The sequence below is a fragment of the Massilia sp. IC2-477 genome (genome assembly GCF_020707265.1).
GTDB lineage: Bacteria > Pseudomonadota > Gammaproteobacteria > Burkholderiales > Burkholderiaceae_D > Telluria.
Genome location: NZ_JAJFEQ010000003.1, coordinates 226,877 through 283,888, shown reverse-complemented (window position 1 = coordinate 283,888; position 57,012 = coordinate 226,877). Strand labels below are relative to the sequence as shown.

Below are 57,012 nucleotides of genomic sequence, written 5' to 3'. Positions count from 1 at the left end.
GGACGGCGCCCGATTCGTCGGTACGCAGACGGCGGATGCCGCGGCTGCCGTAGCGTTCGTACACCTCCTTCTTGGGGTGCCTGTAGCGGTTGCGGTACCCGACCTGGAAGATGCCGACCGTTGGTGCGACCGCCGCCAGGAAGGCCGCGGTGGACGAGGTGCCGCTGCCGTGGTGCGGCGCGAGCAGCACGTCGGCCTGCAAACGACCCTGCGCGTGTTGCAGCAACTGCGCTTCCTGGGCCGCTTCGATGTCCGCCGCCAGCAGCATGGCCCGGCCGGCCGCGCTGACCCGCAGCACGCAGCTGCGCGCATTCGCCTTCAGGCCCGGCTCGTCGTAGGAAGGCGGCGCCGGCCCCAGCATTTCGAAACGCACGCCGTCCCAGCTCCATCCCTGTCCCGAGCTGCAGCGGCTGTGGCGCCGGGCCGCGCGCACGACCGGATGGCCGGCGGCGAGCGAGGAATGCACCTGTGCCACCTTGACGCCGCCCAGCAGCGTGCGGGCGCCGCCAGCGTGATCGACGTCGCTGTGCGAAACCACCAGCGCATCGAGTTTCCCGATCCCGCGCCCGCGCAAATACGGCAGCAGGATGCGGCCGGCGGCGTCGGCCCCAGGCGCGTACTGGGGTCCGGCGTCGTACAGCAGGCGGTGGCCGCTCGTCTCCACCAGCAGGGCCATGCCCTGGCCGACGTCGAAGGCCGTCACCGTGAAGCTGCCGGCGGGCGGCGCGCTCGGCAGCTGGGTCAGCATCGGCACCCAGGCCGCGATTCCCGCCCAGCGGTGCGGCCAGCCACGCGGGGCCAGCATCCAGGCCGTGCCGCCGAGTGCCAGCAGGAAGATCCAGGGCTGCGGCGCCGGGGCGTTCAACACTGCGAGCGGGCTGTTGGCGAGCAGCGCGAGGGCATCGGCCAGCAGCTCGACCGCCAGGTGCGCCAGGCCGAGCACGGGGCCGGCCAGCGGCGCCGGCAACATGGCGCCCAGCAGGGCCAGCGGCGTCACCAAGAGGCTGATGACCGGGATTGCTATCGCGTTCGCGACCGGGCTGGCGAGGGACACCTGAGAGAACAACAGCATCGTCAGCGGCACCAGGCCGATGGTGACCGCATATTGCGTGCGGGCCGCCACGGCGAGTGTGCGGCGCCAGCCGGTTTCGATCTGCACGCGCCCGAGGTTCGCGTACAGGATGACGGCCACCGCGCCGAAGGACAGCCAGAAGCCCGCGCCGAGCACGGCCCAGGGATCGATCAGCACCACCACGGCCAGCGCCAGGCACAGCACGTGCGAGAGCGCGACCACCCGCCCGAACCAGAGCGCGGCCGCAACCGTCGCCAGCATGTAGAAGGTGCGCTGCGCCGGGACGCCGAGGCCCGCCAGCAGCACGTACAGCAGCGCCACCAGTGCGCCCGCCAATGCCGCCGCCTTCTGGGCCGGCAGCGCCAGGGGCAAGGCGGCGCCATCGATGAAGAAGGAGCGGCGCCACAGGTAGGAAATCGCCCACGCCGCCAGGCCTGCCACCATCGTGATATGCAGGCCGGAGATCGACACCAGGTGGCTGATGCCGGTGCGGTTGAAGACGTCCCAGTCCGACTGCGGGATGCCGCGCTGGTCGCCGATGACCAGGGCGACGATCACGCCGGCGTAGCGCTCGCCCTCGAGCTGCTGCAGGATGTGCCGCCGCAGCGCGGCACGGGCGCGTTCCACCACGTGGCCAAAGCGCGGCACGAAGGCATCCAGGCGCTGGTTGCGCGGGCCGGCGGGACGAACGTAGCCGGTGGCGCGCACGCCCTGCTCGAGCAGCCAGGCTTCGTAGTCGAAGCCGTAAGGGTTGGCATTGCCGTGCGGGCGCTGCAGGCGCACGACCAGTTGCCAGCGTTCGCCCGGCTGCACTGGTTCCTGCGCACCGCCTGCGGGGGCGACCTGGCCGTACCACGAGACGGCGATGGTGCGCGGGACGGTGGCGCGCGGTGTAAGCACCCGCTCGATGCGGACGTTGAAGCGCGAGCCGCCCTCGAATTCGTGGGGCAGGCTGTCGATGGTGCCGATGATGGCGACGTCGCGGCCCTCCATCTCGCGTGGTAGCGCGTCGGCGATGGCCAGGTGGGCCAGTACGGCAGCCCATGAGGCGCCGAGGAGCGCTGCCCCGAGGATGTTCGCGCCATGCCGGCGCAGTGCGCAGAGCAGCAGTGCGATGACGACGGCGCTGGCTATGTGTTCAGGTGCGGGCAGCTCGGCGCGTGTCTGCAGCCAGCAGGCGCCGGCGACGAAGGCCAGGATGGCGCAGCGCATTGCTTGGGGCGGCGGTCCGCGTGCTGGATGACGCGCTATCCGAGGAGGCTGTCGGCGACGATCTGGAAGTCGTCGAACTGGTCGGCCAGCAGCTTGGGAGCGGGCGAACACCCGCATAGGCACAGGTCGTCGCTTAGTGCGTACTGCCTGCCTTCGGATTGGTCCTGGAGGCGCGGCGCGGCGCACTGGATGACGCCCTGTTCGCCGCATGCGGGGCACTCGACCGGATCGCCTTCGCGGGCGAGCGCCCTGCCATCCTGGGCGCTCAATGTGCAGGATGCCTTGACGACGCCATCGGCGGTGGTCTTCGCGCCGTCGCGGATGTAATAGCGTTTTTGGCTCATTCCTGCTCTCCATGGTGCGGAAAGATGGAATGTAGCGGAATGAGATTGTTCGCCTTTGCGACAACGCAGGCGATTCACGTCAAATGACCGTCAGAGAGGCGCTACACGCTATCTCGCAACGACTGATGCCGGCATTGATGTTCCACGCTGACTGTGATCGATTGGCCGAATCCGAATACTGGACGATATCTTGTCCCACAGACCTAGTGCTGCGCCGTTAGACAGCGAGGACGGAACGGGTTTCCGATCGCCGTTCCCGGTACTCATTCTGAATACAACGTGTGGGACAAAAACATTGTCTTCGGTCCCGTTAAGCTCCCACCAGAAACTGTGGCCACGTGTTTCATTTTCCTCTACCACCAGCTCCACCAGTTCCTCCCCGACCAAGCCACCAATGTTTCGCGGCGCGGCCCGCAACCTGGTAATACGCATGCGTTCGACTAACGACAGCCGACTGTCTGCAAGCTCGTTCCTTGCCAGGACGCCGTCCTTCTCGGGCTTGAGTCCTGCCGAGACAATAAACATGAACTCAATATCCGGATGATGTGGCAGACGGGCGAACATCATGATTTGTTCGCGTTGATCGGCACTGAGCAGGTCGCGGACATAGGCGCGGTCGATGCAGAATCCCGGTTCGGACGGGATACGGTTATCGGGGTTCGGCACCAGCTGGTTGACCAGCCTGGGCAAATCCTCGATCCACTCGATGTCCCGACCCTCCGAAAACAGATCAATGCTGATGCCACGGCCATGCACCAAGGCTTCGGTAGAAATGCCTTCATAACGATAGCGCTCTACGCCGCCAAGGCCGTTTCCACGAGTTCCCTCCTCCACCGTTCGGCTGTGGATGAATATCCGTCCAACAAGGCCACTGTCGGTCTTCACATCCGTCGCCGACTCCAGGTTCTTGTCGCCGCCGCGCCAGTCCGGCTTTGCCCTGACTTCTGCCTCCCGGTCGGCAATTCGCTTCTGGAACTCCCCCGCTGTTTCGTCGAATGCCGAAACATCGAAACCGTCGATCCTCGCCTGTCCCCACCCGATCTGAATTCCTTCAGGCATGTCGATCAGAAATCTGCCGACGCACACCGTCTTCATTCTTCCACTGATCCGTTCCACCTCTTGTTTTTCTCGCTCAGAACGCGCGTTCGCAGTCACAACTCCGGCTACGATGAATCCGGCCACCGCAACTGCAAGTCCGATCCGAAATGACGATCTCATGTCAGCTCCAAGTAGATCCGGGCCTGCAAACACTGGCGAAGTCGATAGTCATCGCGACAGGCCAAGGGTTCACGTCATCAGGGACGAGATCGGCGAGTCTCGCGTGGCGCTTAGACACTGCCCACCTGATCAGGCGCCTCGCCTAGTCGCATCAACCGCCACGCGCTACGGCGCTGAATTGCTTGCGGTGCGTTCGGTGCGTGACCGAAGATGCCTGGAGCGACTGCGAATGTTGCGGGTGGAAGCAGGCTGCCCTGAGCAAACCATCGGGTTCCATCCAGTGCATGCGATTCCTCGCAGCGCCACCAGCCACTTGCCGGGCATGGGCTACCAGTCGAGGAGAAGCTGCCTACTGCAACCTGTTGTCCGTCTGCGTCGTGGGTTTGAGAGACAATCATCGTTATGCCTGCCGCTACAGATGCCTTTGCAAGCGGCAGTGTTGGCGGCACTCTCTTACGTGCACGATTATCGACCAGTTTCCAGGCCGTTCGGCTCGACGATTCAGCTGTAGGTTGCAGCCCCCGCAATTTCTCCCAAAGGCTCTGCGGCAAAAGAAGCAAAGCCTGCGGCATGCGCTCGCCTTGCTTGATGTATTGGCGCTGACCGCCTAACACGCGTGTTCCGCTGCTACCATCGCTGCAGACCCACCACCCGCTGTGAGGACAGCGATCGCCGGCCCACGCTTGCATACCGAGACGCGATTCCGGCGTCACGGCATTGCCGGCTTCCTGTGCTTGTGTCGGACGCAAGCGAATGGTCGACGAAATCCTGTCCCATAGTCCCAGTGCCGCTTCTTCTGACATCGACGTTGGAACGGGGCCATTTTCGCTCTTGCCCGTGGCCATCTTAAAAACGATGTGCGGAACGAACACGTCGTCCTCTTTCCCGTTCACCTCCCACCAGAAGCTATAGACTTGAGCATCATTCGCTTCCACGCCTCGTTTGACCAGCTCTTCGCCGCTCAGACCGCCAATTGTGCGGGGCGCAGCCCGTATTCTGGTGATCCGCATCCTGTCGTTGAGCGAAAGTCGATCCTCTGCGTCGCTGCTCCTCTCGAGCAGTCCTTGCTCATCAGGCTTTTGTCCCGCCGCGAGGATCATCATGAACTCCACGTCTGGATGATCCGGCAGACGGGCGAACATCATGACCCGTTCGCCTTGATCCGCCAAAAGTGGGTCCAGAAAATGGGCCCGACCTATACAGAATCCTGACCCAAGCGGAACGCGGCCGTCCGGAATAGGTTCGAGTTTCGCGACCAGCTTTGGTAGATTGTCTATAAGGTCAGGATCGTAGTATTCCGACGCGAGATCAAAACTGACCCCATCAGCATGCACCAGGGCTTCGATAGCAATGCCCTCGTTTCGATACCGCTCGATCTCCAAACCCCTGGCACGTGTACCTTCGGTCACTTTACGACTGTGAGCAAATACCTTTCCGATGACGCCATGATCCGTTTTTACCTCCCGCACCAATTCGAGATTTCGATTGCCGCCTGTGTAGTCCGGCATCGCTTTAACCTGCGCCTCGCGGTCGGCAAGCCGCTTGTGAAACTCCTCGGTGGTCTCGTTGAACACAGCCATATCGAAACCGTCGATGTTAGGGCGGGCGAGCTCGATCTGGGCATCTGCGGGCATATCGATTAGGAATCTGCCCACACAAACGGTTTTCATTTTTCCGGTCATTTGCGCTACCTCGTCATGGCTCCGACGTGCCGTATCGCCTTCGATTACATTGCCGACGGCCCAGGTCATTATTAATCCGGCGCAAGTGATCCCGGCCAGCACTCTTGCCAGCCTGTCCTGGATCCACTTGTTCACGGTGACCCCTGGACGATTTTTACGATCAGTCGCAACGTCAGCATCACCATATCGTCGTCGTTATAGGAGCTTTGATGATCGTAGCCCTGAGTAGCAAATGCCTTTTTTACTTTGCTCGTCAAATCTGCTTCGCCGGACTGATGAGGAACAGTACCATCCCCTCTTGCGTCTTGTGGTTCAGGTTCAAACTGGAGCTCGGTCTTATTTTCGACAAGAACACGTCGTTGTCCGCGAGCGGTGCGACCAATAAAACGTGCTGATGCAATGTTGGCTGCGGTAAAGGCCGTTGCGGACGCGCCCTGTTGGTGCGCAACCAAGCTGATTTGTCCAAACGACAGTTTATTGCGGTCGTCGCCGTAGAAGGCGTAGGTATTTGGATGGTAAAAACTGCCCAAGGCGTCGTGAAATTTCTCGGCAGTAGCAATCGCGTTTTCGATTGCTTCTGTAATACCTCTCTTAAATCTCTTGTACTTTCCCGCAGGGTCCGCTATCGAAGGATCAATCAGTCGATACCAGGAGCTCGTATCGCGGTACAGATCGTAAGGGTTAGAGACCTTGCCGTTAGGTAGGTGCAGTACGTCGTACGGTACTGTCTTGTAGCGGATGATGTCGTCCTTGACACTGTGAGTTGGTGCGGCAACGGGCTTCAAGGACTTGAGGATCCTTACGTGAAGCCACGGTTGCGGATACCGTTGATTCGGCAGTAGCTCCAGCGCACCAGGGGAAACGGCCAATACTGGCGTAGTTTTCTGGGTCGTGTTGCCCAGGACCTTTGCCAGTCCGTTTGCAACCAGGTTCTCGAGTGGGTTATTGCTGGGGCTCGAGCTCTCGGTACCGAAGGCGAGCCGTCGATATGCCGCCGGGGCGCCCAGAACCGGCATTACACCATGGATCACCCCTGCAATCTTGTCGGGGATACGTTTCGCGCATGCACGTGCGACTAATCCCCCCATAGAGTGCGTAACCAGAATTACCTGTTCACAACTCCGCTTTGTTTGTTTCCACGAATCGATAATTTCGAGGATTCTCTGCTCCAGTCGCCTCGACGACTTCTCACAGTCATCGAGCCAGCAGTAGCCGACCGAATACACAGGAAAATAATGCTTTGCGTGATTTTCTAGATGGGGCTCAGTCAAAGGCTCGAACTCCCGCAGCCCCCATTTTTTTGGGTCGCAGTCGATCACCTCTTTCCAGTGCTGTTTGATTGAGCGCTTCTTTTTCCCATCGTCAAACTCGAACGTTTGATTCAGGCGCCTCTGCAGTGCCAGCAACAACTTTCCGTACGAATCGGCGTGCACCTCGCCCCAGCCACGGGCACGAACTTCTTGTTCGGTCAGGAGATACCCATCATCTGCGTCGGGTATGACGACGGCTCCACCATCGTCCACTTCAAGGGTCGGGGCATCGAACAGCAGCTGACGATCACGCGGCGAATGGCTATCCCAATCACTTGCGGCAAAAGCGCCATCGCGCATTCCATTAGGTGGACGCCAGACCGGCTCCCCTGGAGCCAACTTTGCGTTCCTTTCGTCTGGTAACCTGCCGAGCCGGGGCTTGCGCTTGGCTCTAAGGTTGGTACCCATCACTCCCGGCACCACAATCACGGGGATGATCGAATTCGGAGGCATGAGACCAAGGCCGCGTATCGTATATTCCGCCGAGGACATATACGAGTTTACTTCCCATCCGCCATGAGGCAAAGGGACGAGCGAAGGCAATGGCCTAGTCGGTTCACGCATGACGGTTCCGACAGCTTAATTAGACGACGGAAGAAGCTCGAAGCGCACCGGCCCCAGCTCATCGCTCTGCACCAGCGCAGTGCGCCCTTCTTCGTCGCTGGTGCCCTGGACGGTACGGCCGTCGCTGAGATGGGCAATGTAATTTTGATATGGAATCGGTTCGCGCGTTTGGAGATGGCGCAGGACAACTCTTTCTGTTGTCTTCAAGGTACTCTTTGCAAACTCGGGGTTGGTGGGATCACCACCACCCGCGCCTCCCCGCACCAGGCTACTCGCCTTGATCGTATGCTCGGCGGAGCTTTGCTGGGTGATGGTACCGTTCGCCCATTCCGTTTGCGCACCCTGGGAGATGATGCGGACATTAGGCGCCTCAATATGGATCGCTTCCGCCGAGATCAGGCTGATCTTGCCCGAGGATTTGATTTCGACCGCCCCCTGGTGGGCCTCGAGCAGGATATTCCCCTTGCCTGCCACGAGCTTTACCCCGAGCGCCTGGGCAAAGGCGCTGATTCCCCGCGCCGCGCGCAGGAAGATGTTGCGGCCGGCCGAGGTGCGGGCGTCGCCGCCGCTGACCACATCCAGCTGGGTCTCGGAGCCGAGCGCCACGTTGTCCTGGCTGGCGACCACGATGCCGGCCGGCGCCGTTACCGCCACGATCGGCTCGCCACCCTTGTCCCCGGGGGCGACGTTGGTGCCCCCGTCCCAGCGCCGCAGCTTGTCCGACAGCTCGGCCAGGCGCTGGCCGCCCGGCTCGTCGTCCGTGTGCTGTTCGGCGAGCTTGGCCACTTCGTCCGCAATGCTTTGCATCAAGTCCGCCAGGCCGACCAGGCCGGCGCGGGCCAAGTGGGTGCCCTGGCCGGCGCCCAACGGCTCCGCGGTGAGCAGCACACCCTGCTTCCCACGGATCGCCACCGTCTGGTCGCTGCGCAGCTCCGCGCCCTCCCCCCGCGGCTCGGCCGTTCCGTTGGCTTTCGGCTGGCTCAGCCAGCCCAGGTTGAGCTGGGCGGCGCCGTGGTCGCTCGCCAGCTGAGCGCTGATCTCGCCGCGGGTGTCGTCGAAGCGCAGCTGGTTGCCGCGGGCGCCGCCGATTTCGCGGGTGCGGGTGCCGGACAGGTAGCGGTTGCCGGGCAGTGCGCCCGCGCTGCTCAGCGCCGGCGGCTCGCCGCGCTGGTTGAAGACCTGGGACAGGACCACCGGCCGGTCCGGGTCGCCACCCAGGAAAGCCACCAGGACTTCACTGCCGACACGCGGCAGCGACAGCGTGCCGCACTGCTGGCCCGATCCGGGGCCGTTGCCGGCCCAGTTGGAGGCGACCCGTACCCAGGCCGAGTCGGCCGGGGTGTCGGAAGCGCCGGCGCCGTGCGCATGCTTGTGGTCGGCCACGCGCATGCCGGGGAAGCGGATTTTCACCCGTCCCAGTGCGTCGCAATGCACTTCCTCGCCCGGCGGGCCGGTGACGATGGCGGTTTGCAGCTCCGGGTGCGGCAGGTCGATGCGCGCATCAAAAGCCGGCACCAGCGGGATGCCGCGGCGCACGCAATCGAAGCGCATTTTTACCCGCACGCCGTCGCCCCCCACCGGGTGCTCGTTCGGCGCCAGCATGGCCCCCTGCGGGCTGTACGGGCCCAGCAGGCGGCGCACGCGCGCCGACAGGTCGGCCGGCAGGTTGTTCTCGGCTTCCAGCCAGACGGCCGTGACGACGAAGTCGCGCTCCGCTTCCGGGTGGGTGTCGATCTCGGGGTGGCCCGACAGGGTGAAGTATTCACCGGCGCACAGGTCGCGCACGCTGCCTTCGCCGTGGAAGCACTTGGTGTCGAACTCGTGGCGGTTCATGCGCACCTGGCCCAGGCGCCAATGGTCTTCGACGTCGTTGCCGGCATGGGGCAGCTCGACCAGGTAGTCGTCGAGCGTGGCCGCCAGCGCGTTGCCGCTGCGGCCCTGGTCGGCCATGCTACGCGCGGTGGTGGTCATGTGCTGGGTGCCGGAAGGGTTGCGGTAGTCCCAGCTGTGGCGGGTGATGCTGCCCGGCTGCAGGCGGCGGGCGGCGCACCACGATACAACCGTGTCGCGCTCCTCGGTGGCATCGATGCGGTGGTAGCGCACGGTGCCGGCGGCGCTGCGCGGCAGCGAGGCCGGGTCCGAAAACAGCACCATCGTGTGCGAGGGGGTGTCGTCGGATTCCTGCTCGGCGGCGCCGGCGCGGGCGCGGCCCGGGCGGAAGGTCCAGGCGATCCCACGCCGCTTGAGCAGGCGGCGCACGAACGCGGCGTCGGACTCGTTGTACTGCATGGTCTGTTCGCGCGGCGGATACAGGCGCATGTCGAACAGCGGATCGAGCTCGTAGTCGAAGGCGCTGGCCATGACGCTGTTGGAGTGGCGCCATTCGTCGAACAGCACCTGCACGATCTCGAGTTCGTTCTGGTAGCGGAACACGCGGCTGTTGACGCGCTTTTCCATGATCGCCAGGGCGTCGCGCAGCACCAGCTGGTAGACGGCCAGGCCGCCGTCGTGGTCGCCGGCGCGGGCCTCGGCCACGATGCCGCAGATGCCGCGCAGCTGGCCGCGGTCGGTCACCATCTGCAGTTCGGCCGGGAGGGCGATGAGTTCCTTGAGCGGCAGGCGCGGCGTATCGGCGACGCAGGTGACGATGTACTCGAAACCGCCGCACACCGATTCCTGGCCCTGCACGCGCTGCGGCAGCAGGAGTTCGTCGGCCAGGTGGTCGGCATGGCCCAGGCGCAGTCGGATCGGCCGGTGGGCGGTGGTCAGCGATTTCTCGTGCCGTAGCATCCGCAGGAATTCGCTCGCGCTGTCCAAGTCACTCTCCGTCGTGTCGTTGCTGCGGTCGCAGCGAAGAGTGCATCTTGGCAGAACGGAATAGTTGCAGCCTTGTCTTGCCTCAGCGCTGCAAACGAACTAAACCGGATAGCCACGGTCGCGGGTGCACGATGCGCGCCCATTGCTACCACGCGGCGCAAGCTCTGCTACTTTACTAATTAGCTATTTGATTGGTTATTTGTCTAGTGCCTGCCTGGCTGCCAGGCGCGGAATCGCGGCCAGCGTATTCCGGTGAACGGCCGCGCGTACCTCGTCGAGCTCGACACCGCGCAGCCCAGCGAGGGCGCCGCCGATGGCCGGCAGCTGGTCGGGACTGTTGCGTCCCGGGTGGATCCAGGACGGCGCGATGTCCGGCGCATCGGTCTCCAGCACGATGACGGACAAGGGCAGCTCGGTGGCCAGGCGCCGGATCTGCAGCGCGCGGGTAAAGGTCATGGCGCCGCCGAAGCCCAGGTGAAAACCCAGGTCGATGAAATTCTGCGCCTGCTGGAAGCTGCCGTTGAAGGCGTGGGCGATGCCGGCGGCCGGGCGAATCTGGCGCAGATGCTTGAGCACCTGGTCCTGCGAGCGGCGCACATGCATAAACACCGGCAGGTCGAAGTCGCGCGCGATGCGCAGCTGTTCGCGCAGGAAGCGTTCCTGTTTAGCGCGCATCTCGGGTTCGCACAGCAGCGGAATGAAGAAGTCGAGCCCGATCTCGCCGACACCGACAAAGTTCGGGTCAGCCAGCGCCGCCTCCACCGCGCCGCGCAGCAGCGCCAGGTCGTCGTCACGCGCCTGCGGCACGCAGATCGGGTGGATGCCGAGGGCATAGGTCACGTTCGGCGCGCGTGCGGCCAGACTGGAGACTGCCTCAAAATTGCCGACGTCGACCGCCATCGCCACGATGGTCGACACCCCTGCCCCCGCCGCCTGGGCGGCGACGTCCAGCGACCCGGCGCCGAATTCGGCGGCGTCGAGGTGGCAGTGGGTGTCGATCCACATCGTGCTCAGGCCTCCACTGCCTGCAGACCGTGCTCGGTCAGCCGGAACACGCGGTCGCAGCGGCGCGCCAGCTCCATGTCGTGGGTAACGATGACGAAGGCGGTGCCGAGGGTGCGCGACAGCTCGAGCATCAGGTCGAAGATGGTCTGCGCGGTGCTGTGGTCGAGGTTCCCGGTCGGTTCGTCCGCCAGCACGCAGGCCGGTTGGGTGACCAGGGCGCGCGCCAGTGCCACGCGCTGGCGTTCGCCGCCGGACAGCTCGCCCGGACGGTGCACCACGCGCTTGCCCAGGCCGACGCGGCCCAGGATCGCCTCCGCCTTCTTCAAGGCCGCCTCACGCGCCTCGCGCCGGATCATCAAGGGCATCATGACGTTGTCGAGGGCCGAGAATTCCGGCAGCAGGTGGTGGAACTGGTAGACGAAGCCGAGCGATGAGTTGCGCTGCTCGCCGCGCCGGGTCTCGGACAGGGTGGCGAAGTCTTCGCCCAGCAGCGTCACGGAACCGGTGGACGGCGTGTCGAGCCCGCCCAGCAGGTGCAGCAGGGTCGACTTGCCGGAACCGGACGCGCCGACGATGGCGACCCGCTCGCCGCGGTGGATGGCGAAGTCGATGCCGTCCAGGACCTTGACGGTGTAGTCGCCCTGCTTGAAGGTCTTGCCCAGGCCGCGGCAGGACAGGACCGGAAGGGTTGAATCATTCATAACGCAGCGCCTCCGCAGGTTTTACGCGCGACGCCGACCAGCTCGGGTACAGGGTCGCAGCAAACGCCAGCAGCACGGACACGCCGCCGATCTTGAACACGTCCGGCCAGCGCAGGTCGGATGGCACCGCGCTGATCAGGTAAATATCTTTCGACAAGAACTGCACTCCCAACAAACGTTCGATAAACGGGACGATGACGTCGATGTTCAGGGCCACCAGCACGCCCCCGCCGACACCGATTGCGGTGCCGAGGATGCCGACCAGCGCGCCCTGCACCATGAAGATCTTCTGGATCGAGCGCGGCGAGGCGCCCAGGGTGCGCAGGATCGCGATGTCGGCCTGCTTGTCGGTCACCGTCATCACCAGGGTCGACACCAGGTTGAAGGCGGCCACCGCGATGATCAGGGTGAGGATGATGAACATCATCTTCTTTTCCGTCTGTACGGCGCCGAACCAGGTGGCGTTGAGCTTGGACCAGTCGCGCATTTCCAGGTTGCCGGGCATGGCACGCTTCAGTTCCGCCGCCACCACGGGCGCCTGGTGCATGTCGGCGATGCGCAGGCGCAGGCCCATCGGCGCCGGCAGGCGTTCCATGCGCTGCGCATCCTCCACGTGGATAAAGGAGAGCGCGGCGTCGAACTCCGGGTGGCCGGCCTCGAAGATGCCGGACACCGTGAAGCTGCGGCTGCGCGGCAGCAGGCCGGCCGGCGTGACCTGGCCCTGGGCCAGCAGCATGGTGAGCTTGTCGCCCATGCCGACGTTGAGCGAGCGCGCCAGAGAGTAGCCGAGCACGATGTTGTAGGCGCCCGGCTGCAGCGAATCGAGGCTGCCCTGCCGGATCTGTTTCGCGATGTCCGACACTTTTGGTTCTTCCGACGGCAGGATGCCGCGGATGACCGAAGGCGCCATCACGCCCTGCCCCTCCAGCAGCCCCTGGGTTTCGACGAAAGGCGCGGCGCCTCGCACCGCGGGGTTCCTGAGCGCCTGCTGCCCGGCCGCACGCCAGTCCGGCATGCTCCCGGACTGGTCGAACACCTCGATATGGGCCAGCACCGACAGCATGCGGTCGGTGACTTCCTTCTGGAAGCCGTTCATCACCGACAGGACGATGATCAGGGCGGCCACGCCCAGCGCGATGCCGGCGACGGAGATCAGGGAGATGAAGGAAATGAAGCTGTTGCGGCCACTACGCTTGCCGGCGCGCGTGTAGCGCAGGCCGACCAGCCATTCGTAGGGTAGATTCTGGGTGAGTCTCATGGTCTCCGTCGATGTTACGCGAGGCCGCAGTGTGCCATACATGGGCAGGCTGCGCTTATCACAATGGAATCATTCATGCGCATCATTCGTACCTGAGCGCTTCGGCCGGCTTCACCCGCGCGGCCGACCAGCTCGGGTACAGGGTCGCAAGAAAAGCCAGCAGCACGGCCACGCCACCGATCCAGCCGACGTCGCCCCAGCGCAGCTGCGAAGGAATCTCGCTGATCAGGTAGATCTCCTGCGACAGGAACTGCACCTTGAAGGTCCGCTCGATGAAGGGCACGATGTGGTCGATGTTCAGGGCCACCAGCACGCCCGTGCCCACGCCCAGGGCGGCGCCCAGCACGCCGACCAGGGTGCCCTGGACCATGAAGATGGTCATGATCGAGCGCGGTGAAGCGCCCAGGGTGCGCAGGATGGCGATGTCGGATTGCTTGTCGCGCACCGTCATCACCAGGGTCGAGACCAGGTTGAAGGCGGCCACCGCCACGATCATGGTGAGAATGATGAACATCATGCGCTTTTGCGATTCAACCGCGGCGAACCAGAGCGCGTTCACCTTGGACCAGTCGCGGATGTACAGCTCGCCCGACATGCTGCGCTGCAGTTCCGCCGCCACGCGCGGCGCCGCGTGCATGTCGGCCAGGCGCAGGCGGATGCCGGCCGGCGCCGCCACGCCCGCCAGCGCCTGGGTGTCCTCGATGCTGGCGAAGGCCAGCGCGGAATCGAACTCGAAGTGACCCGCTTCGAAGATGCCGGCCACGGTCAGGGGACGGGTGCGCGGCAGTGCGCTGCCGGAGGCGCTGCCCGCCACCGGGGTGGACGCCATCAGCAGCGTGACCCGGTCGCCCACGCCGACGTCGAGCGACCTGGCCAGCGCGCGCCCGATCACGATGTTGAAGCTGCCCGGCTGCAGGGCGTCGAAGCGCCCTTCGCGCATGTGTTTCGCGACATCCGACACCTTGACCTCTTCGGCGGGCGCGATCCCGCGCAGCAGCACCGGCTTCATGACGCCGTCGCTGAGCAGCATGGCGCGGGTCTCGGCAAACGGCGCGGCGGCACGCACCTCCGGGTTGCGCAGCGCTTCCTGAATCGAAGTGCGCCATCCCGGCATCTCGCCGCGCACGTCGAATACCTCGACGTGGGCCAGCACCGACAGCATGCGCGCTGTTACTTCTTTCTGGAAGCCGTTCATCACCGACAGCACCACGATCAGGGCGGCCACGCCGAGCGCAATGCCGGCTACCGAGGCCATCGAAATGAAGGAAATAAAGCTGTTGCGCCCGCTGCGCTTGCCGGCGCGGGTGTAGCGCAGGCCGACCTGCCATTCGTAAGGCAGCTTGTGGGTGAGGCTCATGAAGTCGGTAAAGATGCGTTATGGGTTTGCCAACCCGACAGTTTGCCAGACATCGGGCTTTCATGGCGCAAAAACGACGAACCCGTCCGCTGCACGACCGTTCGCTCGGTCCGTATTTGCCCTAAAATAGCGGTATGTCGCACATTACGCTCGTCCTGCCCCACCTGCTGCCGCTCCCCGAATTCGCGCCCGACCTGGTCCGCGCCCTGCAGACCCCGGCGCTGGCCGCCCTGCTCACCCGCACGAGCGGCAACAAGCGCCACCCTGCTCCCGACACGGCGCGTGCGCTCCCGCACGAGCAGTGGCTGGCGCGCACGCTCGGCGTGGCGCCCGACGGCCAGCCGGCCTTTGCCGCCGGCGCGATGCGCGGCTTCGGGCTCGATCCTGACGGCGGCACCTGGTACATCGTCAATCCGGCCCATATCCAGATCGCGCGCAGCCACTCGATGATGGCCGATCTGCGCCAGCTGGGCTTAAGCGAAGATGAAAGCCGCCAGCTGTTCGAGGCGGCGCGGCCGCTGTGCGAAGAGATTGGCCATCCGCTGCGCTACGGCGACGCGACCACCTGGTTCCTGCGCGCCGACGACTGGGACGGCATCGACGCCGCCACTCCCGACACCGTCACCGGCATGGACCTGACCGACTTCGTCCCGCGCGGCAAGCAGGCGCTTCCCTTGCGCCGCCTGCAGAACGAAGTGCAGATGCTGTGGCACGCCCATCCGGTGAACGCCGCCCGCGAAGCGCGCCGCCTGCCCGCCATCAACTCGTTCTGGCTGTGGGGTGCGTCCTCAAGCGCCGGCACGGCCCCGGGACGCGTTACCGGCATCGACGTGCCCGGCTGGCTGCGCGGCCTGTCGGACCATAGCTACGCGCGTCCCGAGCGTATCGACGAAGTGCTGGCGCAGGATGGCCTGGTGGTGGTCGGCACGCTGGCCGCGAGCGCGATCGCCGCCGACTGGGGCAGCTGGCTGCAGGGGGTCCAGCAGCTGGAAGAGAGCCTGTTCGCGCCGCTGCATGCGGCGCTGGTGGGCGGCCGCGTGAAGGAGCTGCGCCTTGTGCTCAGCAGCCGCGAAGCCCTTGCCGAATTCACCACGACCGCCATGGCCCAGCGCAAATTCTGGCGCCGGCCGACCCTGGACCGACTTAGCTGAGCACACTTTGAGTATCACGACCCGCATCACCACCCGTTCCTGCCCCTTCCGCAGCTCCGAGATGCTGCGCCAGGGCGGGATCCACCCGGTCCTCGCGCGCATCTACGCCGCGCGCGGCCTCACCGACCCGCGCGAGCTCTCCAGCGAGCTGGCGGCCCTGGTGCCGCCCGGCTCATTGCGTCACATCGACGCGGCCGCCGTGTTCCTGGCCGACGCCATTGGCGCGAACAAGCGCATGACCATCGTCGCCGACTACGACTGCGACGGCGCCACCGCCTGCGCGGTCGCCCTGCGCGGCCTGCGCATGATGGGCGCGAACGTCGACTACATCGTGCCCAACCGCTTCGAGTACGGCTATGGCCTGACGCCCGAGATCGTCGAGCTGACGGCGCGCGAAAAGTCGCCCGACATCATCATCACGGTCGATAACGGCATTGCCAGCATCGACGGCGTCCTGGAAGCGAACCGGCGCGGCATCGAAGTGGTGGTGACCGACCACCACCTGCCGGGCGACGCATTGCCGCCGGCGCGCGTGATCGTCAACCCGAACCAGCCCGAGTGCGGCTTCCCCAGCAAGCACCTGGCCGGCGTCGGCGTGGTGTTCTACGTGCTGCTGGCCCTGCGCGCGGAGCTGCGCAAGCGTGGCGTGTTCGACGCCCAGAACCAGCCCAAGCTCGACAGCCTGCTCGACCTGGTGGCGCTCGGCACGGTGGCCGACGTGGTGCGCCTGGATACCAACAACCGCATCCTGGTGGCCCAGGGCATCAAGCGCATGCGCGCGGGCCGCATGCATGCCGGCGTGGCCGCACTGTTCCGGGTCGCCGGGCGCGAAGCGCGCTGCGCCTCGCCCTTCGACCTCGGCTTTGCGCTGGGACCGCGCCTGAACGCCGCCGGCCGGCTGGAAGACATGTCGCTCGGGATCGAGTGCCTCGTTACCGACGACGTCGGCCGCGCCTGGGCCATCGCCCAGCAGCTCAACGAGATCAACCTCAAGCGCCGCGAGATCGAAGCCGAGATGCAGGACACCGCCCTGCTGCACCTGGACAGTTTCGAGCCTTCGGGCGCCAGCACCATCAGCGTGTTCGACGAAGGCTGGCACCAGGGCGTGATCGGTATCGTCGCCTCGCGCCTGAAGGAAAAGTTCTACCGCCCGACCATCACCTTCGCGCCGGGCAGCGAAGGCTGGATCAAGGGTTCGGGCCGTTCGATCCCGGGCTTTCACATGCGCGACGCGCTCGACCTGGTGTCCAAGCGCGTGCCGGGCCTGATCGACAAGTTCGGCGGCCACGCAATGGCGGCCGGCCTGACCATCCGCGCCGACCACTTCGGCAACTTCCAGCAAGCCTTCGAGGCAGTCGGCCAGGCCTGGCTGACGCAGGCGCAGCTGGAGCGCATCATCGAGACCGACGGCCCGCTCGAGGACGAGTTCTACTCGACCCAGTTCATCGAAGAGATGGACGGCCAGGTATGGGGCCAGGGCTTCGCGCCGCCCGTGTTCTGCGACGAGTTCCGCGTGGTCAGCCAGCGCATCCTGAAGGAACGCCACCTCAAGCTGCTGCTGGAGAAGAACGGCCGCCGCTACGATGCGATCTGGTTCGGCCACACCGACAGCCTGCCGGAACGGGCGCGCGTCGCGTTCCGGCTGGACGCCAACGAGTACAACGGCGTCACCAAGGTCCAGCTGCTGGTGGAGCACGCCGAACCGGCCTGACGCCGGATCAGGCTCCCCCCAGCGCCGCCTCCAGCGCGGTTTCGATCCGCCGACGCACCAGCTGGATCAGGGCGTTCTCGCGCTGCGCGCCATGGAACACCAGGTACACCGGCTTTTCCAGCGTCGGTGTGCCGGGCAGCGCAAGCAGGCCGCCGTGCAGGCGCGCCAGGTAGTCCGGCAGCAGTCCGCGGGCGCCGCCGCTGCGCACGCTCTCGTACTGGGCCACCAGGCTGTTGCTGCGCAAGGCTGGTTCCTGGTCCGGATAGTGGGTGCGTAGATAGTGCGATTCCGGCAGCAGCCCGGCCGCACGGTCGTACCCGGTGAGCGGCAGCTGCGCCGGTTCGGCTACCCCGGACGCCGCATACATCGCATAGCGCAGCGGCGCAAGCGACACGGCAACCAGGTTGCCGTCTTCCGGACGGGCCAGCCGGACCGCGAGGTCGGCCTCCTTGTGGCTGATGCTCAGGACCGCCGACGTCGCCTGCAGTTCGATCCGCAGGTTCGGATGTTCGCACTGCAGCTGTGCCAGCGCCGGCGCCAGCACGAATGCGGAAATCCCTTCCGGCGCCGTCACCCGCACCAGCCCCGCCAGCCCGCCGACAGGCGCCCGCTGGCCGAGGCCGGCCACCAGTTCGTTCATCTCGTGGGCGGTCGCCACCACCTGGCGCGCCGCTTCCGTCAGGTTCACCGCGCCCTGCCGCTCCTCCACCAGCGGATAGCCGAGCGCTTCCTCGAGGCGGCGCATGCGGCGCGCGACCGTCACCCGCGTCAGGCCAAGCGCCCGGGCAGTGGCGGAATAGCTGCCATTGCGCGCCAGGGTCGACAGGGTCAGGAGGTCGTCCCACGACAGCGATCTTTTTTGTACGGCACTGTCCATTTTCTTGCGTTGGTCCACGCGGCTGTCCTTCCTACAATAGGCCGGTCACATGCGAGGGAGAATCGGATGAAAGCTGTAGTGTATCGGAACATGGGAGAGGCGCAGGCGGTGCTCGATCTGGTCGAGCTGCCCACGCCCGCGCCCGGGCCGGGCGAAGTGCGCGTGCGCGTTGCCTATTCAGGCGTCAATCCGTCGGACACCAAGGCCAGGGGCGGCGTGTCGCTTGCCGCCATGCCCTACCCTTACGTGGTCCCGCACAGCGACGGCAGCGGCGTCGTGGACGCGATCGGACCTGGGGCCGACCGCAGCCTGCTGGGACAGCGGGTGTGGTTCTTCAATGCGCAATGGCTGCGCCAGCACGGATCGGCCGCGGACTACGTCTGCCTGCCGGAGCAGCTGGTGCGCCCGCTGCCCGATCATGTCGGCCTGCTCGATGCTGCCGGGATCGGCATTCCGCTGCTGACGGCCTGGCACGCGGTACACGGCTACACCGACGTCTGGAACAGGACCGTGCTGGTCACGGGCGGCGCGGGCAATGTCGGCCTGCATGCGATCCAGCTCGCCAGGCGCGCCGGCGCCCGGGTGCTCGCCACCGCCAGTTCCGCCGCCAAGGCAGGCCTGGCGCGCGCGGCGGGCGCACACGACGTGTTCGCCTATGACGACCCTGCAGTGCTGGCCGCACGGGTCAAGGACGCCAGCGGCGGCAAGGGCGCCGATTTGCTCGTCGACGTCGATGCTGCCTTCTATGCCCCGCTCTATCCCCAGCTGCTGGCCGAAGGCGGCAGCGCCGTCGTCTACGGCTCGCGCGCGCCCGATATCCGGCTCGACTACCGCGGCATGATGCGGGTAGCCGGCAGTGTCAGCCACTTCCTGGTCTACAAGCTGGGCGGTGTTGCGCTGGCCCAGGCACTACAGGGGGTCGACACGCTGCTCGACAGCGGCGGCCACCATTTCGCGCCCGCCACCGTCTTTGCCGGCAGCGATGCGGCGCTGGCGCACGTTTTTGTCGAGCAGGCGCAGCCAGGCAAGGCTCTGCTCAGCTTCCTGCCCGAAGACTGAACGAGGCCGCTGCGACGGCCCGCTCGGCCGCCTGCATGCGCGGCGCCAGCCGTTCCTGGTAAGCGGCGACCCGCGCCGCGCCCGCGCGCGCCGGACTGCCGCAATCGAAAGGCGGCTGTGGATCGTACTCGAAGCCCAGCTGCAGCATTCTGGCCGTTTCCTCTCCGGCCAGCTCAGCCGCCAACGCCAATGCAAAGTCGATCCCGGCTGTCACGCCGCCGCCCGAAATGCGGTTGCGGTCGCGCACGATGCGCTCGTCGCCTGGGATCGCCCCGAAGGCAGGAAGGTAGTGGCGCCAGTTCCAGTGACAGGCCGAGCGGTAGCCCTGCAGCAGCCCGGCTGCACCGAGCACCAGCGAACCATTGCAGACCGAGGTGACGTAGCGCGCCGCGGCGGCTTGACGGCGCAGGAAATCCAGCGTCTCGCTATCGCCCAGCAGGTCGACGATCCCGAAGCCGCCCGGCACGCACAGTACGTCGAGCTGCGGGGAGTCGTCGAAGGCAGTGGTCGGGTTGATGCTGAAGCCGGCGTCGGTCATGACCGGCGCCGTGTCTTTCCACAGCAGGTGGACGCTGGCGCCGGGCACCCGACTGAGGATCTGGACGGGACCGGTCAGGTCCAGTTGGGTCACTTGGGGGAACAGCAGCATGCCGATGTGGCAGGTTTCATTCATGGCGATCTCCATGGGGTAAGTCGAGCCGCCATTCTAGGGAGCGATCGCTTGGCAGAAATGCCATTGTCTGGTTAAATCCTGCCAATGCACCCACTCCGCCAGATTGCCCTGATTGCCTTCGATGGCGTCCAGGCCCTCGACGTCACCGGTCCTGCCAGCGTCTTCTCAGCGGCCAACGAGGCCGCAGGCCACCCCAGCTACCAGATTCACATTCTTTCGCCGCGCGGCGGCGCGGTCGCCTCGGGCAGCGGCGTCAGGCTGCTGACCGAAGCGATTGGCGAACTAGACCCCGGCTCCTTCGACACGGTCCTGATCGCGGGCGGGAACAAGGCGGGTCTCTCCTCGCTGGCGCGCGATGCCCGCTTCGCCGACTGGATGGCGCGCGCCTGCGCCAGGTCACGCCGCTACGGTTCGGTGTGTACCGGCGCCTTCGCCCTCGCCCACCTGGGCCTGGTCACCCGCCAGCGCGTCGCCACCCACTGGGAGGGAACGGAACTGCTCGCCCGCGCCTACCCGGCCCTGACGGTGGATCCGGACGCGCTCTACGTGGAAGACGGCAAGGTATGGACCTCGGCCGGCATCACTACCGGCATCGACATGTGCATGGCGCTGGTGGCGCGCGACCTGGGCGAAGCGGTGGCCAATAGCGTGGCCAGGATGCTGGTGGTGTATGCGCGGCGGCCCGGCTACCAGTCGCAGTTCAGTCCCGTGTTGGGTGCGCAGTCGAAGGCCACGCATGGCTTCGCGGCGCTGCTGGACTGGATCGGCGAGCGCCTGGACCAGCCGCTCGAAGTCAGCCTGCTGGCCGACCGTGCCGGCATGTCGGCGCGCAGTTTTCATCGCAAGTTCCTGGACGCCACCGGGCAAACGCCGGCGCATTTCATCGAAACGATGCGCCTGGACCGCGCCCGCGCGCTGCTGCCAAGCGTCGCTTCACTCAAGGAAATCGCTGCCAGGTGCGGCTATGCGACGGCCGGGCAGATGTCGAAGGCTTTCGTCCGCCGCTATGGCGTGAGTCCAGCCCTGTTTCGCGAGATGCACGGCCAGGCTTGACGCGGCAGCTTATTTTTTCTGCTGCGGCGGGCCGAAGTCCGAGCCGCGGTCGAACACCACTTCCCACTGTCCCGGCGCCTTCAGGCGCCAGACCGAATTGAAGCGGCCGATGCGCTGTCCTTGCGCGTTGTAGATCGGACCGCCGCTATAGGCCAGCGTGCCCGAATCCACCACTTCGACCTCTTCCGGCTCCCACGAGAACGGCGCCTGCGGCTTGTCGTAGAACTGGCGCCAGCCCCTGGCGATCGCCCCTTTGCCGCGCAGCGGCCCCTCGGCCCCGAAGAAGATCGCTTCGTCCGCGATGTAGCGGGTGAAGCCGTCGAAATCGCGCGCCTTCATGGTGGCGGCGAATCCACGTTCGGCTTCGATGACCTGTTTTTTGAGCTCGGCGTTCGTTTCCCTGGCCGAACTGCCTGTGCTGACCAGTGCCGCGATCAGCATGAGAGATGTGGAAAGCAAACCTTGGCGCATCCGAAAACCTCCCTAAGCCTTTTCTATATGGAAAGATTAACGATTCTGTCATGGGTCAACACGACTGACAACCGGTAGTTGCAATCGGTCCGGAATCGGAGTATAAAGGCTCCAATTACGGAGAACACCATGAGCCTAGCCTACTCCTACCCCAAGAGCCGCTTCGAGCCGGCGGTGCTGGTCGACCTGAATTCACGGTCCGAGCGCGAGCGCCTGTCGCGTTCGGCCCTGCTGGGCTTTTTCAAGCTGGCCGCAAGCTGGCAGTTGCGCGACGACGATGCGCGCGAGCTGCTCGGCGGCCTCTCGTCCTCGTCCTGGTACGACTGGAAGAAGAATCCCGACCGCGTGCTAGAAGTCGACCGCATTACGCGCGTTTCCTACCTGCTGGGGATTTATAAAGCCCTGCACATCCTGTACGGCGACAAGCTCGCCGACGAATGGATCCACCTGCCGAACACCAACCAGGTCTTCGGCGGCCGCACGCCGCTGGCCTACATGCTGGGCGGCGGCCTGATCGCCATGCAAACGGTGCGCAAGCTCTTGGATGCACGCCGCGGAGGTCTCTGATCTTGCCGCTGCATAAACTCACCCAGCTGCGCCAGTACGACACCTGCCGCCTGATCCCCTCGCGCTTTGCCGATGTCGAGGATTCCGTGCTGGCGCCGCTGGCAGACAACGACCGCATCCTGCGCGACCTGTTCGACCTCGACAACGCCACCAATGAGCGCCTGCGCGGCGAATCCGGCCTGCTGCCCGGGATCGGCATGGACGAACTGGTGTTCGGCGTGCCCAACTTCCGCATCATCAATGCCGCCTTCACCTATGCGCGCCCGGAAGGCAGCCGCTTCAATGACGGCGAACGGGGCGCCTGGTATTGCGCCTTCGCGGCCGAGACGGCCCTCGCCGAGGTCATCTTCCACAAGACGGTCGAGTACGCCGAGATCGCCCGCTTCGACGACAGCGTCAGCTACCAGATGCTGCTGGCCGACTTCAGCGCAGGCTTCCACGACCTGCGCGGAAAGGACGCCTATCAAGGCTGCCTCGACCCAAGCAGCTACCTTGCGTCGCAGGCGCTGGCCGCCGAGCTGCTCGAGCATGGCTCGATGGGCGTGATCTATCCGAGCGTGCGCGACCCCGGCGGCACCTGCCTCGCCTGCTTCCGGCCCGCACTGGTGGGCAATGTGCGCAAGGCGCAGACCTATCGGTTAACATGGGCGGGCTCGCCGCAACCGGCGGTCGAGATCATCTAGATTGTAGAAACGTATGAAGACGAATCCCGAGAAAGACACCGAACTGCACGACAAGATCAACCGCGAGACCGGCCGCATCCAGTGGAGCGAACTGTCCCGCCATTTCGCCAGCGGCTCGGTGATCTATGTGAGCGAGGAACTGGACCTGATCGACGTGGCCCTGCGCATCGCGCACGACGACAAGGAAAGCATCACGAAGTGGATGGCGGCGGGCAGCGTGGCCAAGGTCAGCGACCTGCAGGCGCAGACCTGGACGGAATCCGATGCCACGCTATGGGCGTCGGTGGTGAGCCCGTTCGTGCTGGTGCAGCCGGAGAAGAAGCAGCTGCACTAAAGTAGCGGCCTGGCTTTAGCGCTTGAGCTCACCCCGGTGGGTGAGCGCATGCGCCGCCCTCCGGAAATACTGCCCCGCCTTCTCCGGATCCTTTTCCATCATCCCCAGCTGCTGCCAGGCCTCCGGATAATCCTGCTCGGTCGCCGCCTCGAGCCAGCGTCTGGCGGCCGCTTCGTCCTTCGGCACCCCATCCCCTTCCAGCAGCATGTTCGCCAGCAGGAACATCGCCTCGGGCATGCCGCGCGCCGCGGCGACGCCGAGCCAGTGCGCGGCCAGTGAAGGGTTCCCATTGTCGCGGTAAGTCAGCGCGCGGCGCAGCGCCAGGTCGCCCTCCTCGCCATGCTGGGCCAGGGCCGGCTGGATCATCAGCAAAGCGGCCAGCGCAGCCGCCAGCAAGCGCTTCATTTCGACAGGTCGATTGCGTACAGCGCCATGCCCTTGCCGCGGCCGTCGTCGGCGGCCACCTGGCTGACGTTGTGCAGGCCCGCGTCGTGCGCGAGTTCGACCATGCCCGGCGCCGACGAGAACACCACGGGGCCGGCGGTCTTGACCGGCACGAAACGCCAGCTGCGGTTGGAAGCATTGGCGACACGGGTCAGGCGCTTGGCTGCGCGCACGTAGGCGATCATGACGTCGCGGTTGTTGTCGGGCGACGCAATCACGGTCTTGCTGCCGTCCAGGCCCGGGAAGTGGCCGCCGCCGCTGGCGCGGTAGTTATTCGTCGCGACCAGGAATTCCTGGCCTGGCTCCACCGGCTTGCCGCGCCATGACAGGTTGCGGATACGCTCGCCCGGCGCGCGCGTCACGTCGATCTCGTAGCGCACGTCCGGCGAGGTAATCGTGTCGAAGTTATAGCTCGGCACGGCCAGGTTCACCAGCTGTTGCGGCTCCGCCTTTGCCGGGTCGATGGTGTTGAAACGCTGGGCCGCCTTTTCCAGCCAGGCTTTCAACTGGGCGCCGTTCACCTTCACGGCATACAGCGCATTCGGGTAGAGGTACAGATCGGCCGCATTGTTCAGGGCCAGATCGCCCGCCTTCGCGTCCGTGTAGTCGCTCGGGCCGGCCACGCCGCTCTTGAAGGGCGCCGTCACGGACAGCACCGGCAGGTCCTTGTACTGCGGCAGGTTGGTGGCGACAAAGGCGCGCACGTACTCGGTCTGCGCCTGGTTCACGGTCTGCAATGCCGAGATGTCGCCCACGTCGGCGAAGTAGCTCGACATGCGGAACTCGGTCGAGCCGACCGGAGTCTTCACATAACGGATGGTCGCTTCGTGCTCATCCTTCACCAACGCCATGACGGCCGGATCGGCCTCGACGTACGCCTTGGCGCCGGTCTGCGCCGCGCGCGCCTCGACGAGGGTCTTGTCGCGCTCCACCATCCAGCGCTTGCCGTCATGCTTCAGGTGCAGCTGAACAACGCCCAGGTGCTTGCCCCACAGGTTGGCCATCACGGTCGGCACGCCGTGCACCAGGCCCCTGGCCTTGTCCACGCCCGGCAGGTTGAACTGCGGCGCCGTGCTGTCCTTGCTGGGGAAGAGCTGGTGCGAGTGGCCGAGCAGCATGGCGTCGATGTCCGGCACCTGGGCGAGGTACCAGTTGGCGTTTTCCATGGCCGGCGTGTAGGGGCTGGCGTCCAGGCCGCCGTGCGAGATCGCGATGACCAGGTCGGCGCCCTTCCTGCGCATCTCGGGCACGTACTTCTGCGCCGCCTCGCGGATGCCGGTGGTGTACACGCGGCCGTCGAGCCAGCGCTTGTCCCATTCCATGATGGTGGGTGGCGTGAAACCGATGATCCCGACGCGCACCACGGTTTTCACCGGTTTGCCCGCGGCGTCGAGCGCATCGACCTGCTTGTCGATGATGGCGTAGGGAGAAAACAGCGGCTGCTTCGTCTGCGCGCTGTAGACGTTGGCCAGCACCATCGGGAAGGCCGGGCCGGCGCACTTCTTCGGCTGCTCGACACCCTTGACCTGGAAACGGCTGCCGGTCACCTGGTTCAGGTAGGCCAGGCCATAATTGAATTCGTGGTTACCGACGCCGGCGCCATCGAACTTCAGGCCGTTCATGATCTTGTAGATGCCGAGCGTTTCGCCGCAGCCCAGCGGCTTCACCTGCGCCTGGTAATCCGCCAGCGCGTTGCCCTGGATGGTGTCGCCATTGTCGAGCAGGAGCGTGTTCGGGAATTCCTTGCGCGCCTGGTGGATCAGGGTGGCGGTGCGGTCCAGGCCATGCGAGGGTTCGGGCGCCAGCTTGTAGTAGTCATAGCCGACCACGTTCGAATGCAGGTCGGTCGTCTCCAGCACCGCCAGCAGGGCCGTGGTGCCAGCCCTGGGGGCCTTGGCTGCGAGGACGGGGCTGCTCATGAGCACGGGGACGAGCGCGATGCAGAATTTGCAAGAAAAGCGAGGGGCCATGACGAATCCGGAGTACAAAACCGGTCGATGATAAGGCAGCAAGAAGGGGCGAAGCAAGCAGACAGCCCGCGCCAAGCGATTCCGATCGCGCCTTGGGGTATAATCTAGGGTTCGATTCAACCTATTCAGAAGACTGCCAAAGACCATGGAAGCTGAACGCATCAACGCCATTTCCGCCCTGCTGAACGACCTGACCAGCCGTGAAGCCGAACTTCGGAGGTATCTTTGACTTCGATCGCAAGTCAGAGAAACTAGAACAGGTCAACCAGGAGCTCGAGGACCCGACCATCTGGAATGACCAGAAACGGGCCCAGGACCTCGGCAAGGAAAAGAAAGCGCTGGAAGGCGTCGTGCTGACGCTCGAGAAAGCGAAGACCGACCTGGCCGACGCCACCGACCTGTTCGAGATGGCAAAGGAAGAAGGCGACCACGGCACGCTGGAATCGATCGGCAGCGACGCCGAAGAAATCCAGAAGACCATCGAAGCGATGGAATTCCGCCGCATGTTCAGCAACCCGATGGACCATGCGAACTGCTTCATCGACATCCAGGCCGGCGCCGGCGGCACCGAAGCCCAGGACTGGGCCTCGATGCTGCTGCGCCAGTACCTGCGCTACTGCGAACGCAAGGGTTTCAAGGCCGAGATCCTGGAACAGTCCGAAGGTGAAGTTGCGGGCATCAAGACCGCCACCATCAAGGTCGATGGCGAGTATGCCTATGGCCACCTGCGCACCGAGACCGGCGTGCACCGCCTGGTGCGCAAGTCGCCGTTCGACTCGGCCAACGGACGCCACACCTCGTTCACCTCGCTGTTCGTGTACCCGGAAGTCGACGATTCGATCGAAATCGAAATCAACCCGGCCGACGTGCGCATCGATACCTACCGCGCCTCGGGTGCGGGTGGCCAGCACATCAACAAGACCGACTCCGCGGTGCGCCTGACGCACGGCCCGTCGGGCATTGTGGTGCAGTGCCAGAACGACCGCTCGCAGCACCGCAACAAGGCCGAGGCCTGGGACATGCTGCGTGCGAAGCTGTACGAACTCGAACTGCGTAACCGCATGAGCGAGCAGCAGAAACTGGAAGACTCCAAGACCGACGTCGGCTGGGGCCACCAGATCCGCTCCTACGTGCTGGACCAGTCGCGCATCAAGGACCTGCGTACCGGCTTTGAGACCGGCAACACCAAGAACGTGCTGGACGGCGACCTGGACGACTTCATCTCGGCCTCGCTCAAGCAGGGCGTATAAGCGATGACGACAATCCCACGTGCCTTCCTGTTCGACATGGACGGCACCATCGTCGACAACATGGCCTTCCACACCGACTCGTGGATCACCTTCTTCGAGCGCCGTGGGCAGGCCATCGACCCGGACGAATTCTTCCGGGCGACGGCTGGCCGCCAGGGCGGCGAGATCATCCGCAGCTACCTGGGGGCGAACCTGCTCGATGACGAGGTCGCGGCGCTGAACCACGAGAAGGAATCGGTCTACCGCGAGCTGTACGCGCCGCACCGCAAGACGGTCGACGGCTTCGACAGGCTGATCGCGCAGGCGAAAGCGAACGGCGTCAAGCTGGCCGTCGGCACCGCGGCGCCGCCGGCCAACGTCGAGTTCACCCTCGACGGCCTGGACCTGCGCAAGCACTTCGACGCCATCGTCGGCGCTACCGATGTTGCGCGCGGCAAGCCGCACCCGGACGTGTTCCTGAAAGCGGCCGAGCTGTGCGGCGTGGCGCCCGAACACTGCATCGTGTTCGAAGACGCACCGCTGGGCGTGGAAGCGGCGCGCCGCGCCGGCATGCGCTGCGTGGTCCTGACAACCACCCTGCCGCGCGACGCGTTTACCGCGTTCGACAACGTCATCGCCATCGTGCGCGACTTCTCCGAACTGAAGGCCGAACTGCTGTTCGCCTGAACCAAACAAGAACTGCTATCCAATCATGACTACGGAAAACCAAGACCAGTCGCCCGTCGTGGCGCACGACGAAAACAAGATCATGGCCGAGCGCCGCGCCAAGCTGGCCGCGCTGCGCCAGCAGGGCAATCCCTTCCCGAACGACTTCGTCCCGCAGGACAAGGCGGCGGACCTGGTCGAAACCCATGGCGGCAAGAGCCGCGAAGAGCTGGAAGCCGAGCCGGTGGCAGTGACGCTGGCCGGCCGCATGATGCTGCGCCGCGAAGCGGGCAAGAAGGCCGCGTTCGCGACCCTGCAGGACAGCTCGGGCCTGATGGCGAGCGGCCGCATCCAGATCTACATCACCGTCGACAGCGCCGGCGAAGAAGCCATGGAAGCGCTGCGCAGCTACGACCTGGGCGACATCCTGGGCGTCGAGGGCACGCTGTTCAAGACCAAGGTCGAAGAGCTGACCATCAAGGTCACCAAGCTGCGCCTGATCTCCAAGGCCCTGCGCCCGCTGCCGGACAAGTTTCACGGCCTCGCCGACCAGGAGACCAAGTACCGCCAGCGCTACGTCGACCTGATCATGAACGAAGAAACGCGCCGCACCTTCAAGGCGCGTACCGCCGCGATGTCGTCGATGCGCCGCTTCATGGAGAAGCACGGTTTCATGGAAGTCGAGACCCCGATGCTGCACCCGATCCCGGGCGGCGCCGCGGCCAAGCCGTTCATCACCCACCACAACGCGCTCGACATGGAAATGTACCTGCGCATCGCGCCCGAGCTGTACCTGAAGCGCCTGGTGGTGGGCGGTTTCGACCGCGTGTTCGAGATCAACCGCAACTTCCGCAACGAAGGCGTGTCGGTCCGTCACAACCCGGAATTCACGATGATGGAATTCTATGCGGCCTACACCGACTACAAGTGGATCATGGACTTCACCGAACAGGTAATCCGCCAGGCGGCGATCGATTCGAACGGCAGCGCCGTGCTGACCTACGGCGGCCGCGAGCTGGACCTGTCCAAGCCCTTCCAGCGCCTGACCATCGTCGAGGCGATCGACAAGTACGCGCCGGGCTACACCTCGGTGCAGCTGAACGACGCCGAGTTCATCAAGCAGGAACTCAAAACGAAGTTCGGCGTGAAGCCCTTCGCCAACGCAGGCCTGGGCGCGCTGCAGCTGGCGCTGTTCGAAGAGACCGCCGAAGCCCTGCTGTGGGAGCCGACCTTCATCATCGACTACCCGGTCGAAGTGTCGCCGCTGGCGCGCGCATCGGACAGCCGCGAAGGCATCACCGAGCGCTTCGAGCTGTTCATGGTGGGCCGCGAGATCGCCAATGGCTTCTCGGAGCTGAACGATCCGGAAGACCAGGCCGCGCGCTTCCTGTCCCAGGTGGCCGCCAAGGAAGCCGGCGACGACGAAGCGATGTACTTCGACGCCGACTACATCCGCGCGCTGGAATACGGCATGCCGCCGGCCGGCGGCTGCGGCATCGGCATCGACCGCCTGATGATGCTGATCACCGATTCGCCGAATATCCGCGACGTGCTGCTGTTCCCGCACCTGCGCAAGGAAGACTGAGCATCAAGCATCGAATAAAAAAGGCAGCCTGCAAGGCTGCCTTTTTTTTCGTCCGGATGGGTTTATTGGACCACGGTGTAGCAAGGCGTATAGGCCTTGCCCGGCAGTTTCATGCGACTCTGTTCCACGAACGAGGCCAGCAGCGCATCCATCGGTCCCATGATGGCGCTTTCGCCGAAGATCTCGTACTTGCCGTGTTGCTCGATCACGCGGATGCCCTCTTCCTTCACGTTGCCGGCCACGATGCCCGAGAATGCGCGGCGCAGGTTGGCCGCCAGCTCGTGCGATTCCTGGTTGCGGTGCAGTTTCAGGTTGCGCATGTTTTCGTGGGTCGGACGGAAGGGCTTCTGGAATTCCGGATCGATCTTCAGGCGCCAGTTGAAGTAATAGGCATCGCTGTGCGCCTTGCGGAATTCGCGCACCATCTTGATGCCGGCATACATTTCCTGCGCCACCGCGTCCGGATCGTCGATGATGATCTTGTAGCGCTTCTGCGCCTGGGCGCCGAGCGTCAGGCCGATGAACTGGTCGATCTGCTCGAAATACGCGCGCGCCGTCGCCGGACCGGTAAAGATCAGCGGGAAAGGCATTTCGGCGTTTTCCGGATGCAGCAGGAGACCGAGGATATACAGGATTTCCTCGGCGGTGCCGGCGCCGCCCGGGAACACGATGATGCCGTGACCGGTGCGCACAAAGGCTTCGAGGCGCTTTTCGATATCCGGCATGATCACCAGGTCGTTCACGATCGGATTCGGCGATTCGGCGGCGATGATGCCCGGTTCGGAAATGCCGAGATAGCGTCCACCCTTGATGCGCTGCTTCGAATGGCCGATCGCTGCGCCCTTCATCGGGCCCTTCATGGCGCCCGGGCCGCAGCCGGTGCAGATATCGAGCTCGCGCAGACCGAGCGCGTAGCCGACTTCCTTGGTGTAGTTGTATTCGACCCGGTTGATCGAATGGCCGCCCCAGCACACGACCATGTTCGGATTGCGCTGCGGCTGGAACACGTTGGCATTGCGCAGGATATGGAACACCGCGTCGGTAATGCCTTCCGGGCGGTTCAGGTCGAATTTCGGATTGTCGGTGACTTCGAAATGGACGTAGACGATATCGCGCAGCACCGAGAACAGGTGCTCGTGGATACCGCGGATCATTTTGCCGTCCACGAAGGCGTGGGCCGGCGCGCTGCGGATGTCGAGCTTGATGCCGCGCTCGCGCTGGAGAATGCTGATATCGAAATCGCGGTAGCGTTCCAGCAGTTCCTTGCCATCGTCGATCGAGCTGCCGGAATTGAGCACGGCGAGCGCGCATTTGCGGAAGATATCGTACAAACCGCTCTTGCTGGTGTCGAGCAGCTTGGCGACTTCGGCTTTCGACAGGACTTCGAGGCGGCCTTCCGGAGAGATGAGTGCGTCGATTACTTCATGGGTCATGGTTTTGTTATCCCTTTCGAACGGTAAAACGGACTGGCCTGGTTGCCAATATACGCCAAAGCGCAAGCTTTTGCGCCCCGATTGGGACAAGGCTCATAGGCAAATCGTCCCGTTTTCGGCCGTCAATACCACATCCAGAAAAAGTTCGCTTGCGATGACCGATTTACACTAAAATGCGTGCCAACTGGAATTTCCGTGCATATGGCAATTCCATACAAAACCACCAAGTCAGATAACTACATTTCGGGAGGAACCGCATGAGCGGTGCAGCTACTTCAGCCAAGGGACCGATCCCAGAATTCAAGCAGATCATGGGCCATCCAGCTCCGTTGTGGATGCTGTTCATGACCGAGTTCTGGGAACGCTTCGCGTTCTACGGCATCCGTTGGGCCCTGGTGCTCTACATCGTCGCCCAGTTCTACGGCGGCAATGCCGTCGGCCAGGCCGACGCCAACCTGACCTACGGTTCCTACCTGGCGCTGGTGTATGCCGGCGCCGTGTTCGGCGGCTTCATTGCCGACCGCGTCATCGGCTACCAGCGTTCGATCCTCGTCGGCGCGATCTTCATGGCAGCCGGCCTGTTCATGATCACCCTGCCGAACCAGGACATCTTCAAGCTCGGCCTGGCAACCATCATCGTCGGCAACGGCATGTTCAAGCCGAACATCTCGGCCATGGTTGGCCAGCTGTACGCGCTGAACGACACCCGTCGCGATTCGGGCTTCACCATCTTCTACATGGGCATCAATGCCGGCGCTTTCTTCGCACCGATCATTACTGGTGAACTGGCAGAGCGTCTGAGCGATGGCGCCTTCCCGGCCTACAAGGCGGTGTTCTTCGCCTCGGGCGTGGGCATGCTGATCGCACTGGTCTGGTTCTACATCGGCCGCAAGCAGCTCAAGGGCATCGGCGCCCCGGTCGGTGAACTGGCCAGCCCGAAGCGCCTGATCGGTGTCATCGTCGGCTCGCTGGTGGTGATCCCGGGCGTCTATCTGCTGCTGCAGGCCGGCGCCGCCAACCTGCAGATCGTGCTGTCGATCCTGTTCATCATCCTGGCCCTGATGCTGATCGTCGAAGGCGTCCGCGAAGGCAAGGTGTCGCGCGACAAGACCATCGCCATGATGATCATCTTCTTCTTCAACATCCTGTTCTGGTGCTTCTTCGAACAGGCAGGCAGCTCCTTCACCTTCCTGGCCGACCAGATCGTCAACCGTAACTTCGGCGAGAAGATCTTCCCGGTGGCCTGGTTCCAGTCGGTTAACTCGGTGGCCATCATCGTATTTGCGCCGATCATCGCTGCGATCTGGGTCGCCATGGGCAAGCGCAACGTGAACCCGTCGATCCCGCGCAAGTTCGGCCTCGGCATCATCTTCAACGGCCTCGCCTTCGGCCTGCTGATGTACGCACTGACCCAGCTGATCGACGACCAGGGCAAGATCCCGTTCTGGACCCTGTTCATGGTCTACGTGATCCAGTCGATCGGTGAGCTGTGCTTGTCGCCAATCGGCCTGTCGATGGTGACCAAGCTGGCGCCGACCCGCCTGGTCGGCCTGGGCATGGGCGGCTGGTTCCTGTCGACCGGTATCGGCAACAACCTGTCGGGCATCTTTGCCTCGCACGTCTCGGGCGAGAGCGGCATGTCGGTGGCCTCGGCCCTGGACGGCTACACCTTCGGCTTCTGGATCCTGCTGGGCGGCGGCGTGCTGCTGTTCCTCCTCGCACCGCTCATCCAGAAACTGATGCACGGCGTGAAGTAATCAAGCAGTCCTACCAATGAAAACGGCAGCCCGCGGGCTGCCGTTTTTGTATCGTCCGACAGAATCAGCGCCGGTCCAGGGTCGCCTCCATCTCGCGCATCTCGGCCACCATCCACTCCCGGAAGCGCTGCACCTTGAGCATGTGCTCCTTGTGCGGATTGACCAGGAAACGGTAGCCGCTCTCGAAGCGCGCGCTCCTACACGGAATCTGCCTCAGCGCACCCGACTTGATGTCCTCGAACGCAATCCCGTAGGGCACCAGGGCCACGCCCTGCCCCGCCACCGCGGCCTGCACCAGCACGCCCCAGTGCGTGTATACGCGCGAAAAATCGTACTTGCCCTTGAGCGCGCGGTTCTCGTTGAGCAGCTGCAGCCACGCCTCGGGCGACTGCACCACCAGCAGGTGATGCTGCGGCAGGTCGGCCAGGCCCAAGGCCTCCTGTCCGGGCCCCAGCAGCTCGGGGCTGTACACCGGCACCAGGCGCTCGCGGAACAGCACCGTCGCATCGCCCTCGGTTACCTGGCCATAGCGGATCGCGACGTCGGTACTGTCGGCCTGCAGGTCGACCGGCGCATCGTTGGAATCGATCCGGATATCGAGCTCCGGATACAGCTTGGTGAAGCGGTGCATGCGCGGCACCAGCCACTTGATCGCGAACGAATGCGTGGTCGAGATGCGCAGCACGGCCTCTTCGTCGCCCCGCTGCAGCGCCGCAAGCTTGGCGCGCAGGTCGGCCAGCATGCGGCTGGTGGCGATCGCCAGCTCCTGGCCCTTCTCGGTCAGCGAGATGTGGCGCGGATGGCGCACAAACAGCGGGAAGCCAACGTTTTCTTCGAGCTGCTTCACCTGCAGGCTGACCGCCGCAGGGGTCTTGTGCAGCTCGCGCGCGGCCAGCTTGAAGCTGCCCCACCGCGCGGCGCAGTCGAAGTCGATCAGGCCCGACAGGCTTCGCAACGGCTTCATGCCGCCTCCATGCATAAGTTTTTCTTATTCAACGTCTGTACTTTTTCTCGGTTGAAGGTTTTTGCTGCTTTGCAGAAAATATACTCGATCCAATAAGGAAAAGTCATGCCAAAAAATATACTGGTGATCGGCGGTACCCGTTATTTCGGCAAACTCCTCGTCCAGCGCCTGCTGCGCGCGGGCCACAGCGTGACCATTGCCACCCGCGGCTACGCTCCGGACCCGTTCGGCAAGCGGATCGCGCGCATCCGCGTCGACCGCCGCAACGAACATGCGATGCGCAACGCCTTCCGCGACGCCCGTTTCGACGTCGTCTACGACCAGATGTGCTATTCGCCGCTGGACGCCGCGATCTCGGTACGCGTCTTCGCCGGCAAGGTCGGACGCTATGTCATGACTTCCACCATCGATGCCTACCGCGAGGCCGCTCCGCGCGAGGCCTTCCGCGAAAGCGACCTGCCGGTACTGGCGCAGCCGATCGACACGACGTATCCGTGGCACGACCCGGCGCGCGCGATCGAAAGCTACGTGGCCGGCAAGGTGCAGGCCGAGGCCTACCTGGTGCGCGACGGCAGCCTGCCGCTGGCGACCGTGCGCCTGGCCCACGTACTGGGCGGGCCGGAAGACTTCACCGGCCGCCTGGCCCACTATGTCGACCTGGTGCGCATGAAAGGCACCCTGCGCTACGCCGACGCTGCAGCCAGGGTCTCGTTCATGGAAGCCCAGGAAGCAGCCGATTTCCTTGCCTGGGCCGGCATGCAGGACTTCCGTGGCCCGGTCAATGCCGCCTCCGACGGCGCCCTGTCGGCCTGCGAACTGCACGCGCGGATCGCCGACGTGCTCGACGAAACCCCGCGCAGCCTGAAAGTGGCCGCGCAGGCGCCGGGACTGCTCTCGCCCTTCGATTTCGCCACGCCCCTGGTGCTCGACACCGCGCGCGCCAAGGCGCTCGGCTACCGTTTCGGCCATAGCAAGGAATGGCTGGAGGACGTGATCCGGCATCACGACCTGGCCTTCATCTAAGGCAGCCTGGATACAAACATGGCCCGGATTGCTCCGGGCCATGTGCTTTTAGCGCTGCGCCTTTTCCCGGGCCACCCAGTACAGCAGCGCGATGATCAAGGCATACGGGATCAGGGTCAGCAGGTGCGAATCCGGCCCCGCAAAGAAGGGGTTCGAGGCTTCGGCCCACTTGGCCATGCGGCTGTCGAAGTCGGTGAGCACGCCGGCCGTGATCGCAATGATGATGCCGGCCAGCGCGCCGCCCGCGATATAGCCCGAGGCCAGCAAGGTGCCCGAGCTGCGGTCGCCGGCTGCCTGGCGCTCTTCCTCGTTCAGCTTTGCAAACTGCGGCAGCCTGTTGTTGCGGCGGTCCGCCACCCAGCGTACCAGGCCGCCGATCGCGATCGGCAGGGTCGAGACCAGCGGCAGGTAGACACCCACCGAGAAGGCCAGCGCGTGCACGCCCGCCATCTCCAGCACCACCGAGATCATTACGCCGAACAGCACCAGGGTCCAGGGCAGCTGCTGGTCGAGGATGCCCTTGATGATGTAGGACATGAGCACGGCCTTGGGCGCGTCGTACTTCTTCACTTCGGTGCCGTCCGGACGGACCTTGTGGGTGCCGTTGATGCCCGGGTCGACCAGGTAGGCCAGCTTGCCGTCGTCCGCCACCAGATACTTGCCGGCCGGGCCACCCGCGGTATCGCTCTTCTGCCACACCTTGTAGGTCTTGCTGTCGGTCGCCGCCTGCGGGCCCGCTAGCCTCGCAGTCTCGGTGAGCTTCGAGGCGTCCACGGTGAGGCCGGGCGCCACCTGGGCCGCCGGCACATAGACGGTGCCCGCTTCGTTCAGTTTCAGCAGGATCGGGCCCAGGATCAGGGCCGAGGCAAAGGCGCCGCACAGGATCGCGTACTGCTGCAGGCGCGGCGTCGAGCCGACCAGGAAGCCGGTCTTCAGGTCCTGCGAGGTGGTGCCGGCGTTGCTGGCGGCAATGCAGACGATGGCGCCGACCGACAAGGCCGTGACGTAGTAGCGCCCGCCGGTCCAGCCCATCACCAGGAAGATCAGGCAGGTGAACAGCAGCGTGGCCACGGCCATGCCCGAAATCGGGTTCGAGGAAGAACCGACTTCGCCGGTCAGGCGCGAGGACACGGTAGCGAACAGGAAGCCGAACACCAGGATCAGCAGCGCACCCAGCAGGTTCATGTGCAGCGGGGTGGCGACGGTAATGACCGCGATGATGGCCAGGCAGCCGATGAACACCCACTTGAGCGGAATGTCCTGGTCAGTGCGCTTCGACTTATCGGCCGCGGAGCCTTTCCCGATACCGGACAGGCCACCGGTCAGGCCCTTCCAGATGGTCGGCATCGAGCGCACCAACGAGATCAGGCCACCCGCCGCCACGGCGCCCGCGCCGATGTACAGCACATAGGCGTTGCGGATATCGTCCGGACCCATGTCGCGGATCAGGGTGGTGGCCGGCGCCAGCGGCACGGTGAGCAGGTCACCGAAAAACTTGATCATCGGGATCAGGAGCAGATAGGACAGCACGCCACCGGCCGCCATCGTCAGCGCGATGCGCGGGCCGATGATGTAGCCGACGCCCAGCAGCTCGGGCGAGACTTCGGCGCCGGCCGAGCCGCCCTTGAGCGGGTTGCCGAACTCGAAGTTGACATAGTCGCGCCAGCCCTTGAACGAGACGCTCAGGGTCTTGTAGGCCAGGCCGATGCCGAAGCCGCCGAAGATCAGCATGGCGCGGCGCTTGGCTTCACGTGCGGCGTCGGAGCCGTCTTCGCGGGTTTCGCCGGCGGCGATGCGCGAGGTCTCGGTGGCGGCGGCCTTGAGCACCTCGGCGCAGGCGGTGCCTTCCGGGTACTTCAGTTCGCGGTGGGCGTCGACGATCATGGTGCGGCGCATCGGGATCATCATCAGGATCCCGAGCAAACCACCCAGCACGCCCACCAGCATGACGCGCGAGATCTCCAGGTCGAAACCGAGGATCATGATCGCCGGCATGGTGACGCCCAGGCCGAAGGCGAGCGACTCTCCGGCCGAACCCGCGGTCTGGGTAATGCTGTTTTCCAGGATGGTCGATTCGCGTGCGCCGAACTTCTTCGCGGTGTGGAACAGGGTGATGGCGATCACCGCCACCGGGATCGAGGCGCTCACCGTCAGGCCCACCTTCAGCACCAGGTAGAGCGAGGAGGCGCCGAAGATCATCCCCAGCACGGTGCCCATGATCAGGGCGCGCAGCGTCATCTCCGGCAGCTGCGCGCTGGCCGGGATATAGGGCTTGAAGGCGCTCGGGGGCGAGCTTGGCGGCGAGTCGTAAGGCATGGACGGTCCCTTGGAATTCATACTTTGGTGAGACTTAAGGCGTGACTATCGCACATGGCGATATGGAAGAAAAGCGGTTTGAAGCCTTAGAATGCGCAAGATACAATGCGTCGTGCCGACCCGTACATACGGCCGATTTTGAAAGCTGCTAGTGACCAAGTCCGATACCAAGCCTCCCAAGCGCCCTCGCCGCCTGCGCGTGTTCCTGTTCTTCAGCCTCGCCGCCATGGTGGGCCTGGCCGCCGGCGTCGTCATCTACCTCATGACGGTGATCCTGCCGAACGTGCCGAAGATCGACGCGGTGCTCGATTACCAGCCCAAGATCCCGCTGCGGGTCTACACCGCCGACAATCACCTGATCGGCGAATTCGGCGTCGAGCGGCGCGACTTTGTCACCATCGACAAGATACCGACCCGCATGAAGCAGGCCTTGCTCGCGATCGAGGACGCCCATTTCTACCAGCACCAGGGCATCGACTGGCGCGGCGCCGCACGTGCCGTCATCGCCAACCTGCGCGAAGGCTTCGGCGCCGGCGGCGCCTCGACCATCACGATGCAGGTGGCGCGCAACTTCTTCCTGTCGAAGGAAAAGGTCTTGTCGCGCAAGCTGACCGAGATCGCCCTCGCCTACCGCATCGAGGATGCGCTCACCAAGGACCAGATCCTCGAGCTGTACATGAACCAGATCTTCCTGGGCAACCGCTCCTACGGCTTTTCCAGCGCGGCGCGCAGCTACTTCGGGAAGTCGCTCGACCAGCTCACCCTGGCGGAGACCGCAATGCTGGCCGGCCTGCCGCAGAACCCGTCGCGCCATAACCCGATCGCCAACCCGAAACGCGCGCAGCAGCGCCAGCACGCGGTGCTCAAGCGGCTCTATGAACTGGGCCAGATCGGCGAGCCCGAATACCGCCAGGCCCTGGCCGAACCGCTGCGCATCCGCCGCACCGGCCAGGTGTTCGACACCAGGGCCGACTACGTCGCGGAACTGGCGCGCCAGGCGGTGTTCGCCCAGTTCGGCGAAGAAGCCTACGAACGCGGCATCGTGGTCACCACCACCATCCTCAAGGCGGAACAGGACGCGGCCTACGAATCGGTGCGCCGCAACGTGCTGGACTACGACCAGCGCCACGGCTACCGCGGTCCGGAAGCGCGCATCGAGCTGCCGCAGGATCCGCTCGAGCGCGAGGAAGCGATCATCGACGCGCTGCAGAAGCGCCCGCAGAGCGACGGATTGACGCCGGCGGTGGTGCTGGCCGCTTCGCCGCAGCAGGTGCGGGTCGAGCTCTTATCCGGCGACGAAGTGAGGATCGAGGGCGCCGGCCTGAAGTTCGCCGCGCGCGGCCTGGCGGCGAATGCCAGGGAAAACCTGCGCATTGCGCCGGGCGCGGTGGTGCGCGTCACCCAGCGCAAGGAAAAGGACAAGGACAGCTGGGCCATCGTCCAGGTGCCGCAGGTGGCGGCCGCGTTTGTCGCGATCGACGCCGACACCGGCGCCTACCACGCGCTGGTGGGCGGCTTCGATTACAACCTGCAGAAGTTCAATCACGTCACCCAGGCCTGGCGCCAGCCCGGCTCCGCGATCAAGCCTTTCGTGTACGCCGCGGGCCTGGACAAGGGCTACTCGCCGGGCACGCGCATCCTCGACGAACCGCTCGACATGCCGGGCGAGAACGCCGGCGAGACCTGGTCGCCGCAGAACGACGACGGCGTGTTCGACGGGCCGATCACCATGCGCTATTCGCTGGCGCATTCGAAGAACGTGACCACCGTGCGCCTGATCCGCGCGCTCGGCGTCGACTACACCCACGAGTACCTGGGCCGCTTCGGCTTCGACCTGCCGCGCCACCCGAAGAACCTGACCCTGGCGCTGGGTACCGGCGCGGTGACGCCGCTGCAGATGGCTGGCGCCTACGCGGCGTTCGCCAACGGCGGCTACCGCGTCAAGCCCTACCTGATCGCCCAGATCCGCGACGGCAACGGGACCATCCTCCAGGAAAACAAGCCGCAGCAGCGCCAGGACAGCGACCGCGTGATCGACGCCCGCACCGCCTTCGTCACGGACAGCATGCTGCGCGACGTGACCCGCTACGGCACCGGCGCGGCATCGGTGAAGCAGCTCGGACGTACGGATATCGCCGGCAAGACCGGCACCACCAGCGACGCCATCGACGGCTGGTTCGCCGGCTACGGAGGCAGGGTGGTGGCGGTCGCCTGGATGGGCTACGACGAACCGCGCTCGCTGGGCGGACGCGAGTTCGGCGCCACCCTGGCGCTACCGATCTGGATCGACTACATGCGCGCGGCCCTGGCCAAGGTGCCGCCGCAGGAAGCACAGATCGAGCCGGAAGGCGTGGTGCGCGAGAACGACGACTGGGTGTTCGAGGAATTCGTCGAGCGTCCCGACCTGCGCGCAATCGATATCGATCCGGGGCTGGACAATCCGCCGGTCGAAGTCGACCCGGTCACCGGAGAGCCGCTGACGCCGCCGCCGCAACCCGCGGCTCCCGCAGCGCCGGCGGCGCCGGCCACGCCGCAGCCTCCGCCGCCACCGCCTTCCACGGTTTTCTGATGCTATGCTGATGTGCTTCCCGCCGCGTGTGGGAACAATGCGCGCTGTTCGCAGGTCTGTTACTGGGCAGCGCGCATCCACAACCACTTGAGGAGAACAGCATGGCCTATGTCGATGGTTTCGTCCTTCCCCTTCCCCGAGCAAAGCTGGAGCAATACAAGGAGCTCGCCAACCTGTCGGCCACCGTGTGGCGCGAACACGGGGCGCTCGAGTACCGCGAATGCATCGCCGACGACGTCAAGCCGGGCAAGCTGACGTCCTTCCCGCAGAGCGTCAACCTGGAAGATGGCGAAACCGTGGTGCTGGCCTGGATCGTCTACGAATCGCGCGCGAAGCGCGACGAGGTCAACGACAAGGTCATGAAAGACCCGCGCCTGGCGCACATGATGTCGCCGGACGGCCTGCCCTTCGACGGCAAGCGCATGTTCTGGGGCGGCTTCGAGATGTTCATCGACCGCTAGCCGCCTTCAGTCGTCGGTATCGATGATCCAGTCGGCCAGCTTGCCGCTGGCCTGGCGCGGCAGCGCGGAACCGAACGTCCAGGCCGCGGGCCGCTCCGGCGTCGACAAGCGCTCGGCTATCCAGGCGTCCAGTTCCGCGCGCAGGCTCGCTGCCTGCGCGCCGGGACGCGGCACGACGAAGGCTTTCAGGCGCTGGCCTTCGTCTGGACGCATGGCGCGCACGGTGGCGTCGTTCACGTGCGGATGCATGCGCAGCACGTCGGCCACGTAAGCCGGGAACACGTTAACGCCGCCCACCTGCACCGCGTGGTCGATCCGGCCAGCCGGACGGAAGCGGCCAGGCGCACTCCAGGCCAGCTTGTCCTGCAGCGGGAAATCCGCACGGCTGCCATCGCGCCGCAGGCGCGTGAGGACGCTTGGGTCGGCGCTGGCTTCCCAGTAGGGGAAGAGCTGGTAGTCGCGCTCGGGCCCGTCGCGCCAGCCGACGCCGGCCGTTTCCGAGCTGCCGTAGACCTGCACCAGGCGCGCCACACCCGCACCGGTCACCGCCCGCGCCACCTCGTCCGGACAGGGCGCGGTGGAACTCACTCCCGTTACACCTTGCGGCAAGCTTGATTGCGCCACCGGCGCGAAGGCGCGCCAGAAATCCGGGAAGCCGACCACCAGGTCGCCCGCCTGCAGGCTGCGCGCCACCGCGCCGGGCGAGGCCCCGCGCAGATCCAGCACTGCGCCCGCTTCGAGCCCGAGCACGCGTGGCAGCAGCACGGTGAACAGGAAACCGTAAATATGGTGCGCAGGGACGAGGCCGACGATGCGGCGCGTGCCCGGGAACAGCGCGGCCAGCTCGCCGCTCTCCTGCCACAGGTCGGCCAGCAGGTGGGTGCAGGTCTTGGGCGCGCCCGAACTGCCGGAGGTGCGAAAACGCATGACGCCCGTCCCCTGCTCCAGCCCGCTGGCCGCCGCCTCCAGCCAGGCATCGAGGCGCGGCGCCGCCAGCACCCGCTCCTCGCCGATGCAGCCGATGCCCAACACCTGTTCCATTGCCGTGGCCAGCCCCAGCAGTTCGAGCGAATCGGCGCCAAGCTCGGCCGTCAGGTCGAGTTCAGGCGGCCAGGGCAAGGGGCGGCGCTGGACGCCCGGCCGCATGGAGGCCAGCTCGCCGGCCAGCAGGTCGGACAGCACCCGCAGCAGGGTCGGCCGGTGGGTCCACCAGCGGTGTCCGGGAGCTGTCATAACGGTCATGGGAAACAGGGCAAATGGGAAGCGGTGATGGTGCCGAGCGGGCCAGGCGCTGTCAAGCCAGCGAAGAATGTCGGCTAAAAGTGATATTTGACAACGTTAACTGTCAAGCGAGGGGTGCGCACAATTGACAAGCATCTGACGACATGCCAACATCAATTTCCGCAAATCAATTAATTCCTACCGGATACCACACCCGCCATGAATGCTTCCCCGCTGTCGTTTTCGACCACCGACCTGGCTTCGCAACTCGACAAGTTTACCGAGGAGCAGCTCGACCAGCTCGATTTCGGCGTGATCGGTTTTGACACCGACACCAATGTCCAGCGTTACAACGCCTTCGAATCGCAGGCTGCCGGCCTGTCGCCGCAGCGGGTGATCGGACAGCCGCTGTTCACCAATGTCGCGCCCTGCCTGAACAACTTCATGGTGGCCCAGCGCTTCGAGGATGCCATGGAACAGGGCAGCAGCCTGGACGATACCATCGACTACGTCCTGACCCTGCGCATGCGCCCGGTGAAGGTGGCCTTGCGCCTGCTGGCCAGCCCGGCCAGCGGCAACCGCTACGTGCTGGTCCAGCGCCAGCGCTGATCGGATCGGCGCATCATGGACGATATCGCCCAGCTCCGTGCCGAGCACGAGGCACTGATCCAGTTCCTGTACCTCGCCCCCGTTGGCCTGGTGCAGGCGGACATCGACGGCAGTATCGTCATGATGAACCCGATCTCCGCCCAGCTCCTGATGCCGCTATCGCGCGACGGCGGGCTCGATAACCTGTTCACGGCGCTGGAAGGCGTCGCACCCGAGCTGCGCCACCTGTGCGCGGCCTACGATCGCCCATCCGGCAAGATCTGCGACGGCCTGCACGTGCACCTGAACGCTGGCGGCGCCGGCAAGAAGCTGCCGCAGATCCTGGCGATCAGCCTCCTCAAGCTCGACGCGCGCCGCCTGATGGCGGTGATCGACGACGTCACCCTGCAGGTGCGGCGCGACCGCCAGCTGCGCCAGAACGACGCCTGGCTCAACGCCATCCTGACCGGCATCACCGACTACGCCCTGGTCGGCCTCGACGCGAACGGCGCCATCCTTGAGTGGAACCCGAGCATCGGCCGCGTTACCGGCTTCGGCCAGGACGCCGTGGGCCAAGCCTACTCGATCTTCTATCCGGCGGATGCGATGACGCCGGAACACCTGCTCGACCGCCTGCGCGACGCCGAGCGCGACGGCTGGAGCCTGGACGAAGGCAAGCGCGTGCGCGCCGACGGCAGCGCCTTCTGGGGCAGCGTCCTGATCGCGCCGCTGCCCGAGCGCGAGCCGCCCTGCGGGACCGAGCCGGAAGGCCCGGCCTTCTGCCTGATCCTGCGCGACATCACCGACAAGCGCGACGCCAGCGAACGGCGCCGCCGCGAAGCCTTCGGCGACTACCTCACCGGCCTGGCGAACCGCCGCGCCTTTTTCGAGGCGGCCGAGCAGGAGCTCACGCGCAGCAACACGGTGCCGCGCCCCACGGCCGTGATCGCGTTCGACGCCGACCATTTCAAGACCATCAACGACCGCTTCGGCCACCCTGGCGGCGACGCTGTGCTGCAGCACCTGGCCGCGATCCTTGGCGAGACCTTCCGGGAGGTCGACGTGGTGGCGCGTATCGGCGGCGAGGAATTTGCCGTGCTGCTGCCCTCCACCGATCTGCCGCGCGCGGCGGTGGTCGCCGAGCGCCTGCGCTCCGCCGTCGCTTCGCAGGTCGTGCACTTCGAAGGCCAGCGAATCCGCTACACTGTCAGCGCCGGCGTGGCCAGCCTGGACGACGGCGCCGGCGGCATCGACCTGCTGCTCAAGCGCGCCGACCAGGCCCTGTACGCGGCCAAGCGCGCGGGCCGCAACCGGGTCGAACGCTGGCGTGCCGAACTGGCCTGCGCGCCGGGCCACCAACCTGAAGGAGACCGCGATGCTGCCTGACCCGAGCACCGCCTACGAAGCCCTGGTGCAGTTCCTGTACCGCGCGCCGATCGGCCTGGCCCAGATCGCGCCGGACGGCACGGTGGACATGCTCAACCCGATGGCGTCGAGTCTCCTGATGCCGATCGCCCGCGACACGGGCCTGGACAACCTGTACGCCGTGCTGGCGCCGATCGCGCCCCAGCTGCGCCAGCTGGCGAGCGAATTCGGCGAGCCGTCGGGCGTCATCTGCGAAGGCTTGCGCGCCCCGCTGCCGCTCGAACGGACGGCGCACGGCAGCCCGCAGGTGCTGGCGATCAGCCTGATGAAGCTCGACAGCGAGCGGCTGATGGCGGTCGTCAACGACGTCACCCTCGAAGTGCAACGCGAGCAGGACACCCTGGTACGGCGCCTGCGCAACGCCGCCCGCACCGACGCCCTGACGCGCATGCCGAACCGCGAAGCCGTGCGCGAGCAGCTCCAGCACCTGGTCGACCGCCCCCTGGCGGCGGCCCAGTCCGAATCGAACTTCGCGGTGCTGTTCATGAACTGCGACCGCTTCCGCCAGATCAATGACACCCTCGGCCAGGCCGCCGGCGACGAACTCCTGGTGCAGATCGCCGACCGCATCCGCGGCGCGCTGCGTCCACCGAGCGACCGCATCGAGACCATCAACGGCACCGGCCAGCTGGCCGCGCGCGTGGGCGGCGACGAATTCGTCGTGGTGCTCGACGGGATGCGTTCGCGCGAAGATGCCGAGCGCGTCGCCGGCCGCATCCTCGATGCGCTGGCGCGCCCTTACCGGGTGCAGGGCCACGAGGTCGTGTGCGGCACCAGCCTGGGCCTGGCCTGGGGTGCCGATGTTGCACAAGGCGCGGCGCGCGACGCCGACGAGATCCTGCGCGACGCCGGCATCGCCATGGTCGAAGCCAAGCGCGCCGGCGGCGCCCGCCACCTGGTGTTCGAAACCGCGATGCGCGAACGGGCCGAACGGCGCGCCGACATCGAGGCCGAACTGCGCCAGGCCCTCGCCGAAGAACAGCTGTTCGTGGTCTACCAGCCGGTGGTCGGCCTGCTGCCGGACGGCGGCACCGACTACGCCGCCGGGGTCGAAGCCCTGGTGCGCTGGCGCCATCCGGTGCGCGGCATCGTGCCGCCGATCGAATTCATCACCGTGGCCGAGGAGTGCGGCCTGATTGGCGCGGTGGGCGACTTCGTGCTGGAGCGCTCCTGCCGCGACTTCATGGACTGGCAGGCGCGCCTGGGCGAAGCGGCCCCGCGCCTGATCGCCGTGAACCTGTCGCGCGCCCAGCTGGGCCAGCCCGGCTGGATCGACAGCGTGCGCCGCGTGCTGCAGGTCACCGGCATGCCGGCCGACCAGCTGCAGCTCGAAGTCACCGAAAGCCTGGCGGCCCAGGACCAGGGCATCGCCCAGCGCCTGCACGAACTCAAGGCGCTCGGCATCCAGCTCGCGCTCGACGACTTTGGCACCGGCTACTCGTCGCTCTCCAGCCTGCACCTGCTGCCGGTCGACACGGTCAAGATCGACCGCTCCTTCGTGAGCCAGGCCGACACCAGCCACCATCATCGGGTGCTGATCGAAGCCACGGTCAAGGTGGCGCAGAGCCTGGGCATGAAGACTGTGGCGGAAGGCATCGAGACCGAGTCGCAGGCCGCGGTGGTGCGCGCCGAGTCCTGCGCCAAGGGCCAGGGCTACTTCTACAGCCGCCCGCTGGTGTCCAGCGACCTGCTGGCCTGGCTGGCCAGCCACGAGGCGCTCGCCGCCTGAGCCGGCCCGGCGGGCGCACGGCCGACGTATTGTCGGGTTTGTGCGCCCGATCCTACATTGATGAACGCCCTGTTCCTATTTCACGTGCAGCGGGCTGCTCGCATGATTGGCGAACCCAACCAAACGAGGAGTACACACATGAAAGCGATCCACAGCACCCTGCTGGGCGGCGTCCTGGCCCTGTCGCTGGCAGCCTGCAGCTCGACCGCCACCGACGCGACCTCGACCACCTCGGGCTCGACCACCCCGGGCGCCAGCACCGCCACCGGCATGGGCGGCACCAACAACGGCGTAACCCGCGACAGCACCACCGGCACCGGCGTCCCGTCCTCGGCAGGACAGGCCGGCACCAACAACTCGAACACCACGACCACCAGCAACAACACGGCCACCAGCACTACCAACCCTGGCCGCTGAGCTCGAGCGTTCCCGTTCTGCCAGCCCGGTTCGCCGGGCTGTTCTGTATTAAAGCTTGCGCACAGTATGTACGCTCGATCCTACAATGCGTGACGCTTTGTTCCTATTTCACGCGCCGTGCCGTCCTCGCATGATGGTCTGACCCATCCACACCGAGGAGAATTCGAATGAACAAGTTCCACACTGCCCTGCTGGGCGGCATCATGGCCCTGTCCCTGGCTGCCTGCAGCACCACGGGCACCGATTCGGGCTCCGGCTCGAGCACCGGCTCGTCGATGGGCACGGGCGCCACCGGCACCAGCCCCTCGGGCCAGAGCGGCACCAACACCGGCACGACCAACGACGTCAACAGCGGCACCTCGTCGACCCCGGCTACCCAGACCCCGCCGGTCACCAACTCGTCGAGCTCCGGCACCAGTCGCTAAGCCAGCCTTGCGGGCCAGGCGCTACAGCCATCGCGACGACCCGCGTCCTCCGGCCGGATCCCCGGCCCCACAGCCCGGCCAACGCGCTGGGCTGTTGTCATGCCGGCCTGCATGACAGGCGCGTCGGTTAGAATCGACCCATCCCCGGCCTTGGCTTCCCTTCATGAAAAATTGGCTCGCACGCCTGTTCGGCGGTCCGGCGCGTCCGGAAGGCGCTGCGGCTTCCGCGCAGCACGTTTCCGCCCCCTCGGGCGTGGCGGATTCACCACGCTTGTTCGAGCTCGACCTGGCGTTTTATCGCTGGCTTGCGGGCGGTACCGTGCATGCAGGTGAAGCCCCCGAGGGCGCTATCCTCGATGAACTGGCGCGGCTGGCGCGCGATCCGCAAGCCGCGGCCGGCCTGGTGCCACGCGTGCCGGCCGTGATTCCCCAGCTGCTGCGCAGCCTGCGCGACGAGGGGATGTCGGCTTCCGAGCTGGCGCGCCAGGTCGGGCAGGACGTGAGCCTGGTCGCTGAAGTGATCCGCGAAGTCAACAGCCCGTATTACCGGGCCGGGACGAAGATCGGCAATATCGAGGGCGCGCTGATGCTGCTGGGCCAGAACGGCCTGCGCATGCTGCTGGCGCGCGTGGCTTTCCGTCCCGTGATCGGCGCCCAGAGCGGGCGCCTGGCGCGCCAGGCGGCGCCCCTGGTCTGGAGCCAGTCGGAGAAATGCGCGCTGGCGGCCAGCATGGCGGCGCCGTCCCTGGGCGCCGATCCCTTCGAAGCCTACCTCGCCGGGCTGACCCGCAACGTCGGCCTGATCGTGGCCTTCCGCCTGGCCGACCAGGTACTTGGACCCGCCGCGCTGCCGCAGTCGGACGTCTTTGCCCACGCGCTGCTGGACAGCGCACGCACCCTGTCGGCGCGTATCGCCACGCTGTGGGAGCTGCCGCCGCCGGTCGGCCAGGCGATCCTGCAGGCGGGTCAACACGACGCAACGCCACTCGCACAGGCGCTGCAAGAAGGCGACCGGCTGGCCATGCTGCGCGTGCTGTTCGACGCCGGCGTCGAGGGCGCCGAGGGAGCAGCGGCCGCGCTGCCGGGCGCGCAGCAGCGCATCTTCGACAAGCTGCAGTCGGCCGAGGAGTAAGCGATCTACGCGTAGCCGATCCATCCGCGGAATACGCCGGCGGCGTAGAACAGGCTCACATCCTTGAAGCCTTCTTCGCGCAACAATGCCTCTTCCTGCTCCGGCGCCAGCACCGGCAGCACCCGCTCGATCACCTCGCGCCGGTGATGCGCTTCCTCGGGCGGCGCGCCGGAGGCCACCGCGTAGGCTTCGTCGCGCGCCAGCCACAGGGCGCGCTCGTCCTCGTCCTGTGCAAAGCTCATGTGCGCCACCACGAAGGGCGCGCCGCGTTTCAAGCGCTGGCGCAGGACCCGCAAGGCATGGCGGCGTTCGCACAGCGGCATGAAGTGCATGGTCATCAGGCAGGTCGCCGCATCGAAGGGACCGGCGGGCGCCACGTCGACATAGCCCTCGTGCAGCCGCACGCGCCCAGCGTGCTCGCCCACCGTATCCAGCGCCAGTTCCAGCATCTCGTGCGATGGGTCGACGCCGTCGAAGGTCCATCCCGGCTGGGCGTCGGCAAAGGCCTTCAGTTCGAGCCCGCCGCCGGCGCCCAGCACCAGGATCCGCGCGTCCGCCGGCGCCCGCTCGGCCAGCAGCACCTGCGCCAGCCGCTGCAGGTCGCAGAACCCGGGCACCAGCCGTGGCGGACCTGCATGGTAATGGGCCACCGCTCCCGGATCGGAAAAATGCCTCAATGCTGCTCTCATGCTTTACCTCGTTCTTCCAGCGGCGGACTGCACGCCGCCAGGCTTCCTGCCCGGCGTCAGGACTGCCATTCGTCTATAATGGTCAGCCACTGTTGCGAACGTCACTGCGCGCTCAATGCCCTTCGATCTCAAGAAAAATCTTCCCAAGCCAGGAACCCGTTTTGCCCTGCCGACCCTGCACGGTTCGAGCGATGCCTATGCGCTCGCCCTTGCCGCGCTGGCACTGAAAGCCAAGGACCAGATCCTGACCGTCATCGTGGCCAATGCCAGCGACGGCCAGCGCCTGCTCGACGAGATTCCCTGGTTTGCAGACGGCAAGCTCTCCTGCCACCTGCTGCCGGACTGGGAAACCCTGCCCTACGACGCGTTTTCGCCGCACCAGGACCTGGTCTCGGAGCGCCTCGCCACGCTGCACGAAATCCGCAACGGCCAGTGCGACGTGCTGGTGGTGCCGGCCACCACCGCACTGGTGCGGCTGGCCCCGCCATCCTTCCTTGCAGCCTACACCTTCTTCTTCCGGCAAGGCGAACGCCTGGACGAGGCCAGGCTCAAGGCGCAGTTGACGCTGGCCGGCTACACCCACGTGTCGCAGGTGATGTCGCCCGGCGAATACTCGGTGCGCGGCGGCCTGATCGACCTGTTCCCGATGGGTTCCGCCCTGCCCTATCGTCTCGATCTGTTCGGCGACGAGATCGAGACCATCCGCACCTTCGACGCCGACACCCAGCGCTCGCTCTATCCGGTGAAGGAAGTGCGCCTGCTGCCGGGCCGCGAGTTCCCGATGGACGAAGCGGCCCGCACCGCCTTCCGCGGCCGCTGGCGCGAGCGCTTCGAGGGCGATCCTTCGCGCTCGCCGATCTACCGCGACATCGGCAACGGCATCGCCTCGGCCGGCATCGAGTACTACCTGCCGCTCTTTTTCGAAGAGACGGCGACCCTGTTCGACTACCTGCCGCAGGATGCGACCCTGGCGCTGGTCGGCGACATCGAAGCCGCAATCCAGCGCTTCTGGCTCGATACCGAGTCGCGCTACAAGTTCCTGAAGAGCGACCGCGAACGCCCGATCCTGGAGCCGCGCGAGCTGTTCCTGGGCGCCGAACAGTTCTTCACCTGCGCCAAGCCGCACGGCCGCTGGACCATCGCCAGGGACCCGTCCGCACCTGCCTCCGAGCTGTCGGCGCCGATCCCGGACATCGCGGTCAACCGGCGCCTGGACGACCCACTGACCAACCTGCGTGCGTATTTGCTGCGCCAGGATGCGCGCGTGATGATCGTCGCCGATTCGGCCGGCCGCCGCGAGACCCTGCAGCAGTACTTCCACGAATACCAGCTCGAGCTGGCCCCCGTTGAAGGCTTCGAGGGCTTCCGCAGCACCGACGCTAAACTGGCGCTTGGCGTGGCGCCCCTGCAGGCCGGTTTCGAGCTGACCGAGGACCATGCCGGCCGCCTGGTCTTCATCACCGAGACCGAGCTGTATGCCGGTTCGGGCCGTCGCGCCGGCAAGAAAAAGCAGGAAGCGACCAGCCAGGTCGAGTCGATGGTGCGCGACCTGTCGGAGCTGAAGGTGGGCGACCCGGTGGTGCACATCAACCATGGCATCGGCCGCTACATGGGCCTGATGAGCATGGATCTCGGCGAAGGCGAGACCGAGTTCCTGCACCTGGAATACGCGAAAGAGACCAAGCTGTACGTGCCGGTCTCGCAGCTGCACGTGATCTCGCGCTACTCCGGCACCTCGCCCGAGGACGCGCCGCTGCACACCCTCGGCTCCGGCCAGTGGGACAAGGCGAAGCGAAAAGCCGCCGAACAGGTGCGCGACACCGCCGCGGAACTGCTCAACCTGTACGCGCGCCGCGCCGCGCGCCAGGGCCACGCCTTCGAGTATTCCGCCATCGACTACGAGAACTTCGCCGGAAGCTTCGGCTTCGATGAGACGCCGGACCAGGCCGAGGCGATCCACAACGTGATCAAGGACATGACCTCGGGCCGCCCGATGGACCGCCTGGTGTGCGGCGACGTCGGCTTCGGCAAGACCGAGGTGGCCTTGCGCGCGGCTTTCATCGCCGTCATGGGTGGCAAGCAGGTCGCGATCCTGGCGCCGACCACCCTGCTGGCCGAGCAGCATGCGCAGACCTTTGCCGACCGCTTCGCCGACTGGCCGGTGAAAATCGCCGAGCTGTCGCGCTTCCGCACCGGCAAGGAGATCAACAATGCGATCAAGGGCATGGCCGACGGCACCCTCGACATCGTGATCGGCACCCATAAACTGCTGTCGCCGGACGTGAAGTTCACCCGCCTGGGCCTGGTCATCATCGACGAGGAACACCGCTTCGGCGTGCGCCAGAAAGAGGCGCTGAAAGCCCTGCGCGCCGAGGTCGACGTCCTGACGCTGACTGCGACGCCGATCCCGCGCACCCTGGGCATGGCGCTGGAAGGCCTGCGCGACTTCTCGATCATCGCCACTGCGCCGCAGAAGCGACTGGCGATCAAGACCTTCGTGCGCAGCGAGGACGGCTCCGTCATCCGCGAAGCCTGCCTGCGCGAACTGAAACGCGGCGGCCAGATCTACTTCCTGCACAACGAGGTCGAGACCATCGAGAACCGGCGCGCCATGCTGCAGGAGCTCCTGCCGGAAGCGCGCATCGGCGTGGCCCACGGCCAGATGCACGAGCGCGACCTGGAAAAGGTGATGCGCGACTTCGTCTCACAGCGCTTCAACATCCTGCTGTGCACCACCATCATCGAGACCGGCATCGACGTGCCGACCGCGAACACCATCATCATGCACCGCGCCGACCGCTTCGGCCTGGCCCAGCTGCACCAGCTGCGCGGGCGCGTGGGACGCTCGCACCACCAGGCCTATGCCTACCTCCTGGTCAGCGATGTTTCCGGCCTCACCAAGCAGGCGCAGCGCCGCCTGGACGCGATCCAGGCGATGGAAGAACTGGGCAGCGGCTTCTACCTGGCCATGCACGACCTGGAGATCCGCGGCGCCGGCGAAGTACTGGGCGAGAACCAGTCGGGCGAGATGCTGGAAGTCGGCTTCCAGCTGTATTCGGACATGCTCAACGAAGCCGTGAAGTCGCTGAAGGCCGGCAAGGAGCCGGACCTGGCGGCGCCGCTGTCCTCGACCACTGAGATCAACCTGCACGTGCCGGCCCTGCTGCCGTCGGACTACTGCGGCGACGTCCACGAACGCCTGTCGATCTACAAGCGCCTGGCCAACTGCGAGACCCAGGACAAGATCGACGGCATGCAGGAAGAGCTGATCGATCGCTTCGGCAAGATGCCGGACCAGGTCAAGGCCTTGATCGAGACCCACCGCCTGCGCATCGCCGCGAAGTCGGTCGGCATCGTCAAGATCGACGCCCACGGCGAAGCGGCCAACCTGCAGTTCATGGAAAAGCCGCCGATCGACCCGATCAAGATCATCACGCTGATCCAGAAGAACCGCCACATCAAGCTGGCCGGCCAGGACAAGCTGCGCATCACGGCCAGCATGCCGGACCTGGCGGCCCGCGTGACGCAGGTAAAACAGACCATCAAACAGCTACTCGCCTAACTTATGTCCATGAACCTGGTGCTGCAGGGGCCGCAGGCCTCGCAAGAATCGCTCGACCAACTGGCCGCGCTGGCCGGAGCCGCACGCGTGGTGTGCCTCGGCGAACATGCGCTGCGCTGCGAGGACGTGCCGTTCACGACGGAGCTGAAAGAGCGTATCGACGCGGCCGCCTACGAGGCGCAGGTCGACGCCTGCTTCATCGAGGCCGGGCGTTCCCTTGACGACTTCAGGCTGGTCGCAATGGACATGGACTCGACCCTGATCACCATCGAGTGCATCGACGAGATCGCGGACATGCAGGGCCTGAAGCCCCAGGTGGCCGAGATCACGGAAGCCGCCATGCGCGGCGAACTCGATTTCGCGGCCAGCCTGACGCGCCGCGTCGCGCTGCTCGAAGGCCTCGACGCCACTGCGCTGCAGCGCGTCTATGAGGAGCGCCTGCGCATCTCGATGGGCGGCGAAGCGATGCTGCAGGCGGTGCAGGCGGCCGGCCTGAAAACCCTCCTGGTGTCGGGCGGCTTCACCTTCTTCACCGACCGTCTCAAGGAGCGCCTGTCGCTCGACTTCACCCACGCCAACACGCTGGAAGTGGCGGACGGCAAGCTGACTGGCCGCGTGCTGGGCGGCATTGTCGACGCGGAAGAAAAGATGCGCACCGTCCAGCGTGTGTGCGCGCAACTCGGCATCGATCCGCGCCAGGCGATCGTGATGGGCGACGGCGCCAACGATCTCAGGATGATGGGCATTGCCGGCCTGTCGGTGGCCTTCCGCGCCAAGCCGGTGGTGCGCGCGCAGGCTTCGGTGGCACTGAATTTCTCCGGACTCGATGGCTTGCTGACGATCCTGCGCTGAAAGCTTTCCGGCTCGGCTCGGCGATTGTGAGCACGGCATCGTGCCTGGATTGACGGGCGAAATGCGAAATTTCATGCCCAGGTGAACCCTCGCATTTCTAGTAAGTTTCCACTGTTCAGATAGTTCGCTGAGCAAGCACGAGCCAGCGCAAAAGATGTGCCGCGCACGATTGGATGTGCTGTGCTACTGGTCTATGTTGACGATGCGGCCGCGCCGCGGCTGCACCTCATCGACAGGAGCATGCCATGCCCATCCCGGCTTTCCGTGCGTCGTTTCCCTCTCTTTCCAACTCCCACACTATCCCGTACCGCGCTGCAAGCACGGACCGCGGCCGAAGGCGTTTCCTGCTCGGTGTCCCGGCGCTCGCGGGCGCCCTCGGGCTGGCGCCGCGTTCCGCGTTCGCGCAATCATGGCGCGGCGAGGGCTGGTCGGCGACCTGGGGCTGCGCGCCGGCCGGGCCGCCGCCCGCGGCCAGCACGACGAGTTTCAGCGGGCAAACGGTCCGCATGATCGTGCGTGCCAGCATTGGCGGCAACAGGATCCGGGTGCGCCTGACCAACGAGATGGGCAACGCGCCCCTGACGATCGGCGCCGCCCAGGTCGGCCTGCGCGCCAGCGCCCAGGCGGTGGTGGCCGGTTCCAACCATCCACTGACCTTCGGCGGACGGACCTCGGTCACCATCCAGCCTGGCTCACCGCTTCTCTCCGACCCCGTGTATTTCCAGGTCGCGCCCTTCGCCGACCTGGCGATCAGCCTGTACTTCCCCGGCACCGCGTTGGGCACCACCATCCACCGCGACGCCTGGCAAACCAACTACGTCTCTACTTCCGGCAATTTCGCTGCGAGCAGCACCTTCACCATCTCGCGCAGCTTCGCGTCCTGGCCTTTCCTGTCCGAAGTGGACGTCGACGGCGGCGCACCCTGCGTGGTCGCCATCGGCGATTCGATCACGGATGGCCAGGGCAGCACGGCGAACCAGAACCGGCGCTGGCCGGACTACCTGGCGCGCAGGCTGCAGTCGGAACTGGGGACGGCGGGACGGATCGGCGTCGTCAACCGCGGCATTGCCGGTAACCGCCTGCTGCTGGACGACCCGAACGCCCTGCTGGCGGGACGCGACGTGCTGGAACGCTTCGACCGCGACGTGCTGGCGACACCGGGAATCCGCGCTGTGATCGTGGCGATCGGCATCAACGACATCGTGTATGCATCCGGCACGGCGCTGGGTGAGATGCGCGACGACCTGGTCGCCGGCTACCGCCAGCTGATCGCACGGGCCCATGCGCGCGGCATCGCCATCCTAGGCGCGACCCTGCCACCGATGGCGGGCTTCGTGTACTACACGGCGGCGCGCGAGGCAGTACGCCAGCAGGTCAACAGCTGGCTGCGCTCGGCGAACGAGTTCGATGCGCTGATCGACTGGGACGGGGTGCTGCGCGACCCCAGCTCGCCGGCGCGTATCCGCCCCGACTACAACAGCCGCGACTGGCTGCATCCGAACGATGCCGGCTACGGGGCGCTGGCGAATGCCGTACCGCTGGGCGAGCTCACCAGCATGGTTGCTTGAATGGGTATGTTTCCGGGCCTATGGGAGTGTAACAAACGGTAATACCCGGAGGCATGAGGTCCGGAACTTCTTATCATGGCTGAATCAGGAGGACCGCCATGAAGAAACTCATCATTGTTACCGCATCGCTGGCCGTGCTGGCCGGTTGCGCCGCGCCCAGCCCGAACTACTACGGCAGCCAGGCCTATCCGCGTTCGGGCGATCCGAGCGGGTGGCAAGTCGTGTCCGTGACCCCGGTACCGGTCGGCACCGGCGCGCGCGCCGCCGCCTCGGGCGGAACCAGCACCACGACCTACAGCAGCTCCCCGGTGTACACGCAGCAGCAACCGGTGTACGTGCAGCAGCAACCCGTGTACGTACCGCAACCGGTGTACGTGCCGGAGCCGGTGTACCAGCCGCGCTACTACTATCCGCCGGTCTCGATCGGCCTCGGCTTCAATTTCGGCCGCGGCTGGGGGCACCACCGCGGCTGGGGCGGGCACGTCGGGACGCGCTTCCCCTACCACTGGCGTCGTTGAGACGGGCACCAGCAACGAGGCCGGCAGAAATGCCGGCCTTTTTTTCGTCCGGAATCCGGTCAATGACCGTGGTGCTGCTCCTCGTACTCGTCCGCTTCCGCCTTGGTGGCGTGGACGATGCCGTCCGGATGCTCCGGCGGGGTGTACAGGGTGTACAGTCGCATCGGCTCGCTTTCGGAGGTGTTGATCACGTTGTGTTCGGTGCCGGCGGGAATGACAACCGCGACACCGTCTTCCAGCTTGTGCTCTTCGCCGTCCAGGATGGCGACGCCCTCGCCCGCTTCAACACGGATGAACTGATCATGGCCTTCGTGGTGCTCGAGGCCGATTTCCTCGCCCGGCTGCAGGGTCATGATGACGAGCTGGCTGCGCTCGGTGGTGTAAAGCACCTCACGGAAATTGTTGCCGTTGAGGGTTTTCTCTTCAATGTTGATGCTGTAGCCCGACATGGGGTGTTCTCCTGAAAACGTCACACTGGCGGCCGTTGCCGCCTCGTCCATATTGTATAAGAGCCAAGGCAAATGCGTGCGGAAGTGGCCTCTGTCAGCGTGAGCCGAACAGGTCGTGGGCGTCGAGCAGGGCGTAGGCGATCTCGGGCCGCTCGCTCAGGCAGCGCCGCACTGCCGCCGGCACCGACTGGCGCGCCTTCTTGCACAAGCCCGGCTTTTCTTCCAGCACGACGATGATGCCGCGCACGGTGCGCACCTCGTTCGGGCCCGGTTCGATGCGCAGCTCGGCGCCGAGGTTGTTCCTGACGAGTTGCTGGACGTGCTTCAGGTCCTCGTAGCTGCTGACACGCTCGATGCGTTCGATCAGTTTCTGCTCCTGCTGGCGTGTCAGTGCGAGCGGCCGGTGGTCGGCCCCGGGATCGGCCATGACACGGTCGCGCTCGCACACGCAGGCGCCGGGCGGGCACTCCGTGCGAACAGGGAAAGGAAACGGCGAAACAGGATCGTTCACGCTGTCATGGATGCGAGTCAGGGGACGGCGGCAATTCTACATCAGCGAGCAAGGCGCACATGCGCGCATGGTGCGAACCCTTCCAGTACACCCGTGCGCAATGGTCGCAGGTGGTGAAGTCGTCGTGCAGCTCGGCCACGCGCGGCGGCAGGCGATCGCGCACCTCCGCCTTGTCCACCTGGCGCAGCAGCAGGTTGCAGTGCAGGCAGAGCGTGAACGGACGCATGTCCCCGCCCAGGCGCAGGCGCGCGAACAGCTCGCGCAGCTGCTGCGCCGGATCGAGGGCATGCAGGTAGCAGCCGAATTCCACGCTGCGGCGCTTGAGCAGTTCGCGGTCGCGCGTGAGCATCACCCGCCCCTGCTCGCGTGCGAGGCGTTCGATCTCGTCGTCGTGGTAATGGTTGTCGTAGAGAGTGTCGTAGCCGGCCATGCGCAGCAGGCGCGCCAGGCCGCCGAGGTGGGCGTCGGCGACGAAGCGCGGGCGTTCGTCGGGCCAGCTGCGCAGGCGCTGCAGCTCGCGCACGTCGAGCCGGGCGAAGTCCGGGTAGACCGCCACCCGGTCGCCCTCGCGCAGCAGGTGGTCGAAGCCGGCCGATTCGCCATTCACCAGCAGCAGCTCGACCTCGGTGTGCGGCACGCCGAGGGCTTCGATCATGTGCTTGGCGGTGGCGTCGCGCGCACAGGGTGTGCTGAAGGTGCGGCCGCGCCGCTCGCGCGGCAGGAAGTCGCCGAGCCCGTCGTAGAAGCGGAAGCTGGCGCTCACCATGGCGCATCCGGCACCGCGGATTCAATCAGCGCCTGCCCGTCCAGTCCATGCAGGAGCTGGAGCGCATTCGGCACCGCCTCGAAGGCCGCGGTGTTATCGAAGATGCACCAGCAGGTCCGACCGGCCGCTGTTTGACGCGCCAGCGCGCGCCGCACCGATTCGACATATTCGGCCGAATAACGCGAATAATAGATGCGCGGCGTGCCGTGCAGGCGCACGTAGACGCTGTCCGTGCTGGTGGGCACGTGCGGACCGGGCTGGCCCGCGGCCGGGTCGGCGATCACGCGTGTGACGCCGCTTTCCGTCAGCAGCTCGGTGGCTGCTTCCGAAAACCAGCTCGGGTGACGGGCTTCGAAGGCTACCGTGCATCCGAACAGATTGTGCAGCTGGCGGAAGAAGATGCGCGCCGGCTCGTCGATGAAGCCGAACTTCGGCGGCAGCTGCACCAGCAGGCAGCCGAGCTTCTCGCCCAGCTCGCCGGCCTCAAGGGCGAACTGCACCAGCTGCTGTTCCACGTCCGTCATGCGCGCGTCGTGGGTGATCGCGCGCGGCACCTTGACGGCAAAGCGGAAGTCGTCGGGCACGCAGGCGGCCCACTTGGCGTAGGTGGCGGGGCGGTGCGGACGGTAGAAGGACGAGTTGATCTCCACCGCCGGGAACACGGCGGCGTAGCGCTCCAGGTGGCTGCCCTCTTCCGGAAAGGCTGCCGCCTCGGCCTTCGGCAGGCTCCAGCCGGCGCAGCCGACCAGCAGTCGGCCCGGTTCAAGCGTGAGGTCCTCGGTGCGATCGGTCATTGTTCTGGCAAAAATGGCAATAAGCCGATTCTACGGAATGCCCGCCTGCGGCGGCGCATGCCTGCGGCGCGCGGATGATCGGCTTACAATTAGCGCCAGCAAATCTTGAACGGAGGGAGAACCCGATGAGCGACCCGATCCATGTCGTGTGTCCGCAGTGCGAGGCGGTGAACCGCCTGGCGGCCGAGCGCCTGCGCGACGCCCCGGTCTGCGGCAAGTGCTCGCAGGCCCTGTTCAGCGGCCGGCCGCTGGACGTCGACAGCGCCCGCTTCACCAGGCACGTGACGCGCAACGACATCCCGGTACTGGTCGACTTCTGGGCCGAGTGGTGCGGCCCCTGCAAGATGATGGCGCCCCATTACGCCCAGGCGGCCCAGCGGCTGGAGCCGGCGCTGCGGCTCCTGAAAGTCGACACCGAGCGCAGCCAGGACCTGGCGGCGCAGTTCGCGATCCGCAGCATTCCGACGCTCGCGCTGTTTCGCGGCGGGCGCGAAATCGCGCGCCAGTCGGGCGCCATGGATGCGGGGCGGCTGGTGGCCTGGGTCGAATCCCAGCTGCGCCAGACTTGAAAAAAAGGCATCCCGGCCTCATGTTGGCAAAACGGCAGCACTGGCTGCTACAATCCCATCGCCTGCCGGGCGTTTCCGGCGACCACTGAGGAGAATACTGATGTCGCAAGACCTGGTAATGGATCGCGGAACCGAGGACGCCAAGCAGTTCGCGCGCATCCTGTATGTCGCACACGCCCTGACCTTCCTGTTTTCGGCCGGTCTGCTGTCGATCCTGGTACTGATCGTTAACTACGTCAAGCGTCCGGAAACCGCAGGCAC

General features: G+C 65.7%; 50 protein-coding genes (2 of these 50 only partly in view). 26 read left to right on the top strand and 24 right to left on the bottom strand.

The genetic code is table 11. From position 1 onward, the window contains the following. The 10 genes from LK542_RS07445 to LK542_RS07400 all read right to left on the bottom strand — a co-directional run. Positions 1-2,284: the 5' portion of a DNA internalization-related competence protein ComEC/Rec2 gene (locus LK542_RS07445; protein WP_227811400.1), read on the bottom strand. Its footprint begins 74 nt before the window's first position; only the first 2,284 of its 2,358 coding nucleotides appear in the window; its start codon is at positions 2,282-2,284; the stop codon falls past the left edge of the window. Positions 2,285-2,319: 35 nt separating this feature from the next. Beyond that, complete coding sequence (locus LK542_RS07440; RefSeq protein WP_227811399.1) at positions 2,320-2,628, bottom strand: PAAR domain-containing protein; 309 nt, start codon at positions 2,626-2,628, stop codon at positions 2,320-2,322. A gap of 108 nt (positions 2,629-2,736) precedes the next feature. Beyond that, a complete protein-coding gene (locus LK542_RS07435; protein ID WP_227811398.1) occupies positions 2,737-3,846 on the bottom strand; it encodes a T6SS immunity protein Tli4 family protein in 1,110 nt (369 codons plus the stop codon). A gap of 110 nt (positions 3,847-3,956) precedes the next feature. Beyond that, entirely contained in the window at positions 3,957-5,663 is a 1,707-nt protein-coding gene (locus LK542_RS07430; protein ID WP_227811397.1) for a T6SS immunity protein Tli4 family protein, read from the bottom strand. Further along, on the bottom strand, positions 5,660-7,402 hold the full coding sequence (locus tag LK542_RS07425; protein ID WP_227811396.1) for a GPI inositol-deacylase: 1,743 nt from the start codon (positions 7,400-7,402) through the stop codon (positions 5,660-5,662). Before LK542_RS07425 ends, LK542_RS07430 begins: the two co-directional genes overlap by 4 nt. Positions 7,403-7,417: 15 nt before the next feature. Then, entirely contained in the window at positions 7,418-10,219 is a 2,802-nt protein-coding gene (locus LK542_RS07420) for a type VI secretion system Vgr family protein (RefSeq protein ID WP_227811395.1), read from the bottom strand. Between the two features lie 195 nt (positions 10,220-10,414). Further along, positions 10,415-11,224: a TatD family hydrolase gene (locus tag LK542_RS07415; RefSeq protein WP_227811394.1), complete on the bottom strand. Its 810-nt coding sequence runs from the start codon at positions 11,222-11,224 to the stop codon at positions 10,415-10,417. A 5-nt stretch (positions 11,225-11,229) separates the two neighbouring features. Further along, positions 11,230-11,925 (bottom strand): lipoprotein-releasing ABC transporter ATP-binding protein LolD, encoded by a 696-nt coding sequence (gene lolD / locus LK542_RS07410; RefSeq protein ID WP_227803137.1) that lies wholly within the window; start codon positions 11,923-11,925, stop codon positions 11,230-11,232. Further along, a complete protein-coding gene (locus LK542_RS07405) occupies positions 11,918-13,183 on the bottom strand; it encodes a lipoprotein-releasing ABC transporter permease subunit (protein ID WP_227811393.1) in 1,266 nt (421 codons plus the stop codon). Before LK542_RS07405 ends, lolD begins: the two co-directional genes overlap by 8 nt. 82 nt (positions 13,184-13,265) lie before the next feature. Further along, positions 13,266-14,540 (bottom strand): lipoprotein-releasing ABC transporter permease subunit, encoded by a 1,275-nt coding sequence (locus LK542_RS07400; RefSeq protein WP_227811392.1) that lies wholly within the window; start codon positions 14,538-14,540, stop codon positions 13,266-13,268. 134 nt (positions 14,541-14,674) lie between these two features. Here LK542_RS07400 and LK542_RS07395 point away from each other — a divergent pair, with 134 nt between their 5' ends. Next, positions 14,675-15,691, top strand: coding sequence for a hypothetical protein (locus LK542_RS07395; protein WP_227811391.1), 1,017 nt, complete (start codon positions 14,675-14,677; stop codon positions 15,689-15,691). 61 nt (positions 15,692-15,752) lie between these two features. Beyond that, positions 15,753-17,402, top strand: a complete 1,650-nt coding sequence (gene recJ / locus LK542_RS07390) for a single-stranded-DNA-specific exonuclease RecJ (RefSeq protein ID WP_227803191.1) — start codon at positions 15,753-15,755, stop codon at positions 17,400-17,402. Positions 17,403-17,409: 7 nt separating this feature from the next. Here the strand turns inward: recJ and LK542_RS07385 are convergent, their stop codons facing one another. Then, positions 17,410-18,297 (bottom strand): LysR substrate-binding domain-containing protein, encoded by an 888-nt coding sequence (locus LK542_RS07385; RefSeq protein ID WP_227811390.1) that lies wholly within the window; start codon positions 18,295-18,297, stop codon positions 17,410-17,412. A gap of 48 nt (positions 18,298-18,345) precedes the next feature. On the opposite strand from LK542_RS07385, the gene LK542_RS07380 reads away from it, so the two are divergent. Next, positions 18,346-19,338, top strand: a complete 993-nt coding sequence (locus LK542_RS07380) for an NADPH:quinone reductase (protein WP_227811389.1) — start codon at positions 18,346-18,348, stop codon at positions 19,336-19,338. Here LK542_RS07380 and LK542_RS07375 read toward each other — a convergent pair. Continuing rightward, entirely contained in the window at positions 19,316-20,011 is a 696-nt protein-coding gene (locus tag LK542_RS07375) for a DJ-1/PfpI family protein (protein WP_227811388.1), read from the bottom strand. The genes LK542_RS07380 and LK542_RS07375 overlap by 23 nt on opposite strands. A gap of 84 nt (positions 20,012-20,095) precedes the next feature. Between LK542_RS07375 and LK542_RS07370 the strand changes: the two genes are divergently transcribed. Then, the gene (locus tag LK542_RS07370) at positions 20,096-21,064 is read left to right on the top strand and encodes a GlxA family transcriptional regulator (RefSeq protein ID WP_227811387.1); all 969 of its coding nucleotides are present in this window, start codon (positions 20,096-20,098) and stop codon (positions 21,062-21,064) included. A gap of 9 nt (positions 21,065-21,073) precedes the next feature. On the opposite strand, the gene LK542_RS07365 is transcribed toward LK542_RS07370, so the two are convergent. Next, positions 21,074-21,505 carry a DUF4440 domain-containing protein gene (locus tag LK542_RS07365; RefSeq protein ID WP_227811386.1) on the bottom strand — a complete coding sequence of 144 codons (432 nt, stop codon included), beginning with the start codon at positions 21,503-21,505 and terminating at the stop codon, positions 21,074-21,076. Positions 21,506-21,664: 159 nt separating this feature from the next. On the opposite strand from LK542_RS07365, the gene LK542_RS07360 reads away from it, so the two are divergent. Genes LK542_RS07360 through LK542_RS07350 form a run of 3 tightly spaced genes read left to right on the top strand, consistent with a single transcriptional unit; the run spans position 21,665 to position 23,119 of the window. Further along, the gene (locus LK542_RS07360) at positions 21,665-22,102 is read left to right on the top strand and encodes an MbcA/ParS/Xre antitoxin family protein (RefSeq protein WP_227803146.1); all 438 of its coding nucleotides are present in this window, start codon (positions 21,665-21,667) and stop codon (positions 22,100-22,102) included. 2 nt (positions 22,103-22,104) lie between these two features. Then, complete coding sequence (locus LK542_RS07355) at positions 22,105-22,785, top strand: RES family NAD+ phosphorylase (protein ID WP_227811385.1); 681 nt, start codon at positions 22,105-22,107, stop codon at positions 22,783-22,785. 13 nt (positions 22,786-22,798) lie between these two features. Next, a complete protein-coding gene (locus LK542_RS07350; RefSeq protein ID WP_227803148.1) occupies positions 22,799-23,119 on the top strand; it encodes a DUF2288 domain-containing protein in 321 nt (106 codons plus the stop codon). A 15-nt stretch (positions 23,120-23,134) separates the two neighbouring features. On the opposite strand, the gene LK542_RS07345 is transcribed toward LK542_RS07350, so the two are convergent. Together LK542_RS07345 and LK542_RS07340 are read right to left on the bottom strand one after the other, a co-directional pair. Beyond that, a complete protein-coding gene (locus LK542_RS07345) occupies positions 23,135-23,524 on the bottom strand; it encodes a tetratricopeptide repeat protein (RefSeq protein ID WP_227811384.1) in 390 nt (129 codons plus the stop codon). Further along, positions 23,521-25,482: a bifunctional 2',3'-cyclic-nucleotide 2'-phosphodiesterase/3'-nucleotidase gene (locus tag LK542_RS07340; protein ID WP_227811383.1), complete on the bottom strand. Its 1,962-nt coding sequence runs from the start codon at positions 25,480-25,482 to the stop codon at positions 23,521-23,523. The genes LK542_RS07345 and LK542_RS07340 overlap by 4 nt, the downstream gene beginning before the upstream one ends. A gap of 196 nt (positions 25,483-25,678) precedes the next feature. Between LK542_RS07340 and prfB the strand changes: the two genes are divergently transcribed. The 3 genes from prfB to lysS all read left to right on the top strand — a co-directional run bounded on the left by prfB (position 25,679) and on the right by lysS (position 29,013). After that, positions 25,679-26,783 (top strand): peptide chain release factor 2 gene (gene prfB, locus LK542_RS07335; RefSeq protein WP_227803151.1). Its coding sequence is split into 2 segments (ribosomal slippage): positions 25,679-25,759 and positions 25,761-26,783, totalling 1,104 coding nucleotides; the frame shifts between segments, so codons are not numbered across the junction. Positions 26,784-26,786: 3 nt separating this feature from the next. After that, positions 26,787-27,449 carry an HAD family phosphatase gene (locus LK542_RS07330; RefSeq protein ID WP_227811382.1) on the top strand — a complete coding sequence of 221 codons (663 nt, stop codon included), beginning with the start codon at positions 26,787-26,789 and terminating at the stop codon, positions 27,447-27,449. A gap of 25 nt (positions 27,450-27,474) precedes the next feature. Next, positions 27,475-29,013, top strand: coding sequence for a lysine--tRNA ligase (gene lysS, locus LK542_RS07325; protein ID WP_227811381.1), 1,539 nt, complete (start codon positions 27,475-27,477; stop codon positions 29,011-29,013). A 62-nt stretch (positions 29,014-29,075) separates the two neighbouring features. On the opposite strand, the gene ppnN is transcribed toward lysS, so the two are convergent. Continuing rightward, a complete protein-coding gene (ppnN, locus tag LK542_RS07320; RefSeq protein WP_227811380.1) occupies positions 29,076-30,446 on the bottom strand; it encodes a nucleotide 5'-monophosphate nucleosidase PpnN in 1,371 nt (456 codons plus the stop codon). A gap of 257 nt (positions 30,447-30,703) precedes the next feature. Here ppnN and LK542_RS07315 point away from each other — a divergent pair, with 257 nt between their 5' ends. Beyond that, on the top strand, positions 30,704-32,203 hold the full coding sequence (locus LK542_RS07315) for a peptide MFS transporter (RefSeq protein WP_227803155.1): 1,500 nt from the start codon (positions 30,704-30,706) through the stop codon (positions 32,201-32,203). A gap of 64 nt (positions 32,204-32,267) precedes the next feature. Here LK542_RS07315 and LK542_RS07310 read toward each other — a convergent pair whose 3' ends face one another. Beyond that, positions 32,268-33,167, bottom strand: a complete 900-nt coding sequence (locus LK542_RS07310) for a LysR substrate-binding domain-containing protein (RefSeq protein ID WP_227811379.1) — start codon at positions 33,165-33,167, stop codon at positions 32,268-32,270. A 105-nt stretch (positions 33,168-33,272) separates the two neighbouring features. On the opposite strand from LK542_RS07310, the gene LK542_RS07305 reads away from it, so the two are divergent. Continuing rightward, complete coding sequence (locus LK542_RS07305; RefSeq protein ID WP_227811378.1) at positions 33,273-34,190, top strand: NAD-dependent epimerase/dehydratase family protein; 918 nt, start codon at positions 33,273-33,275, stop codon at positions 34,188-34,190. 48 nt (positions 34,191-34,238) lie between these two features. On the opposite strand, the gene LK542_RS07300 is transcribed toward LK542_RS07305, so the two are convergent. Next, positions 34,239-36,506, bottom strand: a complete 2,268-nt coding sequence (locus LK542_RS07300) for an OPT family oligopeptide transporter (RefSeq protein WP_227811377.1) — start codon at positions 36,504-36,506, stop codon at positions 34,239-34,241. A gap of 226 nt (positions 36,507-36,732) precedes the next feature. Here LK542_RS07300 and LK542_RS07295 point away from each other — a divergent pair, with 226 nt between their 5' ends. Both LK542_RS07295 and LK542_RS07290 read left to right on the top strand, forming a co-directional pair. Further along, a complete protein-coding gene (locus tag LK542_RS07295; RefSeq protein WP_227811607.1) occupies positions 36,733-39,075 on the top strand; it encodes a penicillin-binding protein 1A in 2,343 nt (780 codons plus the stop codon). Positions 39,076-39,176: 101 nt separating this feature from the next. After that, positions 39,177-39,536, top strand: a complete 360-nt coding sequence (locus LK542_RS07290; protein WP_227811376.1) for a DUF1428 domain-containing protein — start codon at positions 39,177-39,179, stop codon at positions 39,534-39,536. A 6-nt stretch (positions 39,537-39,542) separates the two neighbouring features. Here the strand turns inward: LK542_RS07290 and LK542_RS07285 are convergent, their stop codons facing one another. Then, a complete protein-coding gene (locus LK542_RS07285; RefSeq protein ID WP_227811375.1) occupies positions 39,543-40,769 on the bottom strand; it encodes an AMP-binding protein in 1,227 nt (408 codons plus the stop codon). Positions 40,770-40,976: 207 nt separating this feature from the next. On the opposite strand from LK542_RS07285, the gene LK542_RS07280 reads away from it, so the two are divergent. The 6 genes from LK542_RS07280 (at position 40,977) to LK542_RS07255 (ending at position 46,473) form a co-directional block, all read left to right on the top strand. After that, positions 40,977-41,366, top strand: a complete 390-nt coding sequence (locus LK542_RS07280; protein WP_227803161.1) for a PAS domain-containing protein — start codon at positions 40,977-40,979, stop codon at positions 41,364-41,366. A 15-nt stretch (positions 41,367-41,381) separates the two neighbouring features. Next, entirely contained in the window at positions 41,382-42,731 is a 1,350-nt protein-coding gene (locus LK542_RS07275) for a sensor domain-containing diguanylate cyclase (RefSeq protein ID WP_227803162.1), read from the top strand. Beyond that, the gene (locus LK542_RS07270) at positions 42,673-44,499 is read left to right on the top strand and encodes an EAL domain-containing protein (protein WP_227811374.1); all 1,827 of its coding nucleotides are present in this window, start codon (positions 42,673-42,675) and stop codon (positions 44,497-44,499) included. Before LK542_RS07275 ends, LK542_RS07270 begins: the two co-directional genes overlap by 59 nt. A gap of 138 nt (positions 44,500-44,637) precedes the next feature. Further along, positions 44,638-44,916, top strand: coding sequence for a hypothetical protein (locus LK542_RS07265; protein WP_227803164.1), 279 nt, complete (start codon positions 44,638-44,640; stop codon positions 44,914-44,916). A gap of 167 nt (positions 44,917-45,083) precedes the next feature. Continuing rightward, positions 45,084-45,341, top strand: coding sequence for a hypothetical protein (locus tag LK542_RS07260; protein ID WP_227803165.1), 258 nt, complete (start codon positions 45,084-45,086; stop codon positions 45,339-45,341). 163 nt (positions 45,342-45,504) lie between these two features. Then, positions 45,505-46,473: an HDOD domain-containing protein gene (locus LK542_RS07255; RefSeq protein WP_227811373.1), complete on the top strand. Its 969-nt coding sequence runs from the start codon at positions 45,505-45,507 to the stop codon at positions 46,471-46,473. Between the two features lie 5 nt (positions 46,474-46,478). On the opposite strand, the gene LK542_RS07250 is transcribed toward LK542_RS07255, so the two are convergent. Continuing rightward, positions 46,479-47,162, bottom strand: coding sequence for a class I SAM-dependent methyltransferase (locus LK542_RS07250; RefSeq protein WP_227811372.1), 684 nt, complete (start codon positions 47,160-47,162; stop codon positions 46,479-46,481). 115 nt (positions 47,163-47,277) lie between these two features. On the opposite strand from LK542_RS07250, the gene mfd reads away from it, so the two are divergent. From mfd to LK542_RS07230, 4 genes are all read left to right on the top strand, one after another. After that, positions 47,278-50,724: a transcription-repair coupling factor gene (gene mfd, locus LK542_RS07245; protein ID WP_227811371.1), complete on the top strand. Its 3,447-nt coding sequence runs from the start codon at positions 47,278-47,280 to the stop codon at positions 50,722-50,724. A gap of 9 nt (positions 50,725-50,733) precedes the next feature. Further along, the gene (serB, locus tag LK542_RS07240; RefSeq protein WP_374040127.1) at positions 50,734-51,576 is read left to right on the top strand and encodes a phosphoserine phosphatase SerB; all 843 of its coding nucleotides are present in this window, start codon (positions 50,734-50,736) and stop codon (positions 51,574-51,576) included. A gap of 245 nt (positions 51,577-51,821) precedes the next feature. Continuing rightward, positions 51,822-53,144 carry an SGNH/GDSL hydrolase family protein gene (locus LK542_RS07235; protein WP_227811369.1) on the top strand — a complete coding sequence of 441 codons (1,323 nt, stop codon included), beginning with the start codon at positions 51,822-51,824 and terminating at the stop codon, positions 53,142-53,144. A gap of 98 nt (positions 53,145-53,242) precedes the next feature. Next, complete coding sequence (locus LK542_RS07230) at positions 53,243-53,662, top strand: hypothetical protein (protein ID WP_227811368.1); 420 nt, start codon at positions 53,243-53,245, stop codon at positions 53,660-53,662. 59 nt (positions 53,663-53,721) lie between these two features. Here the strand turns inward: LK542_RS07230 and LK542_RS07225 are convergent, their stop codons facing one another. The 4 genes from LK542_RS07225 to LK542_RS07210 form a co-directional block, all read right to left on the bottom strand. Then, the gene (locus LK542_RS07225; protein ID WP_227803173.1) at positions 53,722-54,111 is read right to left on the bottom strand and encodes a cupin domain-containing protein; all 390 of its coding nucleotides are present in this window, start codon (positions 54,109-54,111) and stop codon (positions 53,722-53,724) included. 94 nt (positions 54,112-54,205) lie between these two features. Then, on the bottom strand, positions 54,206-54,538 hold the full coding sequence (locus tag LK542_RS07220) for a hypothetical protein (protein WP_227811367.1): 333 nt from the start codon (positions 54,536-54,538) through the stop codon (positions 54,206-54,208). Between the two features lie 88 nt (positions 54,539-54,626). Continuing rightward, positions 54,627-55,388: a Mut7-C ubiquitin/RNAse domain-containing protein gene (locus LK542_RS07215; RefSeq protein WP_227811366.1), complete on the bottom strand. Its 762-nt coding sequence runs from the start codon at positions 55,386-55,388 to the stop codon at positions 54,627-54,629. Continuing rightward, complete coding sequence (locus LK542_RS07210) at positions 55,382-56,182, bottom strand: DUF72 domain-containing protein (RefSeq protein ID WP_227811365.1); 801 nt, start codon at positions 56,180-56,182, stop codon at positions 55,382-55,384. The genes LK542_RS07215 and LK542_RS07210 overlap by 7 nt, the downstream gene beginning before the upstream one ends. Positions 56,183-56,307: 125 nt before the next feature. On the opposite strand from LK542_RS07210, the gene trxC reads away from it, so the two are divergent. After that, positions 56,308-56,751 carry a thioredoxin TrxC gene (trxC, locus tag LK542_RS07205; protein ID WP_227803178.1) on the top strand — a complete coding sequence of 148 codons (444 nt, stop codon included), beginning with the start codon at positions 56,308-56,310 and terminating at the stop codon, positions 56,749-56,751. A gap of 100 nt (positions 56,752-56,851) precedes the next feature. Next, a protein-coding gene (locus tag LK542_RS07200; RefSeq protein ID WP_227803179.1) for a hypothetical protein crosses the window boundary here: on the top strand, positions 56,852-57,012 show its 5' portion. It continues 202 nt past the right edge of the window; only the first 161 of its 363 coding nucleotides appear in the window; its start codon is at positions 56,852-56,854; its stop codon lies beyond the right edge, outside the window.

Bases quoted from the DNA above. Each gene is read 5' to 3' on its own strand.
- LK542_RS07440 (WP_227811399.1), bottom strand. From the start codon at position 2,628: ATGAGCCAAAAACGCTATTACATCCGCGACGGCGCGAAGACCACCGCC.
- LK542_RS07435 (WP_227811398.1), bottom strand. From the start codon at position 3,846: ATGAGATCGTCATTTCGGATCGGACTTGCAGTTGCGGTGGCCGGATTC.
- LK542_RS07425 (WP_227811396.1), bottom strand. From the start codon at position 7,402: ATGCGTGAACCGACTAGGCCATTGCCTTCGCTCGTCCCTTTGCCTCAT.
- LK542_RS07415 (WP_227811394.1), bottom strand. From the start codon at position 11,224: ATGTGGATCGACACCCACTGCCACCTCGACGCCGCCGAATTCGGCGCC.
- lolD (WP_227803137.1), bottom strand. From the start codon at position 11,925: ATGAATGATTCAACCCTTCCGGTCCTGTCCTGCCGCGGCCTGGGCAAG.
- LK542_RS07405 (WP_227811393.1), bottom strand. From the start codon at position 13,183: ATGAGACTCACCCAGAATCTACCCTACGAATGGCTGGTCGGCCTGCGC.
- LK542_RS07400 (WP_227811392.1), bottom strand. From the start codon at position 14,540: ATGAGCCTCACCCACAAGCTGCCTTACGAATGGCAGGTCGGCCTGCGC.
- LK542_RS07395 (WP_227811391.1), top strand. From the start codon at position 14,675: ATGTCGCACATTACGCTCGTCCTGCCCCACCTGCTGCCGCTCCCCGAA.
- recJ (WP_227803191.1), top strand. From the start codon at position 15,753: ATGCTGCGCCAGGGCGGGATCCACCCGGTCCTCGCGCGCATCTACGCC.
- LK542_RS07380 (WP_227811389.1), top strand. From the start codon at position 18,346: ATGAAAGCTGTAGTGTATCGGAACATGGGAGAGGCGCAGGCGGTGCTC.
- LK542_RS07375 (WP_227811388.1), bottom strand. From the start codon at position 20,011: ATGAATGAAACCTGCCACATCGGCATGCTGCTGTTCCCCCAAGTGACC.
- LK542_RS07370 (WP_227811387.1), top strand. From the start codon at position 20,096: ATGCACCCACTCCGCCAGATTGCCCTGATTGCCTTCGATGGCGTCCAG.
- LK542_RS07365 (WP_227811386.1), bottom strand. From the start codon at position 21,505: ATGCTGATCGCGGCACTGGTCAGCACAGGCAGTTCGGCCAGGGAAACG.
- LK542_RS07360 (WP_227803146.1), top strand. From the start codon at position 21,665: ATGAGCCTAGCCTACTCCTACCCCAAGAGCCGCTTCGAGCCGGCGGTG.
- LK542_RS07350 (WP_227803148.1), top strand. From the start codon at position 22,799: ATGAAGACGAATCCCGAGAAAGACACCGAACTGCACGACAAGATCAAC.
- LK542_RS07345 (WP_227811384.1), bottom strand. From the start codon at position 23,524: ATGAAGCGCTTGCTGGCGGCTGCGCTGGCCGCTTTGCTGATGATCCAG.
- LK542_RS07340 (WP_227811383.1), bottom strand. From the start codon at position 25,482: ATGAGCAGCCCCGTCCTCGCAGCCAAGGCCCCCAGGGCTGGCACCACG.
- LK542_RS07330 (WP_227811382.1), top strand. From the start codon at position 26,787: ATGACGACAATCCCACGTGCCTTCCTGTTCGACATGGACGGCACCATC.
- lysS (WP_227811381.1), top strand. From the start codon at position 27,475: ATGACTACGGAAAACCAAGACCAGTCGCCCGTCGTGGCGCACGACGAA.
- ppnN (WP_227811380.1), bottom strand. From the start codon at position 30,446: ATGACCCATGAAGTAATCGACGCACTCATCTCTCCGGAAGGCCGCCTC.
- LK542_RS07315 (WP_227803155.1), top strand. From the start codon at position 30,704: ATGAGCGGTGCAGCTACTTCAGCCAAGGGACCGATCCCAGAATTCAAG.
- LK542_RS07310 (WP_227811379.1), bottom strand. From the start codon at position 33,167: ATGAAGCCGTTGCGAAGCCTGTCGGGCCTGATCGACTTCGACTGCGCC.
- LK542_RS07305 (WP_227811378.1), top strand. From the start codon at position 33,273: ATGCCAAAAAATATACTGGTGATCGGCGGTACCCGTTATTTCGGCAAA.
- LK542_RS07300 (WP_227811377.1), bottom strand. From the start codon at position 36,506: ATGCCTTACGACTCGCCGCCAAGCTCGCCCCCGAGCGCCTTCAAGCCC.
- LK542_RS07295 (WP_227811607.1), top strand. From the start codon at position 36,733: ATGGTGGGCCTGGCCGCCGGCGTCGTCATCTACCTCATGACGGTGATC.
- LK542_RS07290 (WP_227811376.1), top strand. From the start codon at position 39,177: ATGGCCTATGTCGATGGTTTCGTCCTTCCCCTTCCCCGAGCAAAGCTG.
- LK542_RS07285 (WP_227811375.1), bottom strand. From the start codon at position 40,769: ATGACAGCTCCCGGACACCGCTGGTGGACCCACCGGCCGACCCTGCTG.
- LK542_RS07280 (WP_227803161.1), top strand. From the start codon at position 40,977: ATGAATGCTTCCCCGCTGTCGTTTTCGACCACCGACCTGGCTTCGCAA.
- LK542_RS07275 (WP_227803162.1), top strand. From the start codon at position 41,382: ATGGACGATATCGCCCAGCTCCGTGCCGAGCACGAGGCACTGATCCAG.
- LK542_RS07265 (WP_227803164.1), top strand. From the start codon at position 44,638: ATGAAAGCGATCCACAGCACCCTGCTGGGCGGCGTCCTGGCCCTGTCG.
- LK542_RS07260 (WP_227803165.1), top strand. From the start codon at position 45,084: ATGAACAAGTTCCACACTGCCCTGCTGGGCGGCATCATGGCCCTGTCC.
- LK542_RS07255 (WP_227811373.1), top strand. From the start codon at position 45,505: ATGAAAAATTGGCTCGCACGCCTGTTCGGCGGTCCGGCGCGTCCGGAA.
- LK542_RS07250 (WP_227811372.1), bottom strand. From the start codon at position 47,162: ATGAGAGCAGCATTGAGGCATTTTTCCGATCCGGGAGCGGTGGCCCAT.
- mfd (WP_227811371.1), top strand. From the start codon at position 47,278: ATGCCCTTCGATCTCAAGAAAAATCTTCCCAAGCCAGGAACCCGTTTT.
- serB (WP_374040127.1), top strand. From the start codon at position 50,734: ATGAACCTGGTGCTGCAGGGGCCGCAGGCCTCGCAAGAATCGCTCGAC.
- LK542_RS07235 (WP_227811369.1), top strand. From the start codon at position 51,822: ATGCCCATCCCGGCTTTCCGTGCGTCGTTTCCCTCTCTTTCCAACTCC.
- LK542_RS07230 (WP_227811368.1), top strand. From the start codon at position 53,243: ATGAAGAAACTCATCATTGTTACCGCATCGCTGGCCGTGCTGGCCGGT.
- LK542_RS07225 (WP_227803173.1), bottom strand. From the start codon at position 54,111: ATGTCGGGCTACAGCATCAACATTGAAGAGAAAACCCTCAACGGCAAC.
- LK542_RS07220 (WP_227811367.1), bottom strand. From the start codon at position 54,538: ATGGCCGATCCCGGGGCCGACCACCGGCCGCTCGCACTGACACGCCAG.
- LK542_RS07215 (WP_227811366.1), bottom strand. From the start codon at position 55,388: ATGGTGAGCGCCAGCTTCCGCTTCTACGACGGGCTCGGCGACTTCCTG.
- LK542_RS07210 (WP_227811365.1), bottom strand. From the start codon at position 56,182: ATGACCGATCGCACCGAGGACCTCACGCTTGAACCGGGCCGACTGCTG.
- trxC (WP_227803178.1), top strand. From the start codon at position 56,308: ATGAGCGACCCGATCCATGTCGTGTGTCCGCAGTGCGAGGCGGTGAAC.